The sequence below is a fragment of the Blattabacterium cuenoti BPAA genome (assembly GCF_000348805.1).
In the GTDB taxonomy this organism is placed as follows: domain Bacteria; phylum Bacteroidota; class Bacteroidia; order Flavobacteriales; family Blattabacteriaceae; genus Blattabacterium; species Blattabacterium cuenoti_B.
The window spans coordinates 57672-115342 of sequence record NC_020510.1 but is presented as its reverse complement, the minus strand read 5'-3'; the positions used below and the strand labels follow the sequence as shown (position 1 = coordinate 115342).

Annotated in this window: 54 protein-coding genes and 2 tRNA genes (2 of these 56 cut by a window edge); 22 read left to right on the top strand and 34 right to left on the bottom strand. The window is 25.9% G+C overall.

The features are described 5' to 3' along the window. The 3 genes in view from fabD to BPAA_RS00485 are tightly spaced (at most 52 nt apart) and all read left to right on the top strand, a layout consistent with a single transcriptional unit that may run on beyond the window. A protein-coding gene (gene fabD, locus BPAA_RS00495) for an ACP S-malonyltransferase (protein ID WP_041178691.1) crosses the window boundary here: on the top strand, positions 1–610 show its 3' portion. Its footprint begins 251 nt before the window's first position; 610 of the gene's 861 nt are visible here — the last part of the coding sequence; the start codon falls outside the window, past its left edge; its stop codon occupies positions 608–610. Positions 611–626: 16 nt separating this feature from the next. After that, positions 627–1571 (top strand): GYDIA family GHMP kinase, encoded by a 945-nt coding sequence (locus BPAA_RS00490; RefSeq protein WP_015429720.1) that lies wholly within the window; start codon positions 627–629, stop codon positions 1569–1571. Positions 1572–1623: 52 nt separating this feature from the next. Beyond that, positions 1624–2880: a citrate synthase gene (locus tag BPAA_RS00485; RefSeq protein ID WP_015429719.1), complete on the top strand. Its 1257-nt coding sequence runs from the start codon at positions 1624–1626 to the stop codon at positions 2878–2880. A gap of 4 nt (positions 2881–2884) precedes the next feature. Here the strand turns inward: BPAA_RS00485 and BPAA_RS00480 are convergent. The 3 genes from BPAA_RS00480 to BPAA_RS00470 form a co-directional block, all read right to left on the bottom strand. Further along, positions 2885–2967: transfer RNA gene (locus BPAA_RS00480), tRNA-Leu, on the bottom strand. 28 nt (positions 2968–2995) lie between these two features. Continuing rightward, the gene (locus BPAA_RS00475; RefSeq protein ID WP_015429718.1) at positions 2996–4546 is read right to left on the bottom strand and encodes an Rne/Rng family ribonuclease; all 1551 of its coding nucleotides are present in this window, start codon (positions 4544–4546) and stop codon (positions 2996–2998) included. A 162-nt stretch (positions 4547–4708) separates the two neighbouring features. Further along, positions 4709–5026: an HU family DNA-binding protein gene (locus BPAA_RS00470; RefSeq protein WP_015429717.1), complete on the bottom strand. Its 318-nt coding sequence runs from the start codon at positions 5024–5026 to the stop codon at positions 4709–4711. Positions 5027–5108: 82 nt separating this feature from the next. Between BPAA_RS00470 and BPAA_RS00465 the strand changes: the two genes are divergently transcribed. The 6 genes from BPAA_RS00465 to BPAA_RS00440 all read left to right on the top strand — a co-directional run bounded on the left by BPAA_RS00465 (position 5109) and on the right by BPAA_RS00440 (position 11197). After that, a complete protein-coding gene (locus BPAA_RS00465; RefSeq protein WP_015429716.1) occupies positions 5109–6161 on the top strand; it encodes an A/G-specific adenine glycosylase in 1053 nt (350 codons plus the stop codon). A gap of 101 nt (positions 6162–6262) precedes the next feature. Next, positions 6263–7591, top strand: a complete 1329-nt coding sequence (gldE, locus tag BPAA_RS00460; protein WP_023469904.1) for a gliding motility-associated protein GldE — start codon at positions 6263–6265, stop codon at positions 7589–7591. Between the two features lie 58 nt (positions 7592–7649). Then, positions 7650–8261, top strand: a complete 612-nt coding sequence (locus BPAA_RS00455; RefSeq protein ID WP_041178690.1) for a tetratricopeptide repeat protein — start codon at positions 7650–7652, stop codon at positions 8259–8261. 12 nt (positions 8262–8273) lie between these two features. Further along, positions 8274–8756, top strand: a complete 483-nt coding sequence (ribH, locus tag BPAA_RS00450) for a 6,7-dimethyl-8-ribityllumazine synthase (RefSeq protein WP_015429712.1) — start codon at positions 8274–8276, stop codon at positions 8754–8756. Further along, positions 8753–10489: a DNA mismatch repair endonuclease MutL gene (gene mutL / locus BPAA_RS00445; RefSeq protein ID WP_015429711.1), complete on the top strand. Its 1737-nt coding sequence runs from the start codon at positions 8753–8755 to the stop codon at positions 10487–10489. The genes ribH and mutL overlap by 4 nt, the downstream gene beginning before the upstream one ends. 3 nt (positions 10490–10492) lie before the next feature. Continuing rightward, positions 10493–11197: a rhomboid family intramembrane serine protease gene (locus BPAA_RS00440; RefSeq protein WP_015429710.1), complete on the top strand. Its 705-nt coding sequence runs from the start codon at positions 10493–10495 to the stop codon at positions 11195–11197. Here BPAA_RS00440 and lepB read toward each other — a convergent pair. Both lepB and dapB read right to left on the bottom strand, forming a co-directional pair. Then, positions 11194–12675, bottom strand: a complete 1482-nt coding sequence (gene lepB, locus BPAA_RS00435) for a signal peptidase I (RefSeq protein WP_015429709.1) — start codon at positions 12673–12675, stop codon at positions 11194–11196. The two genes, BPAA_RS00440 and lepB, sit on opposite strands and share 4 nt — an antisense overlap. An 11-nt stretch (positions 12676–12686) precedes the next feature. Then, complete coding sequence (dapB, locus tag BPAA_RS00430; protein ID WP_015429708.1) at positions 12687–13397, bottom strand: 4-hydroxy-tetrahydrodipicolinate reductase; 711 nt, start codon at positions 13395–13397, stop codon at positions 12687–12689. 188 nt (positions 13398–13585) lie between these two features. Between dapB and BPAA_RS00425 the strand changes: the two genes are divergently transcribed. Continuing rightward, positions 13586–13670, top strand: a tRNA-Leu gene (locus BPAA_RS00425). Positions 13671–13690: 20 nt separating this feature from the next. Here the strand turns inward: BPAA_RS00425 and ilvA are convergent. From ilvA to atpB, 15 genes are all read right to left on the bottom strand, one after another. Beyond that, positions 13691–14956, bottom strand: a complete 1266-nt coding sequence (ilvA, locus tag BPAA_RS00420; RefSeq protein ID WP_015429707.1) for a threonine ammonia-lyase — start codon at positions 14954–14956, stop codon at positions 13691–13693. Positions 14957–14981: 25 nt separating this feature from the next. After that, positions 14982–16040, bottom strand: a complete 1059-nt coding sequence (gene ilvC / locus BPAA_RS00415; RefSeq protein WP_015429706.1) for a ketol-acid reductoisomerase — start codon at positions 16038–16040, stop codon at positions 14982–14984. Positions 16041–16080: 40 nt separating this feature from the next. After that, on the bottom strand, positions 16081–16383 hold the full coding sequence (locus BPAA_RS00410) for an acetolactate synthase (protein WP_231840112.1): 303 nt from the start codon (positions 16381–16383) through the stop codon (positions 16081–16083). A 39-nt stretch (positions 16384–16422) separates the two neighbouring features. Then, positions 16423–18117: a biosynthetic-type acetolactate synthase large subunit gene (gene ilvB, locus BPAA_RS00405; RefSeq protein WP_015429704.1), complete on the bottom strand. Its 1695-nt coding sequence runs from the start codon at positions 18115–18117 to the stop codon at positions 16423–16425. 13 nt (positions 18118–18130) lie between these two features. After that, positions 18131–19816: a dihydroxy-acid dehydratase gene (gene ilvD / locus BPAA_RS00400; protein ID WP_015429703.1), complete on the bottom strand. Its 1686-nt coding sequence runs from the start codon at positions 19814–19816 to the stop codon at positions 18131–18133. A gap of 273 nt (positions 19817–20089) precedes the next feature. Next, entirely contained in the window at positions 20090–21322 is a 1233-nt protein-coding gene (gene mnmA / locus BPAA_RS00395) for a tRNA 2-thiouridine(34) synthase MnmA (protein ID WP_023469901.1), read from the bottom strand. A 116-nt stretch (positions 21323–21438) separates the two neighbouring features. Further along, a complete protein-coding gene (gene dnaJ, locus BPAA_RS00390; RefSeq protein ID WP_015429701.1) occupies positions 21439–22557 on the bottom strand; it encodes a molecular chaperone DnaJ in 1119 nt (372 codons plus the stop codon). A 14-nt stretch (positions 22558–22571) separates the two neighbouring features. After that, the gene (locus BPAA_RS00385) at positions 22572–23132 is read right to left on the bottom strand and encodes a nucleotide exchange factor GrpE (protein ID WP_015429700.1); all 561 of its coding nucleotides are present in this window, start codon (positions 23130–23132) and stop codon (positions 22572–22574) included. Between the two features lie 99 nt (positions 23133–23231). Then, positions 23232–24230 carry a tryptophan--tRNA ligase gene (trpS, locus tag BPAA_RS00380; protein WP_015429699.1) on the bottom strand — a complete coding sequence of 333 codons (999 nt, stop codon included), beginning with the start codon at positions 24228–24230 and terminating at the stop codon, positions 23232–23234. Positions 24231–24294: 64 nt separating this feature from the next. After that, on the bottom strand, positions 24295–25170 hold the full coding sequence (gene atpG / locus BPAA_RS00375; RefSeq protein ID WP_015429698.1) for an ATP synthase F1 subunit gamma: 876 nt from the start codon (positions 25168–25170) through the stop codon (positions 24295–24297). A gap of 9 nt (positions 25171–25179) precedes the next feature. Further along, the gene (gene atpA, locus BPAA_RS00370) at positions 25180–26760 is read right to left on the bottom strand and encodes a F0F1 ATP synthase subunit alpha (RefSeq protein ID WP_015429697.1); all 1581 of its coding nucleotides are present in this window, start codon (positions 26758–26760) and stop codon (positions 25180–25182) included. Between the two features lie 27 nt (positions 26761–26787). Then, positions 26788–27348 carry an ATP synthase F1 subunit delta gene (gene atpH, locus BPAA_RS00365; protein WP_015429696.1) on the bottom strand — a complete coding sequence of 187 codons (561 nt, stop codon included), beginning with the start codon at positions 27346–27348 and terminating at the stop codon, positions 26788–26790. A gap of 4 nt (positions 27349–27352) precedes the next feature. Further along, complete coding sequence (gene atpF, locus BPAA_RS00360; RefSeq protein ID WP_015429695.1) at positions 27353–27841, bottom strand: F0F1 ATP synthase subunit B; 489 nt, start codon at positions 27839–27841, stop codon at positions 27353–27355. A 7-nt stretch (positions 27842–27848) separates the two neighbouring features. Further along, positions 27849–28076 carry an ATP synthase F0 subunit C gene (atpE, locus tag BPAA_RS00355; protein ID WP_015429694.1) on the bottom strand — a complete coding sequence of 76 codons (228 nt, stop codon included), beginning with the start codon at positions 28074–28076 and terminating at the stop codon, positions 27849–27851. Between the two features lie 15 nt (positions 28077–28091). Further along, the gene (gene atpB / locus BPAA_RS00350) at positions 28092–29171 is read right to left on the bottom strand and encodes a F0F1 ATP synthase subunit A (protein WP_023469900.1); all 1080 of its coding nucleotides are present in this window, start codon (positions 29169–29171) and stop codon (positions 28092–28094) included. A gap of 139 nt (positions 29172–29310) precedes the next feature. Here atpB and BPAA_RS00345 point away from each other — a divergent pair, with 139 nt between their 5' ends. Continuing rightward, entirely contained in the window at positions 29311–30462 is a 1152-nt protein-coding gene (locus BPAA_RS00345) for a trans-sulfuration enzyme family protein (protein ID WP_015429692.1), read from the top strand. Here BPAA_RS00345 and cysS read toward each other — a convergent pair. The 3 genes from cysS to nadE form a co-directional block, all read right to left on the bottom strand. Further along, complete coding sequence (cysS, locus tag BPAA_RS00340) at positions 30457–31932, bottom strand: cysteine--tRNA ligase (protein ID WP_015429691.1); 1476 nt, start codon at positions 31930–31932, stop codon at positions 30457–30459. The two genes, BPAA_RS00345 and cysS, sit on opposite strands and share 6 nt — an antisense overlap. Before the next feature lie 10 nt (positions 31933–31942). Then, entirely contained in the window at positions 31943–32632 is a 690-nt protein-coding gene (gene folE / locus BPAA_RS00335; protein ID WP_015429690.1) for a GTP cyclohydrolase I FolE, read from the bottom strand. Between the two features lie 77 nt (positions 32633–32709). Beyond that, positions 32710–33513 (bottom strand): NAD(+) synthase, encoded by an 804-nt coding sequence (gene nadE / locus BPAA_RS00330; RefSeq protein WP_015429689.1) that lies wholly within the window; start codon positions 33511–33513, stop codon positions 32710–32712. Between the two features lie 41 nt (positions 33514–33554). Here nadE and tsaB point away from each other — a divergent pair, with 41 nt between their 5' ends. The 3 genes from tsaB (at position 33555) to BPAA_RS00315 (ending at position 37133) form a co-directional block, all read left to right on the top strand. Further along, entirely contained in the window at positions 33555–34199 is a 645-nt protein-coding gene (gene tsaB, locus BPAA_RS00325) for a tRNA (adenosine(37)-N6)-threonylcarbamoyltransferase complex dimerization subunit type 1 TsaB (protein WP_015429688.1), read from the top strand. A 467-nt stretch (positions 34200–34666) separates the two neighbouring features. After that, positions 34667–36421 (top strand): TrkH family potassium uptake protein, encoded by a 1755-nt coding sequence (locus BPAA_RS00320; RefSeq protein WP_023469899.1) that lies wholly within the window; start codon positions 34667–34669, stop codon positions 36419–36421. 22 nt (positions 36422–36443) lie between these two features. After that, positions 36444–37133 carry a potassium channel family protein gene (locus tag BPAA_RS00315; RefSeq protein ID WP_015429686.1) on the top strand — a complete coding sequence of 230 codons (690 nt, stop codon included), beginning with the start codon at positions 36444–36446 and terminating at the stop codon, positions 37131–37133. 58 nt (positions 37134–37191) lie between these two features. On the opposite strand, the gene BPAA_RS00310 is transcribed toward BPAA_RS00315, so the two are convergent. Genes BPAA_RS00310 through BPAA_RS00285 form a run of 6 tightly spaced genes read right to left on the bottom strand, consistent with a single transcriptional unit; the run spans position 37192 to position 45349 of the window. Then, the gene (locus BPAA_RS00310; protein ID WP_231840111.1) at positions 37192–38391 is read right to left on the bottom strand and encodes a hypothetical protein; all 1200 of its coding nucleotides are present in this window, start codon (positions 38389–38391) and stop codon (positions 37192–37194) included. Positions 38392–38435: 44 nt separating this feature from the next. Beyond that, a complete protein-coding gene (locus BPAA_RS00305; RefSeq protein WP_015429684.1) occupies positions 38436–39050 on the bottom strand; it encodes a c-type cytochrome in 615 nt (204 codons plus the stop codon). A gap of 36 nt (positions 39051–39086) precedes the next feature. Beyond that, positions 39087–39608, bottom strand: coding sequence for a DUF3341 domain-containing protein (locus BPAA_RS00300; RefSeq protein WP_015429683.1), 522 nt, complete (start codon positions 39606–39608; stop codon positions 39087–39089). A gap of 4 nt (positions 39609–39612) precedes the next feature. Continuing rightward, positions 39613–40983, bottom strand: a complete 1371-nt coding sequence (gene nrfD, locus BPAA_RS00295) for an NrfD/PsrC family molybdoenzyme membrane anchor subunit (protein WP_015429682.1) — start codon at positions 40981–40983, stop codon at positions 39613–39615. Between the two features lie 8 nt (positions 40984–40991). Further along, positions 40992–43973, bottom strand: a complete 2982-nt coding sequence (locus BPAA_RS00290; protein WP_051048858.1) for a 4Fe-4S dicluster domain-containing protein — start codon at positions 43971–43973, stop codon at positions 40992–40994. 38 nt (positions 43974–44011) lie between these two features. Then, on the bottom strand, positions 44012–45349 hold the full coding sequence (locus tag BPAA_RS00285) for a c-type cytochrome (RefSeq protein ID WP_041178686.1): 1338 nt from the start codon (positions 45347–45349) through the stop codon (positions 44012–44014). Positions 45350–45480: 131 nt separating this feature from the next. Between BPAA_RS00285 and BPAA_RS00280 the strand changes: the two genes are divergently transcribed. The 5 genes from BPAA_RS00280 to BPAA_RS00260 are packed head-to-tail and all read left to right on the top strand — an operon-like array spanning position 45481 to position 49862. Beyond that, positions 45481–46803: a M16 family metallopeptidase gene (locus BPAA_RS00280; RefSeq protein ID WP_023469897.1), complete on the top strand. Its 1323-nt coding sequence runs from the start codon at positions 45481–45483 to the stop codon at positions 46801–46803. Next, entirely contained in the window at positions 46772–48238 is a 1467-nt protein-coding gene (locus BPAA_RS00275) for a M16 family metallopeptidase (protein ID WP_041178654.1), read from the top strand. The genes BPAA_RS00280 and BPAA_RS00275 overlap by 32 nt, the downstream gene beginning before the upstream one ends. Next, complete coding sequence (locus tag BPAA_RS00270; protein WP_015429677.1) at positions 48235–48552, top strand: iron-sulfur cluster assembly protein; 318 nt, start codon at positions 48235–48237, stop codon at positions 48550–48552. The genes BPAA_RS00275 and BPAA_RS00270 overlap by 4 nt, the downstream gene beginning before the upstream one ends. 11 nt (positions 48553–48563) lie before the next feature. After that, a complete protein-coding gene (locus BPAA_RS00265; protein WP_015429676.1) occupies positions 48564–49499 on the top strand; it encodes an SPFH domain-containing protein in 936 nt (311 codons plus the stop codon). A 12-nt stretch (positions 49500–49511) separates the two neighbouring features. After that, the gene (locus tag BPAA_RS00260; protein ID WP_015429675.1) at positions 49512–49862 is read left to right on the top strand and encodes a DUF3127 domain-containing protein; all 351 of its coding nucleotides are present in this window, start codon (positions 49512–49514) and stop codon (positions 49860–49862) included. Between the two features lie 17 nt (positions 49863–49879). Here the strand turns inward: BPAA_RS00260 and BPAA_RS00255 are convergent, their stop codons facing one another. From BPAA_RS00255 to sucC, 4 genes are all read right to left on the bottom strand, one after another. Continuing rightward, the gene (locus tag BPAA_RS00255; RefSeq protein ID WP_015429674.1) at positions 49880–50515 is read right to left on the bottom strand and encodes an endonuclease III domain-containing protein; all 636 of its coding nucleotides are present in this window, start codon (positions 50513–50515) and stop codon (positions 49880–49882) included. After that, the gene (locus tag BPAA_RS00250; protein WP_015429673.1) at positions 50512–52623 is read right to left on the bottom strand and encodes an ATP-dependent Clp protease ATP-binding subunit; all 2112 of its coding nucleotides are present in this window, start codon (positions 52621–52623) and stop codon (positions 50512–50514) included. Before BPAA_RS00250 ends, BPAA_RS00255 begins: the two co-directional genes overlap by 4 nt. Before the next feature lie 115 nt (positions 52624–52738). Then, positions 52739–54280, bottom strand: a complete 1542-nt coding sequence (locus tag BPAA_RS00245) for a DNA polymerase III delta subunit-related protein (protein WP_015429672.1) — start codon at positions 54278–54280, stop codon at positions 52739–52741. 12 nt (positions 54281–54292) lie between these two features. Beyond that, positions 54293–55492 carry an ADP-forming succinate--CoA ligase subunit beta gene (gene sucC / locus BPAA_RS00240; RefSeq protein WP_015429671.1) on the bottom strand — a complete coding sequence of 400 codons (1200 nt, stop codon included), beginning with the start codon at positions 55490–55492 and terminating at the stop codon, positions 54293–54295. Between the two features lie 94 nt (positions 55493–55586). On the opposite strand from sucC, the gene BPAA_RS00235 reads away from it, so the two are divergent. Genes BPAA_RS00235 through BPAA_RS00225 form a run of 3 tightly spaced genes read left to right on the top strand, consistent with a single transcriptional unit; the run spans position 55587 to position 57499 of the window. Then, the gene (locus BPAA_RS00235; RefSeq protein WP_015429670.1) at positions 55587–56255 is read left to right on the top strand and encodes an ABC transporter ATP-binding protein; all 669 of its coding nucleotides are present in this window, start codon (positions 55587–55589) and stop codon (positions 56253–56255) included. A gap of 9 nt (positions 56256–56264) precedes the next feature. Further along, positions 56265–56942 carry an alpha/beta hydrolase gene (locus tag BPAA_RS00230; protein WP_015429669.1) on the top strand — a complete coding sequence of 226 codons (678 nt, stop codon included), beginning with the start codon at positions 56265–56267 and terminating at the stop codon, positions 56940–56942. Further along, positions 56939–57499, top strand: a complete 561-nt coding sequence (locus BPAA_RS00225) for a tetratricopeptide repeat protein (protein WP_023469895.1) — start codon at positions 56939–56941, stop codon at positions 57497–57499. The genes BPAA_RS00230 and BPAA_RS00225 overlap by 4 nt, the downstream gene beginning before the upstream one ends. A gap of 33 nt (positions 57500–57532) precedes the next feature. Here BPAA_RS00225 and odhB read toward each other — a convergent pair whose 3' ends face one another. Further along, positions 57533–57671: the 3' portion of a 2-oxoglutarate dehydrogenase complex dihydrolipoyllysine-residue succinyltransferase gene (gene odhB / locus BPAA_RS00220; RefSeq protein WP_015429667.1), read on the bottom strand. It continues 1094 nt past the right edge of the window; only the last 139 of its 1233 coding nucleotides appear in the window; its start codon lies off the right edge, out of view; it ends in the stop codon at positions 57533–57535.

The window sequence follows — 57671 nt, the reverse complement described above, 5'->3', positions numbered from 1 at the left end:
TGGACATTCTCTTGGTGAATTCTCTGCTTTAGCTGCAATTAATGTATTTTCTTTTGAAGATGGATTAAAATTAGTAAATCAAAGAGCATCAATAATGCAAAATATTTGTGAATCTACTCATGGAGGTATGGCTGTTGTGTTTGGATTGGAAGATTCTATTATAGAAAACGCTTGTAAAAACGATCATGGAATTGTAGTTCCTTCTAATTATAATAGTCCTGAACAATTAGTAATTTCTGGAGAAATTCAAGCTTTGAGAAGAGTTTGTTCTTTTCTAAAAAAAATAGGAGCTAAGAAAATATTTATTCTTCCTGTTCATGGAGCTTTTCATTCTCCGATTATGAAACCAGCCCAAACAAAATTTCAAAAAATTGTAAACCAAATTTTTTTTAAAGATTCTAAATATCCAATATACCAAAATGTAACTGCTCTACCTGTTATAAAATCTTATGATATAAAAAAAAATCTTGTTGAACAATTGACTTCTCCAGTTAAATGGAAACAATCTATAAAAAATATGATAGCTCATGGAGCTGTTTCATTTACAGAAATGGGTCCAGGAAATATTTTACAAGGATTAATTAAAAAAATTTCAAAAAATTCTTTATAAAAAATATAAATCCATAATGCATCGATATAGAAGAAGATATAGACGTTTTTTTTACAGTCATGGAAAACTATTGTTAACAGGAGAATATTGTATTCTTTGTGGAGCCTGTGGTTTAGCACTTCCTACAATTAAAGGACAATCATTAACTATCTTTAGACACAATCTTTCTTCTGTTTTACATTGGAAAAGTTATGATGAAATCAATCAACCTTGGTTTGAAGGAGTATTTCAACTTCCTTCTTTAGATATTTGTTACGAAACAGAGAAGAATACGGCTCTTAAACTAAGAGATTTGTTATTAAAATCTAAAAAAATTCAAAAAGATTTTCTTCCTAATTCATTAGGAATATATGTTAAAACACAGTTGGAATTTCCAATAGATTGGGGATTAGGAAGTAGTTCTACTTTAATTAATAACATAGCAAAATGGGCAAAAATAGATCCTTATATGTTACTAGAAAATAATTTTTCAGGTAGTGGATATGATCTCGCTTGTGTTTCTATTTCAAAACCCATAATTTATAAACTATGGAATCAAAAACCTCATATCATTCCCATAGAATTTAACCCCCCCTTTAAAGATAAACTGTTTTTTCTGCATCTTAATAAAAAACAAAATACTTGTGATGAGATACGATATTTTCGTTCTAATATTATATCTAATATCTCTCATGAAAACATAGAGAACATATCTTCTATTACTCAAAAAATTCCCTTTTGTAAAACATTAAAAGAATTTGAAGAATTATTATTAAAACACGAAAAAATTATATCAAAAATACTGAATCTTCCTACTATTAAAGAAATATATTTTCCAGACTATTTAGGAGTCGTAAAAAGTCTAGGTGCTTGGGGTGGAGATTTTGTTTTGATAAGTTCTAGAAAAGGAATGAAACATTATTTTTCCAATAAGGGATTTGATACTCTTATTTCATTTGATGAAATGATTTTTAAAATATAGAAAGTAACATTTTATTTATATTATTATATATATTTAATAAAATTTATTTATTATGTGCAGTGTCGTAAATTTTAATATCAATGGATATCATTACAAACTCCCTGTCATTTATGGAACTTTTTGTGAAAAAGCTATTAATATTTCTAAATTAAGAGAAAGTACAGGGTTTATTACATTTGACCCAGGATTTAAAAATACAGGAATAACCAAAAGTTCTATTAGTTTTATAGATGGAGAAAAAGGAGAACTTTTATATAGAGGATATCCTATTGAACAAATTATTAATCAATGTTCGTTTATAGAAACAAGTTATCTTATTTTAAATGGAGAACTTCCTAATACTGCACAATTAAAATCTTTTTCTGAAAAAATCAAAAAATTTAATTCGATTCATAAGGAAATAAACAAAATACTTGATAATATTCCAAATTCTTATCATCCAATGGGAATTTTATCTTTTTTAACCCATATTTTGGACGCATTTATAAATAATTCTTTACGGGAAGAAGATCTATATCTTCATCTGTTAGCTAAATTACCTATATTAGCTGCTTTAACTTACAGAAAAAAAATAGGGTTACCTCCTACTTATGCAGATCCTCATCTTGATTATACTTCCAATTTGTTAAAAATGTTTTTTTCTATTCCTAATCAATCTTATGAACTAAATCCGATTATTTCGGATGCTTTGAACAAGATTTTAATATTACATGCAGATCATGAACAAAATTGCTCTACAACTACCGTTCGTTTATTAGGTTCTGCTCATGCTGGATTATTTGCATCTATATCTGCAGGAATGAGTGCTCTTTGGGGAAAATTACATGGAGGAGCGAATCAAGCTGTAATTGAAATGTTAGAAGCTATTTTAAAAAGTGGAGGAAATATCAAAAAGTGGATAGAAAAAGCGAAAAATAAGAAAGACCCATTTCGACTCATGGGATTTGGACATAGAATTTATAAAAATTTTGATCCTAGAGCTAAAATAGCTAAAAAAGTAGCTGAAAATGTAATTCAACAATTAGGTATTTCTGATCCAATATTAGAATTGGCAAAAGATGTTGAAAGAAAAGCTCTTCAGGATTCTTATTTTTTAGAAAAAAAACTTTATCCTAATATTGATTTTTATTCCGGAATTATTTATCAAGCTATAGGGATTCCAAAAGAAATGTTTACTGTTATGTTTGCTTTAGGAAGATTACCAGGATGGATGGCTCATTGGAAAGAAATGAAATTAAATAAAGACCCCATAGGTAGACCTAGACAAATTTATATAGGATATAAAAAAAGAAATATCAAAAAAAAATAGTTAATGCGGGCGAAGGGATTCGAACCCTTACGCCTAATAGGCATCAGATCCTAATTCTGACGTGTCTACCGGTTTCACCACGCCCACTTCTTGGTTTGGAAAGTTATAATAAATTTTAATGAAAATAAAAAGAAGACAATAGGATTTCGTGATTTTTATCTATAATTTGATATTCTGTATATCTAAATGAATCTCTTGGAATTATTTTAATCCATTTTTTATATTTTAATAACCATTTTTGTTGAATAGAAGGAAATCCTTTTTTTAAAAAAGCTGAGACGAAAGAATGAATATGTAATTGGATTCCTTTATGATTTTTGTTTCTTATAATAGTTTCTATAACAAATTCTAAATGATGAATATAATTTTTAGGAGAATTTTGATACTGTTTATTATTTACATTTATTTTTTTTAATTCAGGTCTTACTCTATGACGAGTAAATTGAACTAAACCAAATTTATTGGGAGGTAAAATTTGATGTTTTGCTCTATCATTTTTCATTTCTTCTTTTAAATGTTCATATAGCTTTTTTTTTTGTATGGAATTATACATATCTATAAAATCCACAACAATTATACCTCCCATGTCTCTTAATCTGAGCTGTCTTGCTATTTCTGTTGCTGCTAATAAATTAATTTTTAATATATTATTGGACCTTTCTGATTCTGTACAATTTTTCATCATATGATTGATCATTCCACTATTTACATCTATAACATGTAAAGCTTCAGTATGTTCTATGATGAGATAAGCTCCATTTTCAAGAGGAACATTTTTACCTAAAAATACTTGTATTTGTTTTTCTATCCCATATTTTTCAAATATGGGAACATTTCCTTTATAATATTTAATTATACTGGTTTTTTTTGGAGCAATTAAAGATAAATATGAATGAATTTCTTGACATAGAAAATCGTTATTACAACAAATAGATTTGAAATGGTCATTGAATATATCTCTTAATAAACAATAAGTTTTATTATTTTCACTCAATACACGAACTGGTGGAAAAAGTTTCATTAAATTATTTAATGTTTTTTTCCATTTTTTCATTAAAAAAATGAGTTCTTCATTTAGAACTTTTTCTATTTCATTATCAGCAGCTGTACGAATAATCATCCCAAATTTATTTGGGATGATTTTCCTGATGTAAGAAATCAATCTATTTTTTTCTTTTATATTTTTTATTTTTTTAGAAATAGAAATTTTTTCTGAAAAAGGTATAAGGATTAAATTTCTACCTGGAATACAAATTTTTGTAGTAAGTTTCGGTCCTTTATTAGAAATAGGTTCTTTGGAGATTTGAACCAAAATTTTTTGTCCGATATACAATATATGATTTATAGAATTTTTGTTTTCTTGATTTTCGAAATTATTCGATTCTTTTTGATTATTATTAATATGATTGGAAGATATCAAATTTAACATTTGATCAATTTGAAATCCAATATCATCATAATGCAAAAATGCACCTTTTGAATGTCCTATATCTATGATAGCCGCATTTAATCCGTACAAAATTTTTTTAACTATTCCAAAATAAATATCTCCTACAGAGAATTTTTTATTCAAAACATCTCTATGAAGCTCCAGTAATTTTCCTTCTTCCAAAAGAGCTATTTTAACTTCTTGTTCTTCTGCATTTATAATTAACTCTTGATTCATACACAAAAACAAGGAAAAAAAGTTTTAGAAATTACATTTTTTTTAGAAAATTATTATTTCTTTTTATGCCTATTTTTCCTATTTCTTTTTTTTCTTTTATGAGTTGCTATCTTACGTCTTTTTCTTTTTTTTCCGTTTGGCATAATTCTCAACAATTAGTAATTATTGATTCATTGTATTTTTATTTATTTCTTTGATAGGAACATTTTTTTTGACCAATTCTGTAAAAGATTTTGAAGGTTTAAATGCTGGTATATTATGCGCAGGAATTACAATAGACATATCTTTGGATATATGACGTCCAAGTTTTTTCGCTCGATATTTAATAATAAATGATCCGAATCCTCTTAAATAAACATTTTCTCCCGATGTTAAACTTTGTTTTATTTTTTCCATAAATGTTTCTATCACCTTTTGTGTATCAATTCTCTCAGATCCAGTTTCTGATATGATTTCTGTTATTATATCTGCTTTTGTCATGTTAAATCATTATATCGAATAACAAAATTCGGTTTCCTAAATATACCAATTTTTTATAAAATTGCTTAAAAATTAAAGATATATGGATTTTTCCAAAAAAATAATAAATTGGTATAAAAAAAATAAGAGAAAACTTCCTTGGAGAGAAACTAAAAATACATATTATATATTAGTTTCAGAGTTTATGTTGCAACAAACAAGAATTTCACAAACAACCATAAAGCATTATTTAAACTTTATAAAAAAATTTCCAAGTTTAGAAAAACTTGCTCAAGCGAAAGAAAAAGATGTGTTGAAAAAGTGGGAAGGATTGGGATATTATTCTAGAGCAAAATACTTGCATTCTTTTGCTAAAAAATTAAAAAATGATAAAAAGTTTTTTCCTAATAAATATAAAGAATTAATAAAATATAAAGGGATCGGGCCATATACAGGAGCAGCTATAGCATCTATATGTTTTCATGAAGTCATTCCTGCTATTGATGGAAATGCTTGTCGAGTATTTTCTAGATATTTTGGAATTTTCGATGATATTACATCTACTATTACAAAAAATAGATTTAGAGTTACGGTTTCAAAAATAATGGATTTTGAACATCCAGGAATTTTTAATCAAGCAATTATGGATTTAGGTTCTATTTTATGTACTCCAAAAAGTCCTAAATGTTTATTATGTCCAGTTCAAGATTCTTGTTTTTCTATTCAAAATGGAACTGTATATAAATTACCTGTAAAAAAAATAAGAAGATTCATAATACATAGATTTTTTTATTATCTTTTCATATGTGATCGTAATAAAAATATTTGTTTAAATAAAAGATCAACTAAAGATATATGGAAGGGTCTTTATGATTTTCCTTTAATAGAATCGAAACAAAATCTTTCAATTCATGAAATCATAGATAAAATTTGGGAAAAATTTAGAGTTAGGGTTTCTAATAATGTGATTTATAAAGTAAAACAAAAACTGACTCATCAAATTTTATCGATTCGATTCTTTAATTGTGAAATTTTGCAAGATTTAAAGAAAAATATATTATTTGATAATTTTTGTTTTATTTCCCCAAATCAAATAGGAGAGTACCCTTTTCCTCGTCCTATTATTTTATTTTTAAAACATGAAAAAATGATTTAGTTTTTATTTTCGATGAATCCTAATGTGAATTTTAGATCCATTTTTGATCATATCAATTTTTACATTTTCTTTTCTAAAAATTATTATCAAAATTTAATCTATTGGAAAAAGAATCTTCGACGAATATTTTTTTAGAAAAAACTTTATATTTAGTTTTATATTTTGCATTAATAATAATACTGTTGTTATTTTCTGCACTAATATCTGGATCAGAAACTGCTTTTTTTTGTATTGAAAAAAAAACTCTTGACAAAGAAAGAAAAAAAAATTCTTATAAAGGAAATATTGTTTTTCAAATTCTAAGAGAGAAAAAAAAACTATTAGCAACAATATTAATATCTAATAATTTTTCGAATATTGGAATCGTTATATTAAGTTCTTATTTAATAACAGAATTTTTACAAAAAAAATATTTAGTTATTTATAAGCAATTTCATATTCCCATTCACTTCCTTTTGGAAGTGGTAGTTCTTACTTTTATTTTACTTTTATTTGGAGAAATCATTCCTAAAATATATGCTAGTAAAAATAATTTTCGTTTTGCTATTTTTATGGCAAAACCCTTAATAATTCTTAGCAAAATACTAAATCCAATTAGTAAAATTATAATTCTAATTTCAAAATCTATAGATAAAAAAACCATAAAAAAAAAGAATCTTATTTCTGTAGATCAACTGTCAAAGGCTTTAAAAATTACATCTTCGAATCCAAAAAATGTTAAGGAATGTCAGTTTTTACAAAGAATTGTTGATTTTGGAAATACAGAAACACATCAAATTATGACTCCAAGAATAGATATGTTTGCTTTAAATAGAAATATAAATTTTTCTAATGTTTTAGAATCAGTTCGTGATCAAGGATACTCTCGTATTCCTATTTATAAAGATAGTATTGATGATATAGAAGGAGTTCTTTTTGCTAAAGATCTACTTCCATTTATTTATCATAAACATTTTCAATGGAATAGACTCATACATTCTCCTTTTTTTGTTCCAGAAAAAAAAAAGATAGATAATCTTTTAAGTGATTTTAAAGAAAGAAAAATACATTTAGCAATTGTGGTAGATGAATATGGAGGAACATGTGGACTAGTGACTCTTGAAGATGTAATTGAAGAAATAGTAGGAGATATTATTGATGAATTTGATGAAGAAGACATGTCTTATTCTAAATTAAACCAAAATAATTATTTATTTGATGGAAAAACATCTTTAATTAATTTCTATCGTATTATGAACATTAAAGAAGAAATTTTTTTTGAAAATAAAAAAGGGGATGCAGATACTTTAGGGGGGTTTATTATGGAAATAAATAAAGAATTTCCCAAAAAAAAACAAAAAATAAATTTTTTAAATTATTCTTTTATTATAAAAAGTATTGATCATAAAAGGATCAAAACTATAGAAGTTATAAGAAAAAAACTGAATTAGTATTGTGTATTAAATAAAAAAACTAAATTTAGTGTATAAATCAAATAAATGTGATGGAATGAAAAAAAAATTTATTTTTTGTTCTGTTATATTGATAATCATATTATATGTTACATATTTTTCTTTTAAAACATTATTTTTATATCCATCAGAAAAAAAAGCGGTGAAAGAATTGAGTTATGCTCAACAATATCTTTCTCAAGGAGAGATAGATAAAGCCTTAAATAAAAAGAAGAATAAAGTTAACTATTTAGGATTTTCAGGTATAGTTTATAAATATCCTTTTACAAAAGCAGGTAATATATCAAAATTTTATGCAGGAATTTGCTATTATAAATTAGGGGATTACAAAGAATCCATAAAAATGATGAAAAGTTTTTCCGCAAAAGATGAAATCTTATCTTCTATAAAATATGGAATTATAGGAGATGCTTTCATTCAAATGAAAAATAAAAAAAAAGCCTTAAAAAATTATGTTATAGCAGCAAATGTAAGAGAAAATGAAATCACGACTCCTCTTTTTTATTACAAAGCCGCATTATTGAATTTTTATATGAAAAAATACGAGAATTCTCAATATTTTTTAAGAAAAATAGAAAAAAAATATCCTTCTTTTTTATACAAAAAAAACGTTGAAAAATATATTATGTTTATTGAAAATAAGTTATAATAAATTATCTTTATGAAGAAAGATCCTGTTTATTCATTAGATCCAAAAAAAATAAAAAATGAAAATTTAAAAATTGCTATTCTTGTTTCTTTATGGAATAGAGAAATTACGAGTAGATTATATAAAGGTGCTTATGATACTTTAATTCAATTAGGTGTATTAAAAGAAAAAATTAAAACTTGGGAAGTTCCTGGAAGTTATGAATTAATTTATTCTTCTAAAAAAATTGCTCATTGTTGCCATTTTGATTCAATCATTGCAATAGGATCCTTGATACAAGGAGAAACTCCTCATTTTGAATATCTATGTCAAGCGATTTCGCATGGAATTAAAGAGATAAACATAATCTATGATGTTCCTGTTATATTTTGTGTTTTATCTGATAGAAATCAACAACAATCTTTTGATCGATCAGGCGGAAAAAATGGAAATAAGGGAATTGAATGTGCGAAAACAGCTATATATATGTCTTTATTTAGAAAATCTATAAAATGAAAAACATTATTCAATTTTTGCCTGAAAAAGTGATTCAACAAATAGCTGCAGGAGAGGTCATACAACGGCCTTCTTCTGTTTTAAGAGAGCTTTTAGAAAATGCAATAGATGCAAACGCAAAAACGATTGATATTTTTATCAAAGATTCAGGAAAAACATTAATTCAACTAATAGATGATGGAATAGGAATGAGTATTGACGATGCGAAAATGAGTATTCAAAAACATGCTACTTCTAAAATTAAAAAAACTGATGATCTTTTCAGAATTAAAACAAAAGGATTTAGAGGAGAAGCTTTATCTTCCATAGCACTTATTTCTCAATTAGAAATACAAACTAAAAAGAGAGAAGATGTAGTAGGAATACACCTTTTTGTAGAAGAAGGAAAAGTAAAAAAACAAATTCCTATAAATATGCTTCAAGGAACAAGAATTTCTGTGAAAAATATTTTTTATAAAATTCCTGTCAGAAGACAATTCTTAAAATCTTCTAGAATAGAATTTCAACATATTATTTATGAATTTCATAAAATCGTTTTAGCACACAGAAATATAACATATCGTTTTTATCATAATGATAAAATTATTTTTTATTTTAAAAAAACTTCTTTAAGAGAAAGAATTCAAGAAATTTTTAAAAATGAAAAAAAAAATTTAGTTCCTATCTTGATAAAAAAAAATAGAATTTTTGTAGAAGGATTTGTTAGCGTTCCAGATGTTTCTATGAAAAAAGGAGATCAATTTTTATTGGTCAATCAACGTTGTGTTACTCATTTACTTTTACATAAAAAAATTATTCATGCTTATGATGGTTTTTTGAAAAATTTCAAAACCACTTCTTATTTTATTTTTATTTTTATAGATTCTAGTTTAGTAAATTGGAATATCCACCCAACAAAAAAAGAAGTAAAATTAGAAGAAGAAGAAACGATTGGTATTATGATTCAACAAGAAATCAAAAATGTTCTATTTTCTCAATATAAAGTAAAAAATAAAGAGTTAAAGAACTATGATATTTTTTTATCTTGTAAATCACTCAAAAAAGATTATTTATTAAATAATTTGTATAAAAAACTTTATGATAAAGAAAAAATAGTTCAACTAGAAAATTTTTATCATAAACTCAATGAATCCGTTACATTTAAGAACAATTTTCAACTAACGAATGAGTTACATTACCTTGTTTCTCATCATGAGAAAAAAAGAGAGATAAAGACTTTTCAAATTAATAGAAAATATATAATTTTTGTTTTGAATGATGAATATATGGTATTGGTAGATCAACATAGAGCACATCAAAACATATTATTTGAATTTTTTGATAGAAAAAAAAATTTGATCAGTCAACAATTTCTTTTTCCTATCAAAGTAAAACTTTTGAAAAAAGAATCTCTTTCTTTGAAGAATATAAAAACTGATTTAATCAGTTTTGGTTTTCATTTATATATTTGTAAAAAATACGTTTATTTGTATTCTGTTCCTGAACAGATACAACAAAATATGTTGATTGAAGTTATTCAAAATATTATAACATATAATTTTATTAAAGGAAAAAAAAATAATAAAAAAAAACTTCTTCAAATCATATCTAAATCTGCATCTATAAAATATGGAACAAAGTTATATCCTGAAAAAATGAAATGTATAATCAAAGATTTATTTTCTTGTCAGAATCCAAATTATACGTATTCAGGAGATCCCATATTTTTTGTTTTAAACAAAAATTTTTTTTAAAAAGTGAATTTTTACACCAATTTCAATTCAGACGCTGTCAAACATTTAATTAGTATTAATATACTTGTATATACAGCTACTTTTGTTTTTTCACAATATAAAATAGATAGCATTCTTTCTTTATATCATCCTTTAGATGAACGATTTGAATTATATCAGATTTTCACTCATATGTTTGTACATTCCAAACGACTTTTTTTGCATATCATTTTTAATATGTTGGCTTTATTTATGTTTGGAGGACAGATAGAAACTTTGTTAGGAGTCAAAAAATTTATAATTATATATTTTGTATCAGGTATTTTAGCCGCATTATTTCAAATTATTTTTAATACTGGTGTTTTATATTACTTTGTTCAAACTTTAGATTTTTCACAAGCTGAAAAAACGTTAGATTCTTTAAATGAAGAACAAAAAATGAATCTTTATAGTTCTATGTATTCCCCTATGATGGGTGCTTCTGGAGCCGTAAGTGGAATCGTAGGAGTTTTCGCTAAATTTTTTCCAGAACATAAAATTTTCATTCTTCCTTTTCCTTTTCCAATAGCAGTTCGGAAAGCGATGACTCTTTTTATTTTTGGAAGTTTAGTTTCTGCAATTTTTAATTTAGCACCTGGAGTCGCTCACTTTGCCCATATTGGTGGAATTTTATCTGGTTATTTTATAGGAAGTTTTTTTATAAACAATGAAAGAAATACTTTTTATTAAGTTGATGATTTTTCACTTTTAAATAAAAAATAAATTAAATATACAAATGAAAATAAAAAAAATAAAGATAAATAAGAATGTTTTCCATCTATTGTTTTCATTATTCTATCCCAACGAAATTTCCAACTAAATATATTTATAGGACTTTTTCTATCCCAATCGATACTCATCCATATAAATATCGGTTTACCTACTATATGATCTTCTGGAACAAAACCCCAATAACGAGAATCAGATGAATTATGTCTATTATCTCCCATCATGAAATAATAATTTCTTTTGATTTTGTAATATTTTTTTGAAACTATATCAATTTTTTCAACTTTTTCATAATTGAATATTTCATTATAAATTTGAATATTTTTTGAATTTAATTTAATTAATTCTCCTTTTTTAGGAATGTGTAATGGGCCAAAAAAATCTCTATTCCAATCATAGTGATTAGGGAATATATAATGTTCCTTAAAATGAATGGGAAGAATATACTTTTTTATAAAAATTATGTTTTCAAATAAATTTTTGATATCAACTGCTTTTTTTTCATTTAACATAATTTGGTAAAAATATTCATTATTTTTTTTTCCAATATATTCAATATCTTTAACATCCATTTCTTTTTCAAGATATTCCACATTTAAAGGAATATTTTCTGTTTTAATAAAATAAGCTTGCTGTTTTTCTAAAAAAGATTTTTCTTTTTTATGATTCACAAATAAGACTCCTTTTTTAATAGAAATTAAATCTCCTGGTAATCCTACACAACGTTTAATATAATGATCTTTTCGATCTATTATTTTATGATTAGGATCTTTAGGAAAATTAAAAACTACTATATCATTTCTTTGTATAGATTGTATGGAAGAAAAACGAAAATAAGGCCATTGAAAAATAGAGATATAAGATTTTATATTTCCAATGATATTATTATGTGTAAAAGGGATGTAGATAGGAGATATAGGCATTCGTAATCCATAATGAATTTTACTGACTAATATGAAATCTCCTACTAATAAGGTTCTTTCCATAGAAGAAGTGGGAATCACAAAAGGTTGAACAATATAAGTATGAGTAATAAAAGAAAAAATCATAGCTAATAAAATTCCTATATTCTCTTCTTTTTTTTTAATATTTTCAATTTTAAAAATTGGAATTTTTTTAAAAAAATTTATGTAAAAAATATATAATCCTGCAGATAAAAAAAAGAAAAAAAAATTTTTTTTCGTTCTTTTAAAAAAAGTAAAAATTAAATCCGTCCATAAAATCAAAATCAATATAATACTAGTTAATGGAATAAGTAATAGAAAAATCCACCATATAGATCTTTTGTAAATTTTTAAAAGAATGAAAATATTATATATAGGAATTAAAATTTTCCAAGATTTGATCCCCAATTTTTTATAAAACTTCCATGTTCCTAAAATATGAATAACATGTTCAAGAAATAAAAAAATACCGCTAAAAATCAAATATTGATACATAAAAATATATTTTATAGTCCTAAAACTTCTTTCATAGAAAAAAAACCTTTTCTGTTTTGGATCCATTCTGCCGCAATAACAGCACCTAATGCAAAACCTTCTCTGCTATGAGCTTGATGTTGAATTTTTATATCCTCTATTTGAGATTCATATTTTACGATATGTATTCCTGGTACATGATTGAATCTTTTTGACAAAATCAAAATTTGATCTTTTGTTTTTCTCTCATCCAAAATCCATGTCTTTTTCATTTTATTATTCACTATATCTTTTGCTAAAGAAAGAGCTGTTCCACTAGGTTTATCTATCTTTTCTTTGTGATGAATTTCCTCTATTGTTACTTCATAATCTTTAGAAGATAACTGTAACAGTTTAGACAATTTTTTATTAATTTCGAAAAAAATGTTCATTCCAATACTAAAATTGGAAGAATATAAAAAAGACCCATTTCTTTTTTTACATATCTTTTTAAGAATTTCAAATTTTTCAAGCCATCCTGTAGTTCCACTTACAATAGAAATATCATTTTCTATACAAATTTTTATATTTTTGAATGCGGAATGAGGTTGACTAAATTCTATTGCTACATCTGAATTTGAATTCTTTAATAAATGTAAAGAAGGAGTATCATCACAACATAATGAAATTTTATGATTTCTAATCTGAGCTATTTTTTTTATAGATTTACCCATTCTTCCATATCCTATTATTGCTATATTCATATTATTTTATTTGATTTATATGAAATTTGAACAGAATAAATTCATAATTCATTCAAAGATAGTTTATTTTATATTTTTTTTTGATGAATTATCAATAAATTCTATTATATTTGAATGAATAGATAGTCAGTAAATAAATGACATTATTGATCGAAAAGAAAAAATGACTGACTAATGAGTAAGGGAAAGCCCACGTGGTGAAAATGGTAGACACGCCACTTTGAGGGGGTGGTATCCGATTAGGATGTGCTGGTTCAAATCCAGTCGTGGGTACAAAATAAATTCATTTTTTTTCAGATAAGAACACGAAATAAATCTGGATTTTTATTTAAATATTGAAAATGAACTTTATGTTTTTTCATTTTTCCTATCAACCCAGAAAATTCGTTTTTATCTGATAATTCTATTCCTATTACTGCAGGTCCTTCTTCTTTGGAAGTTTTTTTAGAATATTCGAAATAGGTAATATCATCTTTAGGACCCAAGATGTTGTTAACGAATTCCTTTAAAGCACCAGCTCTTTGGGGAAATTTTACAATGAAATAATGTTTTTTTTCTTCATACAAAAGAGATCTTTCTCTGATTTCTTCCGTTCTGGTAATATCATTGTTTCCTCCACTTAAAATACAGACAATAGTCTTTCCTTTTATTTTATCAGAATAAAAATCTAAAGCTGCTATTGAAAGAGCTCCAGCAGGTTCTGCTACAATAGCTTCTAAATTATATAAATCTAAAATCGTTGTGCAAACTTTTCCCTCCGGAATCGTTATGATATCAAATAATGTTTGATGACATATATTAAAATTTAATTCTCCCACTTTTTTTACTGAAGCTCCATCAATAAATCGGTCTATTGTTTTTAATTCAACAATTTTTCCTTTTTTTAAAGAGTAACTCATAGATGGAGCCCCTTGAGGTTCTACTCCTATAATTTTCGTTTTAGGACTAAATTCTTTAAAATAACTTCCTACACCAGAAGCCAATCCTCCTCCACCAATAGGAATAAAAACATAATCTATATCTGAAATAGATTGTTGTAAAATTTCTACCCCAACAGTAGCTTGACCTTCTATAATTTTAACATCATCAAAAGGATGAATAAAAATTTTTTCATTTTTTGTACAATCTTTCATTGCTTCAAAACTAACTGCATCAAAGGTGTCTCCGAGAAGAAAAATTTCAATATATTCTTTTCCAAACATTTTTACTCTTTCTATTTTTTGTTTAGGAGTAGTACTCGGCATATAGATTTTACCCGGTATTTTTAATATATTACAAGAATAAGCAACACCTTGTGCATGATTTCCTGCACTGGCACAAATAATCCCTTTTTTCAGTTCTATATGAGATAAACTTTTTATCTTATTATAAGCACCTCTAATTTTATATGAACGTATAATTTGTAAATCTTCTCTTTTTAGAAAAACATTTGCTTTATATTTTTCTGATAAAAGAGAATTTTTCTGTAATGGAGTTTCATTAATAATATCTTTTAAAATATTTTTAGCTCTAATTATTTCTTGGTAAGAAGGAAAGTATCCTTTGAATTTATTTTTCAATCTTTATAAAATGAGTCAGTAAATATTATAAATTTTTATCTTTTTTTTCTTCCGGTCTAAGATTCCGAATAATGGATCCTACTTTCCATAATTCACTTTGTCTAAGATCTTGCAATTCTTCTTGTAATTTCTTTCTATAGTCTACGTTACTATTAACTTTAATAATTCTTTTTGCTTCATTTCCAGAAGATACTTCATGATATAATTCTTGAAATATTGGAAGAGTAGCATCTCTAAATTTTTTCCACCAATCTAAAGCACCTCTTTGTGCAGTAGTAGAACAATTAGCATACATCCAATCCATTCCTTTTTCCGATACTAGGGGCATCAAACTTTGTGTTAATTCTTCTACCGTTTCGTTGAAAGATTCTGAAGGAGAATGCCCTTTTTCTCTTAATATTTGATACTGTGCTGCAAAAATTCCTTGTATAGCACCCATTAAAGTTCCTCTTTCTCCCACTAAATCAGAAAACACTTCATTTTTAAAATTTGTTTCAAATAAATATCCAGACCCTATTCCGATTCCAATTGATAAAGTTTTTTCTAAACTATTTCCACTATAATCCTGATAAATGGCATAACTAGAATTAATTCCTTTTCCTTGTTGAAAAAGTCTTCTTAAACTGGTTCCTGATCCTTTGGGTGCTACTAAAAAAATGTCTATTTTTTTAGAGGGGTATATTTTTGTTTGATGACAAAAAGTTAATCCAAATCCATGTGAAAAATATAAAGATTTTCCTTCAATTAAATATTTTATAAGAGTAGGCCAAAAAGAGATTTGACCGGCATCTGATAGCAAATACATGAGTATAGTCCCTCTTTCAGATGCTTCTTCTAAAGAAAAAAGATTTTTACCTTCTATCCATCCGTCTTTTAATGCTTTATCCCAAGAAGAAGAATCTTTTCTTTGTCCTACGATCACTTGAAAACCATTATCTCTTAAATTAAGAGATTGTCCAGGCCCTTGAATTCCATAACCTAATACAGAAATAGTCTCTTGTTTTAAAATTTCTCTAGCTTTAGATAATGGGAATTCATCTCTTGTAATAATAGTTTCTTCTATTGATCCAAATTTAATTTTCATAATTTGTATTATTTAATTTAAGTAATTTAAGATGTAGTATTTAGTGGTAAATCCATTTTTCTCCATAAATTTTTTTTTGAATTTTTTCTTCTAATTTGTAATAATAAACATGAATAATTCCAATTAACTTTTCAATTGATTTTTTGATTTTCAATAATTGTTCTTCTGGACATTTCAAGTCTATCACATATTGAATATTACTGATGGGGTCATCCTCATTCTTCTTACTAGATACATTAATATGATCAGTTTTAATATTTTTTCGATTGAATATAAGAAGAATTCTACTTAATAATCTTGTTTCTTTTTCTCCTAAAATTATTATTCTGAATTGATGCTTCATAGTATTTTTATATATTATTTTATTTATCAATCATTATTATTATGTTAAACGAATTTCATCTACAGCGGCTCCTGCAGGAATCATAGGAAAAACATTATCTTCTTTTTCGATTACAACTTCTAATAAAAAAGCTTTTTTATAACTTAATGCCTTTTTTACTGATTTTTCTAATTCTTCTCTTTTATTTACTTTCTTTGCTTTGATGTTATAAGCATGAGCTAATTTTATAAAATCTGGATTAACTAATTCTGTACATGAATAACGTTTATCAAAAAAAAGCTGTTGCCACTGACGTACCATTCCTAAAAAATTATTATTTAATAGGACAATTTTAACGGGTATCTTATATTGTAAGATAGTCCCCATTTCTTGGATTGTCATTTGAATTCCTCCATCTCCTACAATGCAAAGAATTTGCCTATTTTTAACACCTAATTGAGCTCCTATAGAAGCCGGTAAAGCAAAACCCATAGTTCCCAATCCTCCAGAAGTTATTTGACTCTTTTTGCAAGTAAAATTGAAATATCTTGAAGCTATCATTTGATGTTGTCCTACGTCAGTTACGAGAATTGCATTTTTTTTCTTGTACTGATTGATCCATTTAATCACTTCCCCCATGGTAATTCCTTTCTTTTTTGGATAAAGATCTCCTTGTATTACTATCGTCTTCTCTTTTTTTTTAAGATGAAAAAATTTATCTTTCCATTCTGGATGAATAGATTCGTTAACATAAAGAATCAATTTTTTTAAAGATGTTTTACAATCTCCCAAAATTGGGATATGACATAAAATATTTTTATTGATTTCGGAAGAATCTATCTCTAAATGAATGATTTTAGCTTGTTTAGCATATTTTTTAACATCTCCAGTTACACGATCGTCAAATCGCATACCTACCGCGATGAGAATGTCACATTGATTAGTTAAAATATTGGGAGCATAATTTCCATGCATTCCTAACATTCCTACATATAAAGAATGATTACTATCCAATGCTCCTAATCCTAATAAAGTACTAGCTACTGGAATTCCAGTTTTTTCAACAAATTTTTTAAATTCTTCTTCGGCTTCCGCTAAAATCACTCCTTGACCTACAAGAATCAAAGGTCTTTCAGCCGAATTGATTAAATCTGCAGCTTTCATGATTTTTTCGTCTTCTATACAAGGATATGGATAAAAATTTTTGATATATTTACAACGTGTATAGTGAAATACAGTTTTTTGAAACTGAGCATCTTTAGTTATATCTATTAATACAGGGCCTGGTCTACCTTGTTTAGCTATAAAAAATCCTTTTTGAATTGATTCACAAATATCTCTAGCTTTTAAAACTTGAATATTCCATTTTGTTACAGGAATAGATATATCTATTATATTTGTTTCTTGAAAAGCATCAGTTCCTAATAAATGAGAGGATACTTGTCCAGTAATGCAAACAAGAGGAGTGCTATCTATTAAAGCATCTGCTAATCCGGTAATTAAATTAGTAGCTCCTGGACCTGAAGTAGTAAAACATACTCCAATTTTTCCAGTTGCTCTAGCGTATCCTTGTGCTGCATGAATTGATCCTTGTTCATGACGCATGAGAATATGCGAAATGGAGTTTAAATAATCGTGTAAAGAATCATATATGGGCATAATTGCCCCCCCTGGGTATCCAAATATGTATTCAACCTTTTCATATAAGAGTGCTTTTATTACTATTTCTGAACCAGAAAATAATTTTATTTCCATAAAACAAACAAAACTAAAATTGATCTGTAATACATCCTTCAGAAGCTGGAGATACCATTTTGGTATATTTATATAAATAACCATTTTGAATTTTTAATAAAGGAGGAGTCCACGTTTTTCTCCTTCTTTGAATTTCTTCATGTTTCACTTCAAGAGTAATGATATTATTTTCCGTATCTATCTTAATAAAATCATCATTTTGGACTAAAGCAATCAATCCTCCAGATTGTGCTTCTGGAGTAATATGTCCTACGACAAAACCATGTGACCCTCCTGAAAATCGACCATCTGTAATAAGAGCAACTTTTTTTCCTAATCCGGATCCCATAATGTATGATGTTGGTTTCAACATTTCTGGCATTCCTGGGCCTCCCATTGGCCCCACATATCGAATTACAATGACAACTCCAGGTAAAATTTGATTATTTAAAATAGCTAAATTTGCTTCTTCTTCCGAATTAAAAACAAGAGCCTTTCCTCTAAAAATTGTTCCTTCTTTTCCAGTAATTTTAGCTATAGCCCCTTCTGGGGATAAATTTCCATACAAAATTCTAATATGCCCGTTCTTTTTGATGGGCTTATCTAAAGAATGAATAATTTTTTGATTAAAAGTTATATTAGGAATATTTTTCATATTTTCAGATAATGTTTTTCCAGTAACGGTTAAACAATCTCCTGATAATATTCCTTCATTTAATAAATATTTTATAATAACAGGCATTCCTCCTATCTTCTTGTGAATATCTTCCATTAAAAAAATTCCGCTAGGTTTTAGATTTCCAATGAGAGGAACTTGATTGCTAATTCTTTGAAAGTCTTTTAAAGAAAAATCAATATTTGCTGATTTAGCAATAGCTAAAAAATGTAAAATCAAATTAGTAGAACCGCCCAAACACATGGATAATTTCACACCATTTTCTATGGAAATTTTTGTTACTATATTTTTTGGTTTAATATTTTTTTTTAATAAATTTTTAATATATATAGAAACTTCTTCACATTCTATTTTTTTATTTTCACTTGTTGAAGGAGAAGAGGAAGAATAAGGGAGCATCATTCCCATAGCTTCAAAAGCAGAAGCCATAGTATTTGCAGTATACATCCCTCCACAAGCACCTGGTCCTGGACAAGAATGTTTTACTATATTTTTGTATTCATTTTCAGTAATTTGACTAGTGTTTTTTTTTCCTAAGGCTTCAAAAGAAGAAATAACATCTAATTTTTTTCTATTATAATAACCGGAAGAAATACTTCCTCCATATACAATGATAGATGGTCTATTCAATCTTAGCAAAGCGATCATAACTCCTGGTATATTTTTATCACATCCAGGTATAGCTATCACTCCATCATAATGATGAGAATCTACTACAGTTTCTATACTATCTGCTATTAATTCTCTAGAAGGAAGTGAATATCTCATTCCTGGAGTTCCCATAGTAATTCCATCACTTACTCCAATAGTAGTAAATTGAAATCCTACTAAATTTTTAGTTATAACCGATGATTTTATTTTTCTGGCCAGTTTATCTAAATGCATGTTGCAAGGATTTCCTTCGTACCAATTACTAACAATTCCTATTTGAGCTTTACAAAAATCTGATTCTTTTATTCCTGTGGCATACAACATAGCATGTGCTGCTGGTAAATTAGGGTCTTTCGTGATTTTTTTGCTAAAATTGTTAATTCTTTTTTTCATGAAATTTAATAAATAAATCAAAAACCCCTACGGAGAAAGTAGGGATATAAAATACAAAACTAGAATAGTTTAATGAAAATAAACTATGTAATAAGTTTCAAATTATATAATATGCAAAAATATGAAAAAATAGATTATATAAAATAGGTTTTTATGTATTTATTTTAAAATATTATTATTTTTTTGATTTATTCATAAATAAATTATAAAGTTTCTAATAATAAATATAAAATATACATTTTTTTAAAAATTTTAAAAGAACAAATTTTATATTCATAAAATGAATTCAATTTTTAAAAAAATAACAAAATATAAAATCATGGAAATAATTCCTGAACCGATTAATTCTTTTCCAAGATACCAAACAGCAAATTGTCCTTCCGTTATAGCACATTGCATGCTTTCAAACTCTATGAACATTCCTTTTTTGATTTTATATAATTTTGATTTTTGTAATGGTTGTCTATAACGAATCCTACAAAGAACATTCATTTTTTCTCCTTCAAAAAGAGTAAGATCTTTCCGTACCCAATGAATATTTTTTTCATGAATAAACAAAGATTTTCTATATAATCCTGGATGTTTTTTCCCCATTCCTGTATAAACAATATTTTCTTTTACATCAGTATCTATCACAAAAAGTGCTTCCTTGTAACCTCCTAATGCTATCCCTTTACGTTGTCCCTTAGTAAAAGAAAAGGCTCCTTGATGATATCCAATTATTTTTCCATCTGATTTTTTGTATTTTTTTTTTCTTGATAGAAAAAATAATTCTTCTTCTTTAGAAGAAAAAATTTTTTTTTCTTGATATACTGAAGCATTAGAATTGATGCATACTATTTCTCCCTTTTTTGGAGTAATTTTTTTTTTAAGAAAATTGAATAAATTAATTTTACCTACAAAACATAATCCTTGAGATTCTTTTTTATGAGCATTCCATAATTTGTGTATTTTGGCTATTTTTCTTACTTGATTTTTAGTTAATAAACCTAATGGAAATAGAGATTTTTCCAGTTGATATTGTGTTAATTGACATAAAAAATATGATTGATCTTTATTTAGGTCTTTTCCAATCAAAAGACGATAAATTGTTTTTCTATTTTTTACAATTTTTTTTTTATTCACATAATGTCCTGTTGCAATCAAATCTGCTCCTAAATCAAGAGCTTTTTTCAAGAAAATGGAAAATTTTATTTTCCTATTACACAAAATGTCTGGATTAGGGGTTTTTCCTAATCTATACTCGTTAAACATGTAGTTTATGATATGTTTTTTATATTCATTTTTCATTTCTATTACTTGAAAGGGGATATTTAATTGCTTAGCTACTAACATAGCATCAATGCTATCCTCTTTCCAAGTACATTTATAATGATTATAACTCTCCTCTTCCTCTTCCCAATTATGCATAAATAACCCAATAACTTCATAACCCTTTTTCTTAAGGATTAATGCAGCAACACTGGAATCTACTCCTCCTGAAAGGCCGACTACTACTTTTTGCATCATAATATCATAAAAATCATATTGAAATCAACAAAAAAAAGAATGAAATCTAACAATTTTCAATGAAAAACTATATTTATAAGAATAAAAATTAGAAAATGATTTTGAGATCTTTTTTAAGAAAACATTTCTCTTACACGATCAAAAAACGATTTTTCTGAATTTCCGGGATGAGGAAGAAAATTTTCATTTTTTCTCATTTTTTCAAAAAATTTTCTTTGTTCTTCATTAATTTTTCTTGGAGTCCAAACGTTTACATGAATAAAAAGACTTCCATATCCATATCTTTCAAGATTAGGCAATCCTTTATTTTTTAATCTTAGAGTTTTTCCTGATTGTGTTCCTGGATCTATTTTTATTCTTGCTTTACCATTAATAGTAGGAACCTCTTTCAAAGCTCCCAATATTGCATCTGGAAATGATATGTACAAATCATAATGAAGATTACTTCCTTCTCTTTTTAATTTAGGATGAGGAATTTCCTCAATTAAGACAATTAAATCTCCAGAAATACCACCAAATGGGGCTTCATTTCCTTTTTCAGAAACTTTCAATTGAATTCCTTCTGTAAGACCTGCGGGTATTTTAATATTCACTAATTCTTCTTCTTTAATTAATCCATGTTTATTCGCTCCATAAGGAATATTTTCTATGATTTTTCCAGTTCCATAACATACCCCACATTGAGAAGTAGTTTGCATTCTTCCTAAAATAGTATTAGTGACTCTGACTATTTGCCCACTTCCATTACAAGATGTACAATTTTTAAATTTGATTCCTTTGGCAACTTTGAGTCTTTTTACCTTAACTTTTTTTTCTATTCCATTCGCTATTTCTTCTAAAGAAAGTTTGACTCTGATTCTTAAATCACTTCCTTTAATAGTTTGATGTCTATTTGATTTTCCAAAACCAAAACTAGAAAAACTTTCACCAAATGCATCCGAAAAAATATCTCCAAAATTTTCAAAAATATCCTCCATATTCATTCCTGAACCCAATCCACTTCCTTTTACTCCAGAATGTCCAAATTTATCATACCGTTGTCTTTTTTCTAGATTGCTTAAGACTTCGTAAGCTTCAGCCGCTTCTTTAAATTTTTCTTCTGCTTCCTTTTTATTATCTAAATTCTTATCTGGATGATATTTGATTGCTAGTTTTCGATAAGCTTTTTTAATTTCTTCTGGAGAAGCATTTCTAGAAACTCCTAATACTTCGTAATAATCTTTTTTCATCATGAAGATAAAATTAATTATTTTCCGATAATGACTTTAGCATGTCGGATTATTTTTTCTTTTAGAAGATATCCCGCTTCTATAATTTCTATAATTTTTCCTTTTAAATTTTCCGTCATAGCTGGAATTTGTGTTATCGCTTCATGGAAATCCGTATTAAAATCATCTCCTTTTTTGATTTTTATTTTATTTAATCCCTTTTCTTTTAAAATTTTAATAAGTTTTTCCTGTATCAAAAAAATTCCTTTTACAGGATGTTCATCTTGATATTTTCTTAATTCTTTAATTCCTCGTTCAAAATCATCTAAAATTGGAATTAAATCTATAAGAATTTGTTCATGAACATCTCTAAAAATATCAAATCTTTCTTTTTGAATCCGTTTTTTATAATTTTCGAATTCTGCAAAAAGACGTAAAAATTTATCTTTTTCTTTTTCTAATTCTTTTTTCAAAAATTCAATTTCTTTTTTTGATGGATGATGGTTTTCTCCTTGTTGTTGACAAGAACAAGATTTTTCCTCATCTATTTTAGGAGATAATTTTGACTGTTTTTCAGTATTTTTTTGATTGATATCCATAATATAAAATATTTTTCAAAATAATTCTATGGATTGTAGGGGGCAAAAGATTTGCCAAAAAATATAATTATGTCATAATGACAAATAATATTTGATAAATCAAATTATAGGATTGAATTTCAAATGCTTTCTAATGAAATTTAATCTTTCATAAGCTATTCTATTTGCTTTTTTAGCACCTGAAGCTAAAATATGATCCAACAAAGATTTATTTTTTATGAAAGAAAAAAACTTTTCTCTTTCCGATGAAAATTTATGAATGATATACTCATATAATGCAATTTTTGCCTCATAATATCCATATCCTCCTTTAAGATATCTTTTTTTCATGATCTCTATTTTATCCACAGGAGCTATTAAACTATATAAAGACATGATATAATCAGTTTCTGGATTTTTTTTCTCTTTTACAGATTTACTATCTGTACGAATACTCATAATCTGTTTTTTCAAAATTTCGTCTGAAGAAAAAATGTTAATACAATTTTTTTTAGATTTACTCATTTTATTTCCATCTGTCCCTATCACAAACATGTTTTTTTGTAAAAAAGCATTAGGTAATACAAATAATTTTTTTCCTATTTTTTTATTAAAATAATTGGCGATACGACGAGTTATTTCTATATGTTGTAATTGATCTTTTCCTACTGGAATAAGTTTTGCGTTATAAAGTAAAATATCAGCAGCCATTAGAATAGGATAAGTAAATAAACCAACACTTATTTTTTTTTTATTTTTTATTTCCTTTTTAAAAGCATGAGCTAATGCAAGTCTTTGGTATGGATAAAAACAATTGAAATACCAGGCTAATTCAGTAACAAGTGAAACATCAGATTGTCTGTAAAATAAACAATTATCTATATTTAATCCAAAAGCTAACCATGCCGCCGCAATTTGATAAATATTATTTTTGATTGTTATCATATTATTCTCTTTCTCTATTTGAATCATTGAATGTAAATCCGCTATAAATATACATGAAGAATGTTTTGTATTTTTATTAGCTATGGATACAGACGGAATAATAACACCTAAAATATTCCCTAAATGAGGAGTTCCTGTACTTCTAATTCCTGTTAACATTATTTTTTCTTCCATAAAAAAATTATGTTTTTGTTTGTAAATAAATATATAATTAATATAATTTGAATTGAAATTTTTATTATTTCTTTTTGTTCAAAGATTCTAATCCACTTATAATTTCAAGTATTTCTTTAGTAATCGTAGTTTGTCTTTCTTTATTATAATTTAATATTAGATCATGTTTAATATCAGATGCATTTTCTGTAGCTTTATGCATAGATATCATACGAGATGTATGTTCTGCTGTAGTAGATTTCCAAAAAATTTTTAATAATTTTGCATTTAAAAATTTTGGAATTATAAAATTTAATATTTCTTTTTGAGAAGGTTCTAAAATATAGGAAGATCCTAATGTTTTTTTTCTAAAATCTTTAATAGTAATAGGAAGAAATTTTTCTAGAACTACTTCTTGAAAGGAGGATTTTTTCAAGTGATTGTAGATTAAATAAATCGAAGAAAACTTTTTTTTTAAAAAACCAAAAATGAACTCTGATACTAAAAATTGGATTTTTTGATGGGATAAATTGTTTCCGATCCAATTTTGATTGGACATATTATATTTCTTTTTACATAAAAAATCGAATCCTTTTTTTCCAATAGAAAAAAATAAACATTCATTATGTAAATACCCTTTTGTTTGAAAAATATGATTAATTTTTTCAAAAATTAGAGAATTGAAAGAACCACATAAGCCACGATCAGAAGTAAATACAATAAATAATTTTATTCTTCCTTTTTTTGAAAAATATGGATTTTTTTCAAATTTTTCTTTGTTTCCTGTAAACAAAAGATCGAAAAGAATTGTCTCTATGGAATCTAAATAAATTCTTACTTTCATCAGTAAATTTTTTGCTTTTCGTAATTTTACTATAGAAATCATTTTCATTGCTTCTGTAGTTTTTATAACTGATTCTATAGATAATATTCTTCTCTTGATTTCTTTTGGATTAGACATAATAAAAAATTAAGGAACGTATTTATCACTTAATTGTAAAGCTACTGTTTCTAAAATATCAGATATTTTTTTGTCAAAAATTCCGTTTCTTAAAGAATTTAAGACATTTTCATGTTTTTCGTTTAAATAAAAAAGATATTCTTTTTCAAAATCTGAAATTTTATCAATAGGAACCTTTTTAAGGAAATTTTTAGTACCAGCATAAATAATAGCTATTTGATCTGCGATATCATAGGGGGTATGAGGATTTTGTTTTAATATTTCCATATTAATTCTTCCCTTTTTTAAAATATTCGTAGTAGATGAATCTAGTTCAGAACCAAATTTTGAAAAAGATTCTAATTCTCTGAATTGAGCTTGATCTAATTTTAGAGTTCCAGATATTTTTCTCATAGATTGAATTTGTGCAGCCCCTCCTACACGAGAAACAGATATACTTTCATTAATTGCAGGACGAATTCCAGAATGGAATAAATCTTTTTCTAAAAAAATCTGACCGTCTGTAATAGAAATAACATTAGTAGGAATATAAGAAGAGATATCTCCAGATTGAGTTTCAATAATAGGCAAAGCAGTTAAAGAACCTCCACCTTTTATTTGTTTTCTAATAGAAAATGGAATGTCATTCATTTTTTCAGCCATTTTTTGATCTTTTATTATTTTAGCGGCTCGTTCTAAAAGACGAGAATGTAAATAAAAAACATCTCCTGGATAGGCTTCTCTACCAGGTGGACGTCTTAATAATAAGGATATTTCTCTATAAGAAACCGCTTGTTTTGAAAGATCATCATATATCACTAAAGCAGAACGACCTGTATCCCGGAAATATTCTCCTATAGCCGTACCAGAAAAAGGAGCATAAACTTGCATAGAAGCGGGATTAGAAGAATTTGCTGCTACTATAATTGTATAAGACATAGCTTCTTTTTCTTGTAATATTTTTAAAATTCTTGCTATAGTAGACCCTTTTTGACTAACGGCTACATAAATGCAATAAATAGGATTATTTTTTTCAAAAAATCTCTTTTGATTGATAATTGTATCAATAGCTATGGTTGTTTTTCCCGTTTGTCTATCTCCAATAATTAACTCTCTCTGTCCTCTTCCTATAGGAATCATAGAATCTATAAATTTTATACCAGTTTGAAGAGGTTCTTGAACAGGTTCTCTATAAATCACACCTGGAGCCTTTCTTTCCAATGGCATTTCAAATAGTTTTCCTTCTATAGGGCCTTTTCCATCTATAGGATTTCCTAATGTATCTACAACACGACCCAACATATTTTCTCCTACTTTGATCGAGAAATTTTTTCCAGTTTTTTTTACGATATCTCCTTCTTTCAAATTTTTTGATGGACTAAGTAAAACAATGCTAACATGGTCTTCTTCTAGGTTTAAAACCATTCCTTTAATTCCATTCTGGAATTCTACTAATTCTCCATAAAAAGCAGAATTTAATCCAAAAGACCTAACAACACCATCTCCTATTTGAACAATAACACCAAATTCGGATAATTTGGATTCAAATTGAAAATTTGATAATTCTTCTTTAAGAATTGATGATATTTCAGAATATTTTAAATCTGACATATGAAAATAAAAACTTTTATTTTTTAATTAATATTGATTTTGAAATATATTTTTTTGAATATGGGACAACTGTTCCTGAATGCTAAAATTCCATTCTTTATATCCTATACGAAATATAAAGCCTCCAATAATAGATTTATCAATTTGATTAATGATGTGAAATTTTTTTTTATTAGATATTATTTTATGTGCAATCATTTCTTGTATATCCTTTCTCAAAGGAAAAGAAGAAATTACAATAGATTTTACAAATCCTTTTTGATCTTCTTCGTATATTCTATCGTATTCTGAAAGAATTTCTTTCAAAAAAGATTCTCTTTTTTTTAGAATGAGGAGTTTAATAAATTTAAAAAGTAAAACATCAAAATTGTAAAATATTTTTTTGAAAATTTTTATTTTTTTTTCAGTATATAATAGATTTGTGTTAAGAATTTTATAAACATTTTTATTTTTACTTAAAAAAAAGCATACTTTTTTGATTTTTTGATAAAAAATTTCAATATCATTATCATTCATATTCATAACAGAATACTCAAAAAAAATTCTAGCGTAATGTTGAATGATTTTTTGATTTTTATTTGAAAACATTAAATTAGGACAATTTATCTACTAATTCTTTTATAAATTTATCTTGTTTATCGTATTGATCTAACTCTTTTTTTAAGATTTTTTCGGCTATTTGAATAGAGATATCTCCTATTTTATTCTTTAATTGACGAATAGCAACTTTCTTTTCTATTTGAATATTTTTTTTTGTTTCTTCTATAATTTTTTTCTTTTCTATCATTCCTTCCTCTTTAGCTTTTGATTTTATTTTTTCTTTGATTTGAATAGCTTCTTTCAAAATCATATCTCTTTTCACATGAGTTTCTTTTAAAATTTTATTTTTTTGATCTTCTACATGTTTTAATTCTTTTTTCACTTGATCTGCTTTTTCAATAGATATTTTAATTTTTTCCTCTCTTTGATCAATAAATTTTATTATGGGATTCCAAGCAAATTTTGAAAGAAAAAACATAAGAATTATAAATATTATTGTATGCCAAACAATGAGTCCAATAGAAGGAGTCACTAAATCCATTGAAATTTTATTTAAATACAGCTAATAATGTTGTGACTATTCCAAATAATGCGGATCCTTCAATCAGTGCAGACGCTATAATCATAGCATTCTGTATTTTATTTGAAGCCTCAGGTTGTCTAGCAATAGCATCCATTGCAGAACTTCCGATTTTTCCAATTCCTAATCCCGCTCCTATGACTGCAAGACCAGATCCTAAAGCAGCTAAACCTGAGTAAGTTAAATCTATATTCATATAATAATAATATTTTTAATGTGTTTCATTGTCATAGTCATAATCTTTCACAGACATTCCTATAAGTAAGGAAGACAAAGTTGTAAAAATAAAAGCTTGTAAAAAAGCGACCATAATTTCTAACATAGAAATGAAGAAACCGAAAATTATGGAAAACCCAGTTACGAAAAAATTTTTAAAAATAAAAATGAGACAAATAAAACTTAAAATAATTATGTGTCCGGCAGTAATATTAGCAAACAATCGAATACACAAAGTTAATGGACGAATAAAAATTCCAATAAATTCTATAGGAGCTAATAATAATCTAATTCCCGTTGGAACTCCTGGCATCCAAAAAATATGTTTCCAATAACTCATATTTGCATTGATATTGGTAACAATAAATGTCATAATCGCTAATACTAATGTAATATTTATGTTTCCTGTTACATTTGGAAATCCTGGAATAAGACCTATCAAATTATTAATTAATATAAAAAAAAAGGATGTTAACAAAAAAGGAAGAAAAATTTTATATTTCTTTCCAATATTAGGAATTGCAATTTCATCCCGTATAAACAAAATTAAAAATTCTAAACAAATTCCTAAACTCCATTTCATTTGATGATTTTTATAATTACGTTTCATTCGTATGAAAATATAAGATAACAAAAAAGAGGATATAAAAAGGGATACCACATTTTTTGTAATAGAAAAATCCCAAGGTTTATCATTTTTTGGATTTCCTTTCGAATCCATATGTAATAATCCAATATCATTGGTTTTATATATTGTTTCTCTAAACATCTTATAATATCCATATTTTCCTTCTACCACATTTCCACATGAAAATTTAGAGGAAAAAAAAATTTCTAATCCATTATTCCATAAAATAACTGGCAAAGAAAAAATAATTCCATGATTTGGAGTCCCTGCAATATGCCATTCATGAGAGTCATTGACATGATCCAAAATAATATGAGCTATATCCATATTATTTTTATTTTCATTTTTTATTTTCACATTCTGATTTTTATTTTTATCAGAAGATTCGACAAACAAAAATAAAAACAAAAAAAAGAATAGAAAATATATTATTTTTTTTGAAATCATTTACTAAAAATCGAAAAATAGGAAACAAATTTATATTTTTTTCAAAAAAAATGTCGTTTTTTTAGAAAAAAATTCCAAAAATTGTATTTTCATTTTGAGTACATTTGCATACGAGATTATATAAAATTAATTATAGACAATGAAGGAAGAAACAAAACTTATTCAAAATATTTTATCTGATCCTCTTACAGGGGCTATTTCTACACCAATATATCAAACTTCAACTTACGTACAGGAAGCTCCTGGTGTTCATAAAGGATTTGATTATACTAGAACGAATAATCCTACAAGGAAAATATTGGAAGATTTAATAACTAATTTGGAATACGGTTATGCTAGTTTAGCATTTTCTTCTGGATTAGCATCTGTAGATGCTGTATTAAAATTGCTAAAATGTGGAGATGAAATCGTAGCTGTAGACGATATTTATGGAGGAACATTTCGTTTATTTAATTTATATAAAAAATTAGGAATTAATACTAAATTTGTAGATACAACAGATATAGAAAAAACTATATCTTTTATTTCTGATAATACAAAATTAGTTTGGTTAGAATCCCCTACCAATCCTACGTTAAAAATATCTGATATAGAATTTATTAGTAAAAAATCAAAAAAGAAAAATCCAACTATTTTAGTTGTTGTAGATAATACATTTGCTTCTCCTGCTATTCAAAATCCTTTGAAATTAGGATCAGATATAGTAGTTCATAGTGCTACAAAATATTTATCAGGACATTCAGATGTGTTAGCTGGATCAATTACTGTAAAAAAACCAGATTTATATGAAAAACTCAAGTATATTCAAAATGCAACTGGAGGGGTTTTATCTCCTATTGATTGTTGGTTGACTATAAGAGGAATCCAAACGTTATATTTACGTATCAAGAAACAATCTCAAAATGCTTTCCAAATCGCTTCTTTTTTAAAGAACAAAAAGAATGATGAAATAGATAAAGTTTATTATCCTGGATTATCTCATCATAAAAATCATTTTATTGCAGTAAAACAACAACGATATTTTGGAGGAATTGTTTCTTTTAGTTTAAAAAAAAATACAGTAGAATCAGCAAAACAAGTTGTGACTTCTACAAAGTTATTTAAATTGGCAGAAAGTTTGGGAGGTACAAAAAGTTTAATTTGTCATCCAGCAACTATGACTCACAAATCTACTCCTTTAGAAATCAGAATGAATGCAGGAATACAAGATTCTATGATTCGGTTATCTCTTGGAATCGAAAACACAGAAGATCTTATAGAAGATCTTGATCAGGCTTTTAAAGCTCTATAAAAATTTATTATCATGTAATAAAACTCCTATATGATACAGTTCTTGTCTAATTTTATCTGAAATGATCCAATGTTTTTGTTTTCTTTCTTCTGTACGAAATTTGATCAATCTCTCAATGAGGATTTTTAATTTTTTAGAATCTTCTTCATGATGGTTGATTTCTTGAATTCCTAAAATATCAAAAACAAAATAAATCATATATTTTTTTAATAGATGAAAATGAGATATGTTCTGAATGGAATCATTAATGATGAGTGTAGAAATTTGAAATAAATGAGTTATTAATAAAGGAAGATTAAAGTCATCATTAATAGCTTGATAACAAATATCTATCCAATGATGAACATTAAAAACAATGTCGAAATTTTTTGATGTTTTAGTCTTAGGTTCTAAATTTTTTAATATTTTTATAGCTTTCATGATTTTATGATATCCTTTTTCAGCTTCTATTAGTCCTTTATTGGAAAAATTCATAATGTTTCTATAATGGGTTTGTAAAATGTAAAACCTGAAAATACTAGGAAAAAAAGTTTTGTTACAAGTTTTGTTATAAATAATATCTTTTAATTCCAAAAAATTTCCTGTAGACTTACTCATTTTTTTTCCATTTAAAGTAAGCATATTTGTATGCATCCAATAATGAGCAAAATAACTTTTGTTATAAATTCCTATAGCTTGTGCTAATTCGCATTCATGATGAGGAAATTTTAGATCTATTCCTCCACCATGGATGTCAAAAGTTTCTCCTAAATATTTTGTACTCATTGTAGTACATTCTATATGCCAACCAGGAAATCCTCTTCCCCATGGAGAATTCCAATTCATAATATGATTAGAATGAGCTTTTTTCCAAAGAGAAAAATCATGAAATCCACGTTTTTCTTCTATAAATTTTAATTTTTTATAAAAAAGTTGATCAACTTGATTTTTGCTAATCACCCCATAAGGATAGAATTTTCTATATTCTTTTAAATCAAAATAAACAGAACCATTTACTTCGTATGCTAATTTTTTTTTAATTAGCTCTTGAATCATATCTATTTGTTCTATAATATGACCTGTAGCCGTTGGTTCTATACTTGGAGGTAACACATTTAGAACATTTAATAAGTTGTGAAAAGAAAGAGTGTATTTTTGAACAATTTCCATGGGTTCAAGTCCTTCTAAACGAGATTTTTTAGAAATTTTATCTTCTATATCCAAATTTTCATTTTCTAAATGTCCAACATCAGTAATATTTCTCACATAACGAACTTTATATCCCAAATGTTTTAAATAACGAAAAACAATATCAAATGATATAAAAGTTCTACAATTTCCTAAATGTAAGTAGTTATAAACCGTAGGTCCACATACATAAAGACCAACATATTCCTTGTGAATCGGATGAAATAATTCTTTTTTTCCTGTTAAAGAATTATATATTTTTAAATGATTTCTATTTTTTTGTTGATAACTATTTTCCTCCATTTTTTTTCATTTAAGAAATTCCAATATGATGCAAAAATTCTTTTCGAATTTCTGAATTATTTTTAAAGGATCCTATTAACTCAGTAGTAACAGTACTACTATCTGTATCTTTGATTCCACGAGAATTTACGCACAAATGTTTTGCCTCTATAATACAAGCTACATCTTGTGTTTCTAACATTTTTTTTAAGGATTGAACAATTTGTATTGTTAAACGTTCTTGAACTTGTGGTCTTTTTGCATAAAAGTTGACAATTCTATTGATTTTAGAAAGCCCTACAACTTTTCCATTAGAAATATAACCTACATGTGCTTTTCCTATGATGGGAAGAAAATGATGTTCACAAGTGGAATAAACTGTTATATTTTTTTCTATTAACATTTGGTTATATCTGTATTTATTTTCAAAAATGGAAAAATTAGGTGTATTCTTTGGGTTAAGCCCACTGAATATTTCTTGTATAAACATTTTTGCAACCCGTTTTGGTGTTTTTCGTAAACTATCATCATTCATATCCAACCCTAAAATTTCCATAATCTGAAAAAAATGTTTTTTTATTTTCTCAATTTTTTCTTCATCACTCATAAAATAAACGTTATTTTGTGAAGTCAAATCTGAATTAATTGAATGATTTAAAATAGAATTATATTTTTGATTCAACTTTTTTTTTTTAATTTTATTATGTTTTTCTTCCATCATTAAATGAACTTAATCCATGGGAAACAAAGTTACGAAAACGATTTTTTTATGATTTATTGTTAAATATTTTTTATTATTCATAATAAGATAGAATTTTCATCTTTTATACCATCAGGTATTTTACATATAGGAATAGGAATCATTTTATGTCTATTTTTTTTATGTAACATTTTATATTTTTTTAAAATTTTATATTCCATTTCAGAAAAAGTATCATTTTTTGTTTCCATAATTTTCATAGCCCATTCTAATTCTTCATAAGTCGCTCCTAATTGATCTTCATCTGATCGTTGATCTTCCCAAAGTCCATCCGTTGGTTTTGCTTTTTGAATTTCATCAAGAATATTTAATTTTTTAGCTAAAAAACGAACTTCACTCTTAGTTAAATCAGCTATAGGATGTAAATCCACTCCTCCATCTCCATATTTTGTAAAAAAACCAACTCCAAAATCTTCCACTTTATTTCCAGTTCCAACAACAAGATAATTTTTTATATTAGCATAATAGTATAAAGTTAACATACGAATACGAGATTTTACATTAGCTAATGCTAAAGAAAGTTTCGAATTTTCTGGAATATCATTTGTTGTATGACAAAAAGTTTTGAATAAAGCAGATAAATCTTTTTCAAGATAATAAACATTCGAAAATTTTTTTTTCAAAAATTTTGCATGTTTTATAGGAAAAAAATTTTTTTCTTTTTCCAGAATAGGCATTTCTAATATGAGAGTAGGAAATTTTGTCATAGCTACTAAAAAAGAAGTGACGGAAGAATCAACACCTCCAGATATTCCAATAATAAAACCATTAGATTTAGATTTTTGAATATATCTTTTCAACCAGGAAACAATATATCTAATTACTTTTTCTGTTCTTATCATTTTATTTTTGAATACATTAATTTTTAAAAAATTTAATATATATGTCTTTAATTCTAAATTTAGAAACTTCTACCAAAAATTGTTCAGTCAGTATTGCTAAAAATGGAATATGTTTAACTTCTATAGAAGAATGTTCAAAAGAATATTTTCATTCGGAAAAATTGCACACATTTATACAATATGCTACAAGTACTTCCGGAATTCATCTTAAAGACTTAAAGTCTGTTTGTGTTAGCAAAGGCCCAGGTTCCTATACTTCTTTAAGGATAGGAGCATCGGCGGCTAGAGGATTGTGTTGTGCTTTAAATATTCCTTTGTTATCTGTAGATACATTGACAGTAATGAGTTATAAAATCAACATAAAAAAAGGATTCTTAATTCCTATGATACATGCTAGATCTGATTTTTTCTATACTTCATTATTTAATGAATCAAAAAAAAGATTAAATCCCATTGGAATAAAAAAATTAGATGATGATTTTTTCAAATCGATATCAGAATATAAAAAAGTCCATTTTATTATAGGAAATATTTCTTCTCTTAAAAAGAAGAAAATCCTTACAACAGGAAAAAGAGAACTTTTATACAAAACGCCATCTGCAATGGATATGGCTCTCATTTCTTATAAAAATTTTTGTAAAAAAAAATTTCATGATATAGAAAAATTTATTCCTTTCTATTTATAACAAAATACATACATTTTTTGAGAAAAAGATTTCCAAAATACTGGAAATAGTTCTATATATGCTATTTTTCATATAAAATCTGAATCAAAAATTTAATAACAATCCTTATTTTTTTACCGATTCATTTCCTCTTCTTATTTATTGATAGAGGTTTTTTCTGTAAAAGTCGTAATCCTATCCATTTATTTTTTCTATTTCCCTACCGACTGATTGATTCAGTTATTAATTAATGGAAGGCAAAGGGTTCCAAAAAAATTATATAAACAAACCACTTTCCTTATTTTCGATTTTATAACAAAGAAATGACTTTTAGATATAGATAGAATTGATTATGAAATCAATCATTTTAAGCGATGAATTGTTCTTTCTATAAAATTATGATACAAAAAAAATAAAATTGTTTATTTTAATTAGAAATCAATATCTTTTTTTATGATCAAAAAATTAAAGTCTTTCATACAACAATCATGATCCAAATAAGATTTCAAAATTTTTTGGATATGTTTACTCCAATTATATTTATTTATATAATTCTTTCCTTGGGATGGAAAACTTTTCGATTTTTTAATGTAGAGATCCTTTTAGGAATTGTATTAATAATAAGTATGTTACACTTTTTAATTCTCCTTGATAAAAACCTTGATAAAGGTTATAAATCCATGATTTTTTTATCCTTTTTTATATTGATGCTTTCTCTTATTTTTTCCTTTTTAAAAATTTTTTTCTTTTATTATTATAATGAAAATATAACTTCAGATATCAAAATATACACACTTATTAGTTTAATTGTATATGTTTTGATTCGTGTCACTTATTTCATGCGAATAGTATACGTTAAAATTCATAATCCTGCTTTTATATTCATTACAAGTTTTGTTTTTTTATCCTTTTTGGGATCTATTTTATTAATGCTTCCTGCATCTACAGTCAAAAAAATATCATTTATAGATGCTTTATTTACTTCTACTAGTGCGGTATGTGTAACAGGATTAGTAGTATTAGATACAGCTAAAGATTTTACCTATTTAGGAAAAATTTTTATACTTATATTAATAGAACTGGGAGGATTAGGCATTTTAACTATAACTTCTTTTTTTAGTTACTTTTTTAGAGATGGATTTTCTTTTAAGGAAGCTATTTTTATTAGTAATTTTTTAAATACAAAAACAACAAATAACGTTCTTAGTTTAGCTGTAAAAGTAGTCATGTTTACTTTAACAGTAGAATTTATAGGAACTTTATTAATTTATTTTTCTATTAAAGAGAAAAATACAATAGAATCTGATAATATTTTGTTTTTTTCTATTTTTCATTCTATATCCGCTTTTTGTAATAGTGGATTTTCTACCCTAAGTCAAGGATTATATTCACAATCTGTGAGATTTAATTATATATTTCAATTAATTATCGCTTTTTTACTAATATTGGGAGGAATAGGTTTTAACATTTTATTTAATTTTTTTACATATATATGGTTGACGATAAAAAAATATTTTTTAAAAATATTTAAAGATGAAGATTTTAGATGCCCTGTACATGTCGTAACTTTAAATACAAAAATTGTTATACTAACCACTTTTTTTTTGCTTGTTTTTGGAACCGTTTTTTATTATATCAGTGAATATCATTGTTCTCTTTCCGAACATTCTTCTTTTCATGGAAAATGGATTGTTTCGTTTTTTTCTTCCGCCACATCTAGAACAGCTGGATTTCATGTGTTAAATATGAACACTTTTACTCCAATTACTATTTTTTTTACTATTTTTTTGATGTGGATAGGAGCTTCTCCAGCTTCTACTGGTGGAGGGATAAAAACAAGTACTTTTGCATTAGCGTTAATGAATGTTATTTCTTTATCTAGAGGAAAAAATAGATTAGAAATACAAAGAAAAGAAATATCTTCGGAATCGATTCGTTTATCTTTTTCTATTATTATGTTATCTATAATCGTTATATACATAAGTATTTTAATTATAATTTTTTTGGATCCAAAAGAAGATATTCTATCAATTTCTTTCGAAGTATTTTCCGCTTTTTCTACAGCAGGATTATCTTTAGGAATAACTTCTAATTTGTCAAACGGAAGTAAATTGATTTTAATACTTTTAATGTTATTAGGAAGAATAGGAATTTTTAATGTTATGATTGGGTTATTGAAAAAAAATAAAATTGGTTCTCATCATTATTATAGATATCCTAAAGGAAATATTCTTATTAATTAAGAAGAGTAAGTAAACAGAAAATATGAAAATTATAATTATTGGGTTAGGAAATTTTGGAAGATCTTTAGCACTTAATTTAACAGATAATGGACATGAAGTTTTTGGTATAGATCATAAAATGGAGAAAGTGGATTTATTAAAAGATCATATAGCGAATGTAGTATGTATGGATGCAAATAATGAAGCTGCTTACAAAGTATTGCCAATTCAACAAGCAAATTTAGGAATTGTAGCAATTGGAGAAAACGAAGGTTCATCAATAGTAACGACAGCTATACTTAAAAAATATAAAAATTTGAAAATTATAAGTAGATCTTTATCCAAAATACATGATACAATATTAGAAGCTATGGGAATTAATGACGTAATTCATCCAGAACAAGATGCAGCGTTTCGTTTGACGAAACAAATATCTTTTAATTATGCTTTAGATTATTTCAGAGTAGATAATAAGCATTCTATAGCAGAAGTTTTTTCTCCATATTCTTTTAGTGGAAAATCTGTGAAAAGTTTAAAATTAACACAAAAATATTCTGTGTCTTTAATTACCGTAATACGAGACATTCGTAATCCATTGTCATCCAAAGGGATTTCTACAAGAAAAGTCATAGGATTAGTGACAGGAGAAACTGTTTTACAAAAAGGGGATATATTAACTCTTTTTGGTTCTAACAAATCTATCATGAATTTTATAAAAGATAAAAAAAAATAGATTCTTTTTTTTTATGAAATTGAAGTTTTTTTTTGAAAAAAAAGATGTAATATTTTCTTTACATGTAAGGATACTTATAATTTTTACTTTCCTGAAAAAAAGGATTTCCTTCAGAAGAATTGATTTTTCTTTTATTAAAATTTGAAAATAAAATATAAATAAAAAATCCTCCTATGATTAATAAAGAACCTATGATTTCGAATATACAAAATTTTGCACCCTCATTAATATCTGGAGCTATTAAATTGTATGTGTCTATGTAATGTCCTATGAGTAATATTAAAGAGACGAAAAAGACTATTTTGTTATTTGATTTGCTTTTACTACTGATTAATCCAAAAAAAGGAACTAAAAAATTAGGAATCAGCATCCAAAAATGGATGGAATTGTAAATTTCTTCTCTTTTTATAAAATATGTAATTTCTTCTGGAATATTTCCATACCAATACAGAAAAAATTGTGAAAACCAAAAATAAGTCCACAACAAGCTACCAGAAAATAGATACTTACTCAGATCATGTAAATGACTTTTCCTAAATAAAGGAAAGAATCCTTTTTTGTTAAGATAAATAGATATTATTGTGATAGTACTTATTCCTGTTATCATGAAACTACTCAAAACATACCACCCCAATAAAGTACTAACCCAATGTGGGTTTAAAGACATGATCCAATCCCATGTCATAAGTATGGAAATAATAGAAAAAGATATAACGAAAATAAGAGATCTAAAATATAATTTTTTATAATCATTTAATGAATGGGATATATATAATGTACAAGATATTCTTTTAATTTTTAAATAAAAAAAACTACATATTAATACATAAATAGTACTTCTTACTAAGAAAAATGGAATATTCAAAAAAAATTTTTTACTGGCAATAATTTTGTCATACTTTAAAGAAATAGGATTATATAAATCTGAATTCATCCAATGAAATATATGTACTATATCCATAGCATTTAATAACAAAATGAGAAGAATCATAAAACCACCATATGGAATAAAAGAAGAAACTTCCTCCATGATCGGATGAATAATCACAGACCAACCTGATTTTGATATATTTTGTATTCCTAAAAAAAACAATGCTCCTAAAGATATAGAAGTAAAATAAAAAATTGAAATATATAATGCGGTACAAGGTTTATGATTTTTTGTGATAAAATATTTTTTTTCTGAAAAAATTTGTTCTTTTTGATCAAGAAACATTTTATCTAAAGAAATAAAAATAAAACCTACGATTATTATCATAATAATGATAATTTTTTTATTCATTTTATAAAACTGATACATGTTTATTTATTTTTTAAAAACATAACATATTCTGATACCCTCCATCTATCTTTTTCATTTAATTGTGAAGCATAAGAATTCATATTATTTTTTCCATATGTAATGACATAATAAACACTACCAATAGTAAGATCTCTATCTTTATAATTAGGTATTCCAAAAATTTTTTCGTTTTTAACCAATTCTCCTTGTCCATCTCCATTTTTACCATGACATATAGAACAATTGATTTGATATAATTTTTCTCCTTTTTTTATTGTAATTTCTTTTTTTTCGTAATGACTACTGTATAGTGGATTTTTAATGATATTTTTCGAATAATTCAATCCTTTATTTTTTATATTTATCAAATTATAAAATAAATCATTTCTAGAAACAGTTCCTTCTACTGGATAGAGTGAAGAAGTTTTTTCTTTTGAAAAGAAAGGAATTTTAATGTTTTTATCTTTTTTATTGTAGGAATAAGGATCTGAATAAGGTTCATATGCTTCTGAATAATACATATCAGGCATATATACTATATTAGGTTTAGTTTTATCAACCCAACAAGATTCTAGAAACAGAAATAAAGTCATATTTAAAAAAATAATAATAAACTCGTATAAATATTTATTCATAATAATATTATATTCTTTTATTTAATCTAATTGGATTTAGTATTGTTTTATCACGACCTCTATTGCACCATTTTCTTTTAATAGATTCACTAATTTTTCGGAATGTTTTTTAGTATGAATTTCTACTAAAAACATATTATCAGTAGTTCTTGAATCCGGATTTTTTGACATACGTCCTGGAAATAATTTACATTGAATGAGATAAGTAATGCACATAAAATGTGCAGAAAAAAAAATTGAAAATTCAAATATAACAGGAATAAAAGAAGGAAGGTTTCTAATCCAAGAAAAAGAAGGTTTCCCTCCAATATTTTGAGGCCAATCCCAAACCATAGTATACCAAGTTAACACACAAGCTATGCAAAAACCCAATAATCCATATATAAAAGATAAAAGAGATAAATTCGTTTTTTTTAGTTTTAACACTTTAGTTAAATGATGAATAGGAAAAGGAGAATAAACTTCACATATGTTATAATTATGATATTGTATAATTTTTATACTATTTATTAACGTATGATCATCATCATATAATGCATGTACACATATATTCTTCATTTCACTATTTTTTTTTATGATCTGGTTTCAATATTGTTTTTAATTCTGATTGTGAAATAACAGGAAAAACACGTATATATAACAAATACAGGATAAAGAATAAACCAATAGTCCCTATAAAGATTCCAACATCTACGAATGAAGGAATAAAACCAGTCCAAGAAGAAGGAAGATAATCATGACTTAGATTTAAAACAATAATGTCAAATCTTTCAAACCACATTCCAATATTTATGACAATAGCTATGACATAAGACCAGAAAAAACTTCTTCGTACAGATTTAATCCATAAAAATTGCGGAATAATGACATTACAAATGATTAAAGCCCAAAAGGCCCACCAAAATGGTCCTTTAGATGCTTCTACAGAAAAATAAATAAATTTTTCAAAAGGGGTTCCTGAATACCAAGCAATAATAAATTCTGAAATATAAGCTAATAAAACAATTCCTCCTGTTAATAAAATAATCATATTCATATATTCAATATGATTTCTGGTAATATAATCTTCTAGAGAAAGAACTTTTCTTGCGACGCCTAGTAAAGTCTGTACCATAGCAAAACCAGAAAATATAGCACCTGCAACAAAATAAGGAGGAAATATTGTGCTATGCCACCCCTTAATTACAGAAGTGGAAAAATCAAAAGAAACTATGGTATGAACAGAGAAAACCAATGGAGTACATAACCCAGCTAAAATTAAGGACAATTCTTCAAATCTTTGCCAATCTTTTGATGTCCCCCCCCATCCAAAACTAAGAATATTATAGATTTTTTTTTGAAAAGGATTTGAAATACGGTCTCGTATCATTGCAAAATCTGGAATTAATCCCATAAACCAAAAAACAGTAGAAACAGAAAAATAAGTACTAATAGCAAATACATCCCACAATAAAGGAGAATTAAAATTTGGCCATAAAGAGCCAAACTGATTGGGAATGGGTAAAACCCAATGAGCATTCCATGGTCTACCCATATGAATAATAGGAAATAATCCAGCTTGGATTACTGCAAAAATAGTCATAGCTTCTGCTGAACGATTAATAGATAAACGCCATTTTTGACGAAATAATAACAAAACAGCTGAAATCAAAGTTCCAGCATGACCAATTCCAACCCACCAAACAAAATTGGTAATATCCCAGGCCCAATTAACTGTTTTATTTAAACCCCATACACCTATACCTGTTCCAATTGTATAAAAAATACATCCTAATCCCCATAAAAAAGCGAAAATAGAAATCAATAAAGAAATCCACCATAGATTTCCGGCTTTATTTTTTATAGGATTGAATATATCATCTGTAATATTTTTCAATGTTTTTTTTCCTAAAATGAGGGGGTTCCTTATAGGAGATTCATAATGATTTAACATAATTTTTTCTATTTCATTTTTTCTATTTCATTTTTATTTCTAATTTTTAATTGATAAGAGACATTAGGTCTTACTCCTATAAAATCTAGTAGTTTATAAGATCTAGGATTTTTTATTTTTTTAGAAATGAGACTAGTAGGGTCGTTTATATCTCCAAAAGTGATAGCTTTGGTTGGACAAGAAACACTACAAGCTGTTTCAAATTCTTCATCTTGAATTTTTCTATTTTCTTTTTTTGCGATTCCTATCACATATTGTGTTCTTTGTATGCATAAAGAACATTTTTCCATGACACCTCTGGTTCTAACAACAACATCTGGATTTAGTATCATTTTTCCTAAAGCATTATTCATGTTGAAATCAAATTTCTGATTATTAACATAATTAAACCAATTAAATCGTCTTACTTTATAAGGACAATTATTCGCACAATAACGAGTTCCTACACAACGATTGTAAGCCATCATATTTTGACCTTGTTTTCCATGAGAAGTGGCTCCAACTGGACATACAGTTTCACAAGGAGCATGATCGCAATGCTGACACATAATTGGTTGAAAAGTAACTTTTGGATTTTCATAAATGTTGTTTTCATTGTTTCTTGTTTCTGAAGATGGATCATCATCTGAAAAATAATATCTATCTATACGTAACCAATGCATATCTCTAGATTTTTCTATTTCCTCTTTTCCAACAACAGGAACATTATTTTCAGAATGACATGCAATAACGCAAGCTCCACATCCAATACAAGCATTTAAATCTATAGATAAATTAAAATGATGTCCATTCTTTTTTTCTTTTTTTTTATGATTTGGATTCCAAATAGAAATTTCTTCTGGAAAAAGCATTCCTTTATGAGTTGAAACTTTTTCTTTTTCATTCCAAATTTCTTTTGGTCTGTTTAAAAATATATCTAAATCTGTTTCTTTTACTAAATTTCTTCCTACCATTGTATGATGTAACTGTACGCAAGAAAATTTATGGATTTTATCTACTTTTTTTATCTGTATATTATCTTGTATTATGAAAAAATCTTCATAGATTCTATAAGCGTTTTTTCCGTGAACAATCTTAGACAATTTTCCCTTTTTTTGACCATAACCAAAAGCTAATCCTAAAGACCCTAAAGCTTGTCCAGGTTGAATAAAAACAGGAATATTTTGGATGATTGTTTGATTATTTTTAATCAAATCCACACAGTTTCCATTTAAAGATCCATCTCCAGAGTTCCAATTTTTCAATCCCATTTTGTTTGCATCAAAATATGATATAGTTAAATAGTTCTCCCATGTAGTTCGTGTAATAGGATCCGGGAGTTCTTGTAACCAAGGATTATTATATTGATGACCGTCACCTATACTAATTTTAGTATATAATCTAAGTTCAAAATTTGTTTTTATTTTTTTTTGGTTTACTATTTGTTTTTCATATTTTTTGATTCTTTTTTGATTTATTGAAAAATTATTTGAAATAGGTTTATGATTTTTAATTTTTACCACTCCATGAAATAAAGCTTCATTGAAGGAAGAAACATTGGATTTTGGAATAATATTTTTTTCCCAAGTTTTTTTTAAATATTCGTAATAATTTTTTTCTTGAATCTCACTCCAAATTACTAAAGAATCCTGAAATTGTCTTGTATTAAAAATACATTGAATTGTAGGTTGAATTAATGTATAAACATTAGTCACAGGATAAGTATCTCCCCAACTTTCTAACCAATGAGGAATAGGAGCTGATACATCCATGACTTCACTGGTTTCATCTTTACTCATGGAAAGAGAAACTGTTAGAGGTATTTTTTTGATACACTTTTTCACTTTTTCATAAATAGAAAATGGAAGACTGTAAATAGGATTAACATTATGAATAAATAAACCTCCAACATTTTCGTTCTCTAAATCTTTCAAAAAATTTTTGAATTTATTATCATTACTTTCTTTTGAAAAAAGATATTTATCATGTTGCAATGCATGACTATTAATTTTTTGATTAATTAAAAAAGATAATTCATAAGATTCTTGATCTCCATCTGAAAAAATCACACTTTTAGATCCCATTTTATTTATTAATGAAGCTATTCTTTCCGCATTTTTATCCTTTGGGAGCTTTCCTAAACAAATGTTTTGAAAAATTTCAAGCAACATTTGTTTTATTTCAGAAGGCTTTCTAGATAAACGAATGTCTGCATTTGCTCCAGTTATTGTCATATTGCTTTCTATTTGAATATGTTGCATCATATTTTTTTCAGGATTTCTTTTACAAACATAAAATTTTGCCATATTTTCAGGACTCCAATCCCCCAAAAAATCAGCATCAAACGAAACGATTAATTCTGATTTATTCAAATCAAAAATTGGAAATCCTCGAATTCCGAATATTTCTTCTGAAGCATCCAAAGCTTTGGAATATGAAATAGGATCATAAGTAACCCATTTTGTACGAGGATATTTTTTCTTGAAATCTTGAATCAATTTTTTTGTAGAAAAACTTGGAAAAGAAGAAGAAAGAAAAATTATATCTTTTTTTGTTTTAGATAAAAATTTCAAATTTTGAATAATATAATTATCTATTTCTTTCCAAGAACTTTTTTTTCCTTTTAAAGAAGGATTTTTTAATCTTTCCTCATCATAAAGAGATAATAAAGAAGATTGTATTCTTGCAGAAGTTGTATTAAAAAATTCAGAATAAAAATTAGGTTCTATTTTTATAGGACGACCTTCTCTTGTTTTCACTAAAACACTTCCTATATCGAAAGAATCAATCATAGTGGATGCATAATAGTTAGGAATTCCTGGAGTGATATTCTCTGGTTTGACTACATAAGGAATAGATTTAACAACTGGTCCTTTACAAGCGGATAAAGTCACAGAAGCTGTACTAAACCCTACCCACTTAAGAAAATCACGTCTAGATGTTTTTCCTTGAAAAAGATCCTTTATAGGATTATAATTGTTTAATATTTTATTCTTTTTATTTGATTTCATAATAATTTTTTTATTCTCTTTCATTCCTATTTCATTCTTCAGTAATGACATTTAGCACATTCTATCCCTCCAATCATATCAACAGTGATTTTTTTATTTGTTTTGCTGCTCGGAAAATATTCTTTATAATATTTATTTTTTTTGTCTATTCCAACGTTTTTATGACAAGAAATGCACCATTCCATAGTAAAATCATTAGACATTTCTACTGTATCCATTTTTTGAACTTCTCCATGACAAGCATAACAAACTAAATTTACTTTTTTTAATTTTTTAATTGATTTTTCTCCTGTAAGGATATGTTGAGAATGATCAAAATAGACGAAATCTGGCATATTGTGAATGCGTACCCATTGAATGGGATGAATTTTTTTAGAATATTTCCTTGTTTCTGGATCCCATCCTATCGCCTTATAAATCTTTTGGATTTCTTGATTATATTCCTCTCTACTTTTTCCTTTTTCCAAATAATCTCCATTGTATTCATGAATAGTTATATGACAATTCATGCAAACATTTACTGAAGGAATTCCAGATACCTTACCATACTTTGCCGAAGAATGACAATATTGACAATCAATTTTATTAATTCCAGAATGGATTTTATGAGAAAAATAAATAGGTTGTTCAGGTTTATATCCTTTATTTACATCTATTTTCATTAAAAAATTCCAAGTTTCATATATCCCAAATAACAAAAAAAATCCTGTAAAACAAGAAAACAAATACCACTTTTTTTTATCATTTCCTAATATTTTTTTGTATAAAATATTTATTATGAAATTTTGTTTTCTAAAAGTAGAAACCTTTGTTTCTCCTTCATTAATTAACCTGATTAAAATTTGTATTCTATATAAAATCCAAAGTAGAATTAAAGATAAAATTCCAAAACAAAAAATAATTAATTTGACTAAAAATTGATTTTCTTCTCTATCATTATTTTCATTAGCTTCATTATTATTATGATTTATTTTATGATTCTCTTTTTTTTTTATTAAATCTGGATTTTTTATAAAAGATAATATATCATCTATTTGTTTTTCAGATAATTGAGGAAATGGATTCATTTCTATATTTCCATATTCTTTGTAAACCTCTAAAGCTTCCTTATCTCCACTTTCTCTTAGAGATTTATTATTCTTAATCCATTGATGTAACCATTTACGATTTCTTCTTTCAGTCACTCCATGTAGAGCAGGTCCTATCATTTTTTTTTCTAAATCTATGGAATGACATGTTGTGCAATTTTTTTTAAAAAGTTCCATTCCATTTTCAACATCTCCTTTCTCAGCTTTTAATTTGCCTTCTTCTATTAAAAAAAAAGAAAAAATGAAAATAAAAAATAAAATTCTTCTCATACTATATAATGAATTCATAACTTTATAACAAAAATAGAATAAAAGAAAAAATCCCATTTTTTGGAAAAAAAAATTCGTAAATTTCTTTTTTGAATCTTTAACTTTGTTTCATGAATAGGATTTTCATTTTTTTCTTAATGTTTATAACTATGATACTGAATCATTTGAGTCCAAAAAATTTTAACCGTTCTAAAGAGTTGTATCAAATTAAGTTTTTCGAAGAGAAACTATCAAATGGATTGCATGTTGTTTTACATCAAGATAAGACAACCCCTTTAGTTTCTATTTCTGTTTTGTATCATGTAGGAAGTAAAAACGAAACTCCTGGAAAATCGGGTTTTGCTCACTTTTTCGAACATCTTATGTTTGAAGGATCCAAAAATATTAAAAAAGGAGAATATTTTAAGTACATTGCCTATAATGGAGGAAAAAATAATGCTTATACAAATCATGATGAAACTTGTTATTACGAAATTTTACCATCTGATCGTCTTCCATTAGCTTTGTGGTTAGAATCGGAAAGAATGCTTCATGCTAAAGTCGATGAAGAAAGTATTAATATTCAAAGAGAAGTGGTGAAAGAAGAAAAAAAAATGCGTGTAGAGAATCAGCCATATGTAAAAGCCATTTCTGAGATTATTCCTTCTTTATTATTCAAAAAACATCCATATAAATATCCAATTATTGGATTATATCAAGATTTAGATACTGCAACAGAAGCTGATTATAAAGAATTTTATAAGACTTACTATGTTCCGAACAATGCGGTTTTAGTAGTATCAGGTGATTTCGATATGAATGAAGCTAGAATGCTGATTAAAAAATATTTTTCATCTATCCCTAAAGGAACAAGAAATTTTAAAATGAATAAAATAGAAGAAGAACCGATGAAAAAAGAAATATTTTTCACTTACGTAGATAAAAATACTAAAGTGCCTGGAGTATTTTTATCGTATAGAGTTCCAAAACTCACAGATGAGGATTCTTATGTATTAAAAATTATTGATCATGTATTATCTTCTGGAGAAAGTTCTCGCATAATGAAAAATATTGTAAATACGAAGCAAGTAGCTTCTTATGCAGGATCATCTTTAGATACAATGGAAGATTATGGTATTTTTATGATATATGGATTAATTAATCCTGGAATTACAATAGATCAATTGACAAAAATAATAGATGAGGAAATCGATCTTTTAAAAGAAAAAGGAATAACAGAATATGAATTGGAAAAACAAAAAAACTGTTTTGAAAAAAAATTTATTTCAGACAATTATTCTATGAGTGGAATCACTGCGAATTTATCTCACTATTATTTATATTATCATAATGCTGATTTAATTAATACGGATATAGAAAGATATAGAAAAATAACTACAGGAGATATAAAACAAGTTGCTAACAAATATTTAAATAAAAATAACAGAGTTCGTTTATATAATGTTCCAGATAACGAGAACACAGATAAATAAATTTATTATTAAAATAATCCTTGCTGTAATAATTTTTTTTCATACAATAATTATGTTTGCTCATATATTTAATCGAAATGTCCCCCCTCCATCTCTCAAAAGAAATACTACTATAAACATTGAAAAACCTAAGTTTTTTCAAATGAAAAATGGATTAAAAGTTCTCATTGTAGAAAATCATAAACTACCTTTAGTTAGAATTGGTTTAGAATTGGATTATCAACCTTTCTTGGAAAAAGATAAGACTGGAATCAAAAAAATTTTGGGTCAAATGCTTCGTTCTGGTACGAAAAATCATACTAAAGAAAAATTAGACGATATGATTGATTATATGGGATGTAGTTTATATACTTCTTTCTCTGAAACATCTATTTTCACTATGAAGAAATATTTGAATCAATCTGTATTTATAATGAGTGATATTTTGATGAATAGCAAATTTGATAACTCAAAAGAATTGGATAAAATCATTAAACAAAGAATTATAGATATTAGTCTTTCAGAAAAAGATCCCAATGCTATTTTACAAAGAGTACGAAATGTTTTATATTTTGGAAAAGATCATCCTTATGGAGAGTACGAGACCCATGATACAATTAAAAATATTACTCTTTATGATTTGAAGAAATTATATGAAAAATATTATATACCAAACATTTCCTATCTTTCTTTTATTGGAGATATCTCTCAAAAAGAAGCGGAAAAATTGTGTGATCTTTATTTTTCTAAATGGGAAAAAAAATCATATATAGATGATCCTGTTCTCAAACAGTATGTGATTCCATCTAAAATAGAAATAGATATAGTGGATATTCCTACTTTAACTCAATCTACTATTTGTTTTGGTGGACCGGTTTGTTTGAAAAAAAATGATCCAGAATATTTTTCTTCTATGTTAGCAAATGGAATTTTGGGAGGTGGGCCTCAGAGTCGTTTGTTTTTAAACCTTAGAGAAAAAAAGGCTTATACATATGGAGCTTATTCTATTTTGAAATCTGATAGAAATATTGGTTATTTTTCAGTTTATACTCAAGTAAGAAATGAAGTTACAGAAAAAACAATAAAAGATCTTATAAAAGAAATTTTTGAAATAACAGAAAAGAAAATTTCTTTGGAAGAATTAAATATAAAGAAGAAAGAAATTAGTGGTCAATTTATTCTTGATTTTGAAGATCCTAATAGAATTAGTGATCTTTTTATATGTGAATTAAAAAATGACCTTCCAAGTGGATTTTATAAAAATTATTTAAAGAAAATAGAATCAGTTACGATAGATGATGTCTATCAATCATGTCAAAAGTTTTTTTTCACAAAGAATGGTAGAATCATAATTGTTGGAAAAGCTCACGATATATTACCTAATATAAAAAAATTAGGTTATTCTATTCGTTTTTTTGATCAATTTGGATCTTTAATCAAGAAAGAAGAAAAATGAATCCAAGTTATTCTTTAGAAGATCGTATTATTTCTGTATTAAAAAGTATATATGATCCAGAAATTTCAGTAGATATTTATGAGTTAGGTTTGATTTACGATGTTCAAATTTCTGGAAAAAATAAAGTGAAAATAGTAATGACTTTAACTACGCCTAATTGTCCGGTTGCAGAAAGTCTGCCTTTAGAAGTTAAAGAAAAAGTCCAATCTATGATACAAGAAATAAAAGAAGTAGATGTTATTTTAACATTTGATCCACCTTGGAGTAGAGAATTTATGAGCGATGAAGCTCGTTTAGAATTAGGATTGTTATAAATTTTTTGAATATGAGTATTTTCAGTTTACTGTTTTATGGAATATTGGCACTTTTGATTTTATCTATTTTTTCTAGTTTTATCTTTATAGTAAACCAAGAGACAGCAGCTATTCTTGAAAGAATGGGTAAATTTCATAGCATTCGTTATGCTGGATTAAATTTTAAGGTTCCTATTATGGATAATATAATAGGAAAACTTACATTAAAAATTCAACAATTAGATGTATTAGTAGATACAAAGACGAAAGATAACGTTTTTGTTAAAGTTAAAGTATCGGTTCAATTCAAGGTAATCAAAGATAAAGTATATGAAGCTTTTTATAAATTAGATAATTCTCATGCTCAGATTACTTCTTATATATTTGATGTAGTGAGAGCAGAAGTTCCAAAAATGCGTTTAGATGATGTTTTCGAGCGAAAAGATCATATAGCTCTTGCAGTTAAAGGAGAATTGGAAGGATCTATGTTAAATTATGGATATTCTATAATTAAAGCATTAGTTACAGATCTTGATCCAGATGAACAAGTAAAACAGGCTATGAATCGCATTAATACAGCTGAAAGAGAAAAGGTTGCTGCTGAATATCAAGCAGAAGCTGATAGGATTAAAATTGTAGCTAAAGCAAAAGCAGAAGCTGAAAGTAAAAAATTACAAGGAATAGGAACAGCAGATCAACGTAGAGAAATAGCTAGAGGAATTCTAGAATCTGTAGAAGTGTTAAATAATGTAGGAATTAATTCACAAGAAGCTTCTGCTTTGATTGTTGTTACACAACACTATGATACTCTCCAATCTATGGGAGAAAGTGGAAATACTAATTTAATTTTATTACCCAATTCACCAGGATCGGCTAGTGAAATGTTAAATAATATGATTACTTCATTTAATGTTTCTAACCAAATTGGAGAAACTCTTAAAAAAAAGAATAACAGCAAAAAAAAATAAATTTTAAGTTCCATGGAAATCATAGGAATAGTCAAAAAATTATTTGATATTCAAAAATTTGATAGCGGATTTCAAAAAAGAGAAATAGTTCTTACTACTGAAGAGCCATATTCTCAAAACATATTAATTGAATTTATTCAAGATAAAGTGGATTTGTTAGAAAATATTAAACCAAAAGATAAAATAAAAATATTCATAAACATTAGAGGAAGAGAATGGAAAAATCCTGAAGGAGTTATTAGATATTTTAATTCCATTCAAGGATGGAAAATAGAACATTATTCTACAGGAAAAACTTCAAATAAAATGACTTCAACATCTCCTCCTTTATCATCTGATGATTTTGATGATTTACCTTTTTAAGAATTTTAATAAAAATGTCATAATAAATTCTTGTTTAATAATTCTTGATAGATGATATCTTTTTTTAAATTCCATTTTCTAGAAGGAGAATATTTTTTAGCATAAGAGATAATTTGAAGATGTAATTTTTTCCAATTTTTTTTTTTGAAAAAGCGTTTTGCATCTTGTTCTGTTTGTTTAACATTTTTTCCATTGCTCAATTTCCAACGAAACATCATTCTATGAATGTGAGTATCCACAGGAAATACAGATTCATTGGATACATGGGATAAAAAAACAGAAGCAGTCTTATGTCCTATTCCAGGTAAAAATTTTAATTCCGAAATATTTTTCGGAATTACTCCATTATATTTTTTGATTAATATAACAGATAAATCATAAATATTTTTAGATTTTGTATTGTAAAGTCCTATATGTTTTATAATATTTTTTATATTTTCAATAGGAGTACAAATTGTATCTATGGGGTTATTGATTTTTCTAAATAGAATTTTTGTAATTTCATTGACTTTTTTTTCTTGACTTCTGGAACTTAACATAATAGATATCAATAAAGTGTATTCATTAATATAATACAAAGTAGGAGTTGGATTAGGATATAAAAAATCCAATATATTTTCAATAATTTTTATTTTTTTTGAAATAAAATTCATTTTTTTTGATGAATAAATACTTCTACATTGTCATTATTTTTATCCATTTTTAGTGAAATTTTATCTCCTTTTTTTAATTTTTCACTAATTATATATTCCGATATAGGATTTTTTATAAATCTTTCTATTACTCTTTTTAAAGGACGTGCTCCATATTCTTGATCAAATCCTTTTTTTTGAATAAAATCTATTACTTCAGGAAGTAATACCAATTCATAACCTAAATTAGACACATGAAAAATTATTTTGTTTAATTCAATACGAGTTATTTTTGATATATTTTCTCTTGTTAAAGAATTAAAAATAATAATATCATCTATTCTATTTAAGAATTCAGGAGAAAAAGTACGTTTTAAAGCTTGTTCCAGTACATTTTGTATATAATTATTTAATTTTCTTGCTTGAGTATGAAAACCGATTCCTTGACCAAACTCTTTTAATTGTTGTGTTCCCGTATTTGAAGTAAAAATAATCACGGTATTTTTAAAATTTATTTTTCTTCCAATACTATCTGTAACACACCCATAATCTAACATTTGTAACAAAACATTAAATACTTCATGATGTGCTTTTTCTATCTCATCTAATAATATTACAGAATAAGGTCTACGACGTATGATTTCTGTTAATTGTCCTCCTTCTTCATACCCCACATAACCTGGAGGAGCTCCGATTAATCGGGATACAGAAAATTTTTCCATATATTCACTCATATCTATACGAATCAATGATTCTTCTGAATCAAATAATTCTTTAGCAAAAATTTTTGCTAAATAAGTTTTTCCTACCCCTGTTTGTCCTAAGAAAATAAAAGAACCTATAGGAGAATTAGGATCTTTCAATCCAGTTCTATTTCTTTGAACTGCTCTTACTATTTTTTCTACCGCTTCATCTTGTCCTACTATTTTTTCTCTTAAAATATCTATCATTTTGCTCAATTTTTTCATTTCAGCTTGAGCTATTTTATTGATTGGAACCCCACTCATCATTGAGACCACTTCTTCAACATTCTCTTCGGATACAATTTCTTTATTCTTTTTAGAAGATTCTTCCCACTCTTTTTGGGCTTTCATTAATTGTTTTTCAATACGTTTTTCTGTATCACGTAAACGTGCCGCTTCTTCGTATTTTTGACTTTTAACTACTTTTGATTTTTCTTTTCGAATACTTTCTAATTCTTTCTCTAAAAAAACTATTTCCTGTGGAACTTTTATGTTTTTAATATGAACACGAGAACCTGCTTCATCTAAAGCATCAATGGCTTTATCTGGTAAAAAACGATCTATAATATATCGTCCAGTAAGATAGACACAAGCTTTTATCGCTTTTTCTGTATAAATAACGTTATGATGACTTTCATATTTTCCTTTTATTTTTCTTAAAATCTCTATAGTTTCTTCCTCAGAAGAAGGGTGAACAATGATTTTTTGAAATCTCCTTTCTAAGGCTCCATCTTTTTCTATATATTGTCTATATTCATTGAGTGTTGTTGCCCCTATACATTGAATATCTCCCCTTGCTAAAGCTGGCTTAAAGATATTAGAAGCGTCTAAAGAACCAGTAGTTCCTCCTGCTCCAATCATAGTATGAATTTCATCTATAAAAAGAATTAGACCTTTATTTTTCTCCGATTCATTGATAATGGCTTTCATTCTTTCTTCAAATTGACCTCTATATTTAGTTCCAGCAACTAAACTTGCTAAATCTAATACAACCACTCTCTTATTGTACAAGACTCTGGAAACTTTTTTTTGCACAATACGTAATGCTAATCCTTCAGCAATAGCAGATTTTCCTACTCCAGGTTCTCCTATAAGAAGAGGATTATTTTTTTTTCTTCTACTCAATATTTGAGAAACACGTTCAACTTCTTTATCTCTACCTACTACGGGATCTAATTTTCCTTCCATAGCTATGGAATTCAAATCTCTTCCAAAATTATCCAAAACAGGAGTTTTACTTTTTATCCCTCCATAATAACCAGAACCTGTTCCGCTCCCTCCAGATCCATAAGAAGAGGAAGAACTGTCATTTTCAATATCTTCATCGGAATAAGGAGAAGATAAAAAAATTTTTTTAATACTGTTTGACGAATAATGATAAATCATAAATGGAAATCATTCAAATATTTTATTCAAAAAAAGATAAAATATCTCTTTCATTTCTACAAATGAAAAAAAAATAATTTGAATAGAAATAAATCTCATACAAGAAAAAAATCGTTTACAAGAATTTTTTTTTTCCTTGTATTTCATAAGAAGAAATTTTTAAATTCAATCGTTCTATTAATGTTTCTATTAATTTATTTTTATGATATAAAAGATTATATTGTTCTATTGTACTTGAATTTTTTTTCACTATTTCAAATTCTAAATGCGGATAATTGAATTTTTCTTTAAAATATTTAAAAAAATGTGTTTGAATTAACAAAAAATTATAATTTCCTAATTTAGATGGAAAAACAAGAAATATTTTATTTTTTTCAATCTGAAATTGTATTTCATTTTTCAAAAAAAATAAATAAATAGGATTTATTTTTCCAGAATATTTCTGTAAAAATTTTATCCAATTTTTTTGTAAACATTGAATTTTTTCATCTTCTTTGAAATCAGAAAATTTTTCATTTTTTTTTTCTTCTTCTATTAAGAAGGATTTTTCATTTTTTTTTTCTTCTTCTATTAAGAAGGATTTTTCATTTTTATGATTATCGAATAAATATGCCAATTGTATTATATAAATTTCAATTGTTAATCTATAACTTTGATTAAACTTTTCATATTCTTTTTTCAATCTAAGACAAATGCTTAAAGCATTCATTAAAAAAAAATAAGACATTTTTTTTGATTGTGCAATGTAAGAGAATATGATCTCTTTTTTTAATTTCAAAATAGAAATTGTTTCATAATTTTTAGATAAAAATAAATTTCTGAAATGTTTGGTTAATCCTATAATTAAATCATAAGAATTTACTTTATTTTGTAAAATTTTATCCAATAAAATGAATATTTTATGTATTTTTTTATCTAAAAGATAATCTACTATTTTGAAATAGTACTTTACGTCAATAATTCCTAATTTTTGAATTAGGAATTCTTTGGATATTTTTTTTTCACTATTTTTATTATATAGAATCAATCTATCAAATAAATAAATAGCTTTACTGATAGATCCTTTTACATGTTTTGATAAAATTAATAAGGCTTCATTTTCTACTTCTATATTTTCTTTTTCAGCAATCATTCTTAAATGTAAAAAAATTTCTTTTGTAGAAATCCTTTTGAATTCAAAAACTTGACAACGTGATAAAATCAATTTTGGAATTTTTTTTTCTTCTGTTCCACAAAAAATAAATAAGACATGTGGATGTTTTTCTTCTATAAATCTTATAAAAAAATTGAAAAAACATTGAGGAACCATATGTACATTATTAATTATGAATGTATTATATTTTCCTAATTTAGGAAAAAAACGAAATTGATTAATTATTTTATAAATATGTTCTAATGAATCATTCAACAATCCATTAATTTCAAATCTATTCAAAGAATAATATTTTAATTCTGAAAAAGAATTTAATTCATTGGATAAAATTCGTGCACATGTATTCTTTCCTACTCCTTCTGGACCAAAAAAAAATAAGATTTGAGATAAACGATTTTCCTGTATTGCTTTTTTTAAAATCAGAATTATATCTTTTTGTCCTATTACTTCATTCCATTTTATAGGTTTATATTTTTCAGATAATACAGAAAAAACTTTATTCATAAAAGATCAATCTTATTTTAGATACAAAATTTCTTGAATTTTATCAGCTGCTTCTTCTAAAGTATCAGTAGAATAAATAGGAAATAAACTTTTTTGAATTAATTTTTTTGCCAATTTATCATTTGTTCCTTGTAAACGAACAACAACAGGAACTTTAATATCCTGATGAATCTTAGAAAAAGAATTTATAATTCCTTTTGCAACCGTATCACAACGTACAATTCCTCCAAATATATTGATTAATATTGTTTTTACAGATTTATCCTTTAATATCAGATAAAAAGCTTTCTCTACACGTTCTAGATCCGCAGAACCTCCAATATCTAAAAAGTTAGCAGGGACTCCTCCACAAAATTTAATCATATCCATAGTAGCCATTGCTAATCCAGCTCCATTTACCATACATCCTACATTTCCTTCCAGTTTTAAAAAATTTAATTTAGCTTCATATGCTTCTCTTTCAATTTCATCAATAATATCATCACGGATCAAATTATATTTTTTATGACGAAACAAAGCATTATCATCTAAAATCATTTTTATATCAACTGGTATCAGTTTTTGATCAAATGTTTTAATTAAAGGATTGATTTCTAACAACAAAGTATCAAAAGTAATATAAGCTTTATAAAGTGATAACAGAAACAAGCTAAAGTTTTTCAAAGATTCATTATCATGAATACCTAAATTGAAACCAATTTTTTTTGTTTGAAACAATTGAAGTCCTAATATCGGATCTATAACTTCTGTATATATTTGATTTGGATTTTTTTTTGAAATATCTTCTATATTTACTCCTCCTTCTTTAGAGTAAAGAATTATATTTTTTTCTATATCACGATTTAATAATATGGATAAATAATATTCTATAGGAGGAGCAGATTCATAAAAATAAACATCTTCAGACAACAAAATTTTTCGAACTAATTCTCCCTTTTTAGAAGTTTGGGGAGTTATTAGGAATTTTCCTAAAATATTTTTTGATTTTTCATAAACTTCATCCAAATTTTTTACTATTTGAATACCTCCAGCTTTTCCTCTTCCTCCAGCATGAATTTGAGCTTTAATCACTAAAGAATTTTTTTCAGTTTTTTTAAAAATAATTTTAGCTACTTTCACAGCTTCTTCAGGAGAAGAAGCAATCATCCCATCAGGAACTTGAATGGAAAAAAAATTTAATATTTCTCTACCTTGGTATTCATGTAAATTCATTGAAATAATTTTAAAAGTAAATTTAAACTAAAATTCGTTTATTTTTAATTTGATTTCTTAAATTAAGAATAAAGAAGAATTAATTTACGAAAAAATGATTCAGGCTAAAAATATTTACAAATCTTTTGGAAAAGACAAAATTTTAAAAGGAGTAAATATCATGGTAAAAGAAGGGAGTATAGTATGTATTTTAGGGGAATCTGGAGCAGGAAAAAGTACTTTATTACATATTTTAGGAACTTTAGAAAAACCAACGATAAATAAAAAAATAAAACCGATTATAAAAATTAATAAAAAAGAAATATTATCTCTTACAGACAAAGAACTTTCTATTTTAAGAAATCAAAAAATCGGTTTTATTTTTCAAACTCCTCAACTTTTTCCTGAATTTACTGTATTAGAAAATATATGTTTACCAGGGTTTATCAACAAAAAAAATGTAAAAAAAAAAGCTATAAATCTATTAAAAGAATTAAATCTATATAAGTATGAAAATTCAAAAATAGAAGAATTATCTGGAGGTCAAAAACAGAGAGTTTCTGTAGCAAGAGCTTTGATTAATGATCCAAAAATCATTTTTGCAGATGAACCTTCTGGAAATTTAGATATAAAAAACGCAGAAAAATTACATAATTTTTTTTCTTTCCTGAATTTCAAACTCAAACAAACTTTTTTAATTGTTACTCATAACTTACAATTAGCAAATATGGCTGATGAAAAACTAAAAATAGAAAATGGAATATTATACAAGATTGATAAATAAAAATATTTTATGCTTTTAAAAAATCAACTTTCTATTAAACATATTATAAAAAAAACCGTCTGTGGAAATGAAAAGACACTCTTTTTGATGATTCACGGATATGGAAGCAATGAAAAAGATCTTTTTTCTTTTCAAAAAGATATTCCAGAAAATTTTTTTATAATTAGTATTCAAGGTATCTATTCAGTTGGAACAAATAAATATTCTTGGTATGATATAGACTTTGATAATAAAAACCAATTTATTAACATAATACAGGCTAAAAAAACCATTGAAAAAATATCATTTTTCATCCATGAAGCCATAGAAGAATATAAATTGGAAAACAATCCAGTATGGATATGTGGGTTTAGTCAAGGAGCTATTCTAAGTTATGCGATAGCATTAAAAAATTCTGATAAAATAAAAAAAGTAATCGCTTTAAGTGGATATTTAGAAAATCGTATTTTGCCAAAACAAATTAATCATTATTCCGATTTAGAATTTTTTATATCTCATGGAAAATATGATCCTATAATTCCTGTAAATTGGGCAAAAAAAGGATTAAAATTTTTAAAGGAAAAAAAAATACTTTCTTTTTATAAAGAGTATGAATCTGGACATACTTTAAATCATTTAAATTATCAAGATCTTATTAATTGGATTAAAGAAAAACATATAAAAAATAAATCAAAATATGAATCATGAGTAAATATTCAAAAATAGTATTGTTTCTGTTTATTTTTTTAGGATCTATTTTTTCATTTTTTCAAAAAAATTATTTATATGGATGTATTCTACTTTTAGTAAGTCTAATTCCTGTTTTTCTTATTTTTAGGAATGAATTTTTATTATTAGCCTTTCTTAAAATACAAAAAAAGGACATGAAAGGATTAAAAAAATATTTAGAATATGTTAAAAACCCTAAATTACAATTAACTAAAAACCAGATGGCTTATTATTATTTTTTGAATGGAATTTTATATTCAGAAAATAATATTTTTCAGTCAGAAAATTATATGCAAAAAGCTTTAGATTTAGGACTAAAATTTAAACCAAATATAGCTATAGCCAAATTTAATTTGGCTATAGCATCCTTATCAAAAGGAAATAAAAAAAGAGCCGAATGTTTACTATTAGAGGCACAAAAAATGGATATTTCTGGTTTATTACATGATCAAATTCAAATCATAAAAATACAAATGAAAAAAATAAATATCGGAAATATAAACAGACCTAATCCTTATGTTAGGAAAAAATTTTAGATTAAAATCTACGTTTTCTTTGAAATTTTATTATCATAATTCTAATTTCTTAGAAAGAGTTTCTTCACTTCCACCCATCAAAAATTTTATAGGATTTTCTATAGACTCCTTGACAGAAACTAAAAATCCTACAGATTCTCTACCATCAATGATTCTATGATCATAAGAAAGA

What these genes read in the sequence shown, in the direction of transcription:
- BPAA_RS00490 (WP_015429720.1), top strand. Translation starts at nt 627, where the DNA reads ATGCATCGATATAGAAGAAGATATAGACGTTTTTTTTACAGTCATGGA.
- BPAA_RS00485 (WP_015429719.1), top strand. Translation starts at nt 1,624, where the DNA reads ATGTGCAGTGTCGTAAATTTTAATATCAATGGATATCATTACAAACTC.
- BPAA_RS00475 (WP_015429718.1), bottom strand. Translation starts at nt 4,546, where the DNA reads ATGAATCAAGAGTTAATTATAAATGCAGAAGAACAAGAAGTTAAAATA.
- BPAA_RS00470 (WP_015429717.1), bottom strand. Translation starts at nt 5,026, where the DNA reads ATGACAAAAGCAGATATAATAACAGAAATCATATCAGAAACTGGATCT.
- BPAA_RS00465 (WP_015429716.1), top strand. Translation starts at nt 5,109, where the DNA reads ATGGATTTTTCCAAAAAAATAATAAATTGGTATAAAAAAAATAAGAGA.
- BPAA_RS00455 (WP_041178690.1), top strand. Translation starts at nt 7,650, where the DNA reads ATGAAAAAAAAATTTATTTTTTGTTCTGTTATATTGATAATCATATTA.
- ribH (WP_015429712.1), top strand. Translation starts at nt 8,274, where the DNA reads ATGAAGAAAGATCCTGTTTATTCATTAGATCCAAAAAAAATAAAAAAT.
- mutL (WP_015429711.1), top strand. Translation starts at nt 8,753, where the DNA reads ATGAAAAACATTATTCAATTTTTGCCTGAAAAAGTGATTCAACAAATA.
- lepB (WP_015429709.1), bottom strand. Translation starts at nt 12,675, where the DNA reads ATGTATCAATATTTGATTTTTAGCGGTATTTTTTTATTTCTTGAACAT.
- dapB (WP_015429708.1), bottom strand. Translation starts at nt 13,397, where the DNA reads ATGAATATAGCAATAATAGGATATGGAAGAATGGGTAAATCTATAAAA.
- ilvC (WP_015429706.1), bottom strand. Translation starts at nt 16,040, where the DNA reads ATGAAAATTAAATTTGGATCAATAGAAGAAACTATTATTACAAGAGAT.
- BPAA_RS00410 (WP_231840112.1), bottom strand. Translation starts at nt 16,383, where the DNA reads ATGAAGCATCAATTCAGAATAATAATTTTAGGAGAAAAAGAAACAAGA.
- ilvB (WP_015429704.1), bottom strand. Translation starts at nt 18,117, where the DNA reads ATGGAAATAAAATTATTTTCTGGTTCAGAAATAGTAATAAAAGCACTC.
- ilvD (WP_015429703.1), bottom strand. Translation starts at nt 19,816, where the DNA reads ATGAAAAAAAGAATTAACAATTTTAGCAAAAAAATCACGAAAGACCCT.
- mnmA (WP_023469901.1), bottom strand. Translation starts at nt 21,322, where the DNA reads ATGCAAAAAGTAGTAGTCGGCCTTTCAGGAGGAGTAGATTCCAGTGTT.
- dnaJ (WP_015429701.1), bottom strand. Translation starts at nt 22,557, where the DNA reads ATGATGAAAAAAGATTATTACGAAGTATTAGGAGTTTCTAGAAATGCT.
- BPAA_RS00385 (WP_015429700.1), bottom strand. Translation starts at nt 23,132, where the DNA reads ATGGATATCAATCAAAAAAATACTGAAAAACAGTCAAAATTATCTCCT.
- trpS (WP_015429699.1), bottom strand. Translation starts at nt 24,230, where the DNA reads ATGGAAGAAAAAATAATGTTAACAGGAATTAGAAGTACAGGAACTCCT.
- atpG (WP_015429698.1), bottom strand. Translation starts at nt 25,170, where the DNA reads ATGTCTAATCCAAAAGAAATCAAGAGAAGAATATTATCTATAGAATCA.
- atpA (WP_015429697.1), bottom strand. Translation starts at nt 26,760, where the DNA reads ATGTCAGATTTAAAATATTCTGAAATATCATCAATTCTTAAAGAAGAA.
- atpH (WP_015429696.1), bottom strand. Translation starts at nt 27,348, where the DNA reads ATGTTTTCAAATAAAAATCAAAAAATCATTCAACATTACGCTAGAATT.
- atpF (WP_015429695.1), bottom strand. Translation starts at nt 27,841, where the DNA reads ATGGATTTAGTGACTCCTTCTATTGGACTCATTGTTTGGCATACAATA.
- atpE (WP_015429694.1), bottom strand. Translation starts at nt 28,076, where the DNA reads ATGAATATAGATTTAACTTACTCAGGTTTAGCTGCTTTAGGATCTGGT.
- atpB (WP_023469900.1), bottom strand. Translation starts at nt 29,171, where the DNA reads ATGATTTCAAAAAAAATAATATATTTTCTATTCTTTTTTTTGTTTTTA.
- BPAA_RS00345 (WP_015429692.1), top strand. Translation starts at nt 29,311, where the DNA reads ATGAAGGAAGAAACAAAACTTATTCAAAATATTTTATCTGATCCTCTT.
- cysS (WP_015429691.1), bottom strand. Translation starts at nt 31,932, where the DNA reads ATGGAGGAAAATAGTTATCAACAAAAAAATAGAAATCATTTAAAAATA.
- folE (WP_015429690.1), bottom strand. Translation starts at nt 32,632, where the DNA reads ATGATGGAAGAAAAACATAATAAAATTAAAAAAAAAAAGTTGAATCAA.
- nadE (WP_015429689.1), bottom strand. Translation starts at nt 33,513, where the DNA reads ATGATAAGAACAGAAAAAGTAATTAGATATATTGTTTCCTGGTTGAAA.
- tsaB (WP_015429688.1), top strand. Translation starts at nt 33,555, where the DNA reads ATGTCTTTAATTCTAAATTTAGAAACTTCTACCAAAAATTGTTCAGTC.
- BPAA_RS00320 (WP_023469899.1), top strand. Translation starts at nt 34,667, where the DNA reads ATGATCCAAATAAGATTTCAAAATTTTTTGGATATGTTTACTCCAATT.
- BPAA_RS00315 (WP_015429686.1), top strand. Translation starts at nt 36,444, where the DNA reads ATGAAAATTATAATTATTGGGTTAGGAAATTTTGGAAGATCTTTAGCA.
- BPAA_RS00310 (WP_231840111.1), bottom strand. Translation starts at nt 38,391, where the DNA reads ATGATAATAATCGTAGGTTTTATTTTTATTTCTTTAGATAAAATGTTT.
- BPAA_RS00305 (WP_015429684.1), bottom strand. Translation starts at nt 39,050, where the DNA reads ATGAATAAATATTTATACGAGTTTATTATTATTTTTTTAAATATGACT.
- BPAA_RS00300 (WP_015429683.1), bottom strand. Translation starts at nt 39,608, where the DNA reads ATGAAGAATATATGTGTACATGCATTATATGATGATGATCATACGTTA.
- nrfD (WP_015429682.1), bottom strand. Translation starts at nt 40,983, where the DNA reads ATGTTAAATCATTATGAATCTCCTATAAGGAACCCCCTCATTTTAGGA.
- BPAA_RS00290 (WP_051048858.1), bottom strand. Translation starts at nt 43,973, where the DNA reads ATGAAATCAAATAAAAAGAATAAAATATTAAACAATTATAATCCTATA.
- BPAA_RS00285 (WP_041178686.1), bottom strand. Translation starts at nt 45,349, where the DNA reads ATGAATTCATTATATAGTATGAGAAGAATTTTATTTTTTATTTTCATT.
- BPAA_RS00280 (WP_023469897.1), top strand. Translation starts at nt 45,481, where the DNA reads ATGATACTGAATCATTTGAGTCCAAAAAATTTTAACCGTTCTAAAGAG.
- BPAA_RS00275 (WP_041178654.1), top strand. Translation starts at nt 46,772, where the DNA reads ATGTTCCAGATAACGAGAACACAGATAAATAAATTTATTATTAAAATA.
- BPAA_RS00270 (WP_015429677.1), top strand. Translation starts at nt 48,235, where the DNA reads ATGAATCCAAGTTATTCTTTAGAAGATCGTATTATTTCTGTATTAAAA.
- BPAA_RS00265 (WP_015429676.1), top strand. Translation starts at nt 48,564, where the DNA reads ATGAGTATTTTCAGTTTACTGTTTTATGGAATATTGGCACTTTTGATT.
- BPAA_RS00260 (WP_015429675.1), top strand. Translation starts at nt 49,512, where the DNA reads ATGGAAATCATAGGAATAGTCAAAAAATTATTTGATATTCAAAAATTT.
- BPAA_RS00255 (WP_015429674.1), bottom strand. Translation starts at nt 50,515, where the DNA reads ATGAATTTTATTTCAAAAAAAATAAAAATTATTGAAAATATATTGGAT.
- BPAA_RS00250 (WP_015429673.1), bottom strand. Translation starts at nt 52,623, where the DNA reads ATGATTTATCATTATTCGTCAAACAGTATTAAAAAAATTTTTTTATCT.
- BPAA_RS00245 (WP_015429672.1), bottom strand. Translation starts at nt 54,280, where the DNA reads ATGAATAAAGTTTTTTCTGTATTATCTGAAAAATATAAACCTATAAAA.
- sucC (WP_015429671.1), bottom strand. Translation starts at nt 55,492, where the DNA reads ATGAATTTACATGAATACCAAGGTAGAGAAATATTAAATTTTTTTTCC.
- BPAA_RS00235 (WP_015429670.1), top strand. Translation starts at nt 55,587, where the DNA reads ATGATTCAGGCTAAAAATATTTACAAATCTTTTGGAAAAGACAAAATT.
- BPAA_RS00230 (WP_015429669.1), top strand. Translation starts at nt 56,265, where the DNA reads ATGCTTTTAAAAAATCAACTTTCTATTAAACATATTATAAAAAAAACC.
- BPAA_RS00225 (WP_023469895.1), top strand. Translation starts at nt 56,939, where the DNA reads ATGAGTAAATATTCAAAAATAGTATTGTTTCTGTTTATTTTTTTAGGA.